The organism is Clostridium sp. YIM B02506, assembly GCF_022324845.1.
Lineage (GTDB): Bacteria > Bacillota > Clostridia > Clostridiales > Clostridiaceae > Clostridium_T > Clostridium_T intestinale.
The window spans coordinates 1-57671 of the sequence record NZ_JAKGTG010000010.1 but is presented as its reverse complement, the minus strand read 5'-3'; the positions used below and the strand labels follow the sequence as shown (position 1 = coordinate 57671).

Annotated in this window: 65 protein-coding genes (1 of these 65 running past the window's edge); 52 read left to right on the top strand and 13 right to left on the bottom strand. The window is 29.3% G+C overall.

The features are described 5' to 3' along the window. The 9 genes from L1S49_RS09835 to L1S49_RS09795 form a co-directional block, all read left to right on the top strand. Window positions 1-631 carry the 3' portion of an exonuclease domain-containing protein gene (locus L1S49_RS09835; RefSeq protein ID WP_238904006.1) on the top strand. The gene continues 293 nt to the left of window position 1, outside the view, so only the last 631 of its 924 coding nucleotides appear in the window; the start codon falls outside the window, past its left edge; the stop codon is at window positions 629-631. Between the two features lie 134 nt (window positions 632-765). Further along, window positions 766-1272, top strand: a complete 507-nt coding sequence (locus L1S49_RS09830) for a DUF3189 family protein (RefSeq protein ID WP_238904005.1) — start codon at window positions 766-768, stop codon at window positions 1270-1272. A 182-nt stretch (window positions 1273-1454) separates the two neighbouring features. After that, entirely contained in the window at window positions 1455-2318 is an 864-nt protein-coding gene (locus L1S49_RS09825) for an alpha/beta fold hydrolase (RefSeq protein WP_238904003.1), read from the top strand. Window positions 2319-2442: 124 nt separating this feature from the next. Next, entirely contained in the window at window positions 2443-4200 is a 1758-nt protein-coding gene (locus L1S49_RS09820; protein WP_238904001.1) for a 1-deoxy-D-xylulose-5-phosphate synthase, read from the top strand. 115 nt (window positions 4201-4315) lie between these two features. Beyond that, complete coding sequence (locus L1S49_RS09815; protein WP_238903999.1) at window positions 4316-5737, top strand: glycoside hydrolase family 1 protein; 1422 nt, start codon at window positions 4316-4318, stop codon at window positions 5735-5737. Between the two features lie 173 nt (window positions 5738-5910). After that, complete coding sequence (locus tag L1S49_RS09810; protein WP_238903998.1) at window positions 5911-7071, top strand: MerR family transcriptional regulator; 1161 nt, start codon at window positions 5911-5913, stop codon at window positions 7069-7071. A 147-nt stretch (window positions 7072-7218) separates the two neighbouring features. Continuing rightward, entirely contained in the window at window positions 7219-7653 is a 435-nt protein-coding gene (locus L1S49_RS09805; protein ID WP_238903996.1) for a MarR family transcriptional regulator, read from the top strand. Between the two features lie 62 nt (window positions 7654-7715). After that, window positions 7716-7937: a NifU family protein gene (locus L1S49_RS09800; protein WP_021801783.1), complete on the top strand. Its 222-nt coding sequence runs from the start codon at window positions 7716-7718 to the stop codon at window positions 7935-7937. Window positions 7938-8041: 104 nt separating this feature from the next. Next, the gene (locus L1S49_RS09795; protein WP_238903994.1) at window positions 8042-9478 is read left to right on the top strand and encodes a HAMP domain-containing methyl-accepting chemotaxis protein; all 1437 of its coding nucleotides are present in this window, start codon (window positions 8042-8044) and stop codon (window positions 9476-9478) included. Window positions 9479-9516: 38 nt separating this feature from the next. Here L1S49_RS09795 and L1S49_RS09790 read toward each other — a convergent pair whose 3' ends face one another. Continuing rightward, on the bottom strand, window positions 9517-10314 hold the full coding sequence (locus L1S49_RS09790) for an ABC transporter permease subunit (protein WP_238903992.1): 798 nt from the start codon (window positions 10312-10314) through the stop codon (window positions 9517-9519). Next, window positions 10307-11251, bottom strand: a complete 945-nt coding sequence (locus L1S49_RS09785) for an ABC transporter ATP-binding protein (RefSeq protein WP_238903990.1) — start codon at window positions 11249-11251, stop codon at window positions 10307-10309. Before L1S49_RS09785 ends, L1S49_RS09790 begins: the two co-directional genes overlap by 8 nt. Window positions 11252-11422: 171 nt before the next feature. Here L1S49_RS09785 and L1S49_RS09780 point away from each other — a divergent pair, with 171 nt between their 5' ends. Next, window positions 11423-12088 (top strand): TetR/AcrR family transcriptional regulator, encoded by a 666-nt coding sequence (locus tag L1S49_RS09780; RefSeq protein ID WP_073016635.1) that lies wholly within the window; start codon window positions 11423-11425, stop codon window positions 12086-12088. 66 nt (window positions 12089-12154) lie between these two features. On the opposite strand, the gene L1S49_RS09775 is transcribed toward L1S49_RS09780, so the two are convergent. From L1S49_RS09775 to L1S49_RS09765, 3 genes are all read right to left on the bottom strand, one after another. Beyond that, complete coding sequence (locus L1S49_RS09775) at window positions 12155-13276, bottom strand: anti sigma factor C-terminal domain-containing protein (RefSeq protein ID WP_238903988.1); 1122 nt, start codon at window positions 13274-13276, stop codon at window positions 12155-12157. Continuing rightward, the gene (locus L1S49_RS09770; RefSeq protein WP_238903986.1) at window positions 13273-13788 is read right to left on the bottom strand and encodes an RNA polymerase sigma factor; all 516 of its coding nucleotides are present in this window, start codon (window positions 13786-13788) and stop codon (window positions 13273-13275) included. The genes L1S49_RS09775 and L1S49_RS09770 overlap by 4 nt, the downstream gene beginning before the upstream one ends. A 71-nt stretch (window positions 13789-13859) precedes the next feature. Continuing rightward, a complete protein-coding gene (locus tag L1S49_RS09765) occupies window positions 13860-15071 on the bottom strand; it encodes a radical SAM protein (RefSeq protein ID WP_238904120.1) in 1212 nt (403 codons plus the stop codon). Window positions 15072-15332: 261 nt separating this feature from the next. On the opposite strand from L1S49_RS09765, the gene L1S49_RS09760 reads away from it, so the two are divergent. Then, a complete protein-coding gene (locus tag L1S49_RS09760) occupies window positions 15333-15875 on the top strand; it encodes a DUF4829 domain-containing protein (RefSeq protein WP_238903984.1) in 543 nt (180 codons plus the stop codon). A 64-nt stretch (window positions 15876-15939) separates the two neighbouring features. Here the strand turns inward: L1S49_RS09760 and L1S49_RS09755 are convergent, their stop codons facing one another. Continuing rightward, entirely contained in the window at window positions 15940-16887 is a 948-nt protein-coding gene (locus L1S49_RS09755) for a WYL domain-containing protein (RefSeq protein WP_238903982.1), read from the bottom strand. A gap of 126 nt (window positions 16888-17013) precedes the next feature. On the opposite strand from L1S49_RS09755, the gene L1S49_RS09750 reads away from it, so the two are divergent. From L1S49_RS09750 to L1S49_RS09685, 14 genes are all read left to right on the top strand, one after another. Continuing rightward, window positions 17014-17535: a dihydrofolate reductase family protein gene (locus L1S49_RS09750; protein ID WP_238903980.1), complete on the top strand. Its 522-nt coding sequence runs from the start codon at window positions 17014-17016 to the stop codon at window positions 17533-17535. Window positions 17536-17603: 68 nt separating this feature from the next. After that, entirely contained in the window at window positions 17604-18041 is a 438-nt protein-coding gene (locus L1S49_RS09745; protein WP_238903978.1) for a MarR family transcriptional regulator, read from the top strand. A 135-nt stretch (window positions 18042-18176) separates the two neighbouring features. Further along, window positions 18177-18878 carry a MerR family transcriptional regulator gene (locus L1S49_RS09740; RefSeq protein ID WP_238903976.1) on the top strand — a complete coding sequence of 234 codons (702 nt, stop codon included), beginning with the start codon at window positions 18177-18179 and terminating at the stop codon, window positions 18876-18878. Between the two features lie 6 nt (window positions 18879-18884). Continuing rightward, window positions 18885-21140 carry an excinuclease ABC subunit UvrA gene (locus L1S49_RS09735; protein ID WP_238903974.1) on the top strand — a complete coding sequence of 752 codons (2256 nt, stop codon included), beginning with the start codon at window positions 18885-18887 and terminating at the stop codon, window positions 21138-21140. Window positions 21141-21255: 115 nt separating this feature from the next. Next, window positions 21256-21876: a nitroreductase family protein gene (locus L1S49_RS09730; protein ID WP_238903972.1), complete on the top strand. Its 621-nt coding sequence runs from the start codon at window positions 21256-21258 to the stop codon at window positions 21874-21876. Between the two features lie 170 nt (window positions 21877-22046). Continuing rightward, window positions 22047-22463, top strand: a complete 417-nt coding sequence (locus L1S49_RS09725) for a hypothetical protein (protein WP_238903970.1) — start codon at window positions 22047-22049, stop codon at window positions 22461-22463. Window positions 22464-22702: 239 nt separating this feature from the next. Next, the gene (locus L1S49_RS09720; RefSeq protein WP_238903968.1) at window positions 22703-23128 is read left to right on the top strand and encodes a MarR family transcriptional regulator; all 426 of its coding nucleotides are present in this window, start codon (window positions 22703-22705) and stop codon (window positions 23126-23128) included. Between the two features lie 32 nt (window positions 23129-23160). Beyond that, window positions 23161-23661 carry a GNAT family N-acetyltransferase gene (locus tag L1S49_RS09715; protein ID WP_238903966.1) on the top strand — a complete coding sequence of 167 codons (501 nt, stop codon included), beginning with the start codon at window positions 23161-23163 and terminating at the stop codon, window positions 23659-23661. 298 nt (window positions 23662-23959) lie between these two features. After that, a complete protein-coding gene (locus L1S49_RS09710) occupies window positions 23960-24283 on the top strand; it encodes a metalloregulator ArsR/SmtB family transcription factor (RefSeq protein ID WP_238903964.1) in 324 nt (107 codons plus the stop codon). A 25-nt stretch (window positions 24284-24308) separates the two neighbouring features. Beyond that, entirely contained in the window at window positions 24309-24695 is a 387-nt protein-coding gene (gene arsD / locus L1S49_RS09705; protein WP_238903962.1) for an arsenite efflux transporter metallochaperone ArsD, read from the top strand. A 12-nt stretch (window positions 24696-24707) separates the two neighbouring features. Next, entirely contained in the window at window positions 24708-26459 is a 1752-nt protein-coding gene (gene arsA, locus L1S49_RS09700; protein ID WP_343073976.1) for an arsenical pump-driving ATPase, read from the top strand. A gap of 46 nt (window positions 26460-26505) precedes the next feature. Next, window positions 26506-27558 carry an ACR3 family arsenite efflux transporter gene (arsB, locus tag L1S49_RS09695; RefSeq protein ID WP_238903958.1) on the top strand — a complete coding sequence of 351 codons (1053 nt, stop codon included), beginning with the start codon at window positions 26506-26508 and terminating at the stop codon, window positions 27556-27558. 17 nt (window positions 27559-27575) lie between these two features. Further along, on the top strand, window positions 27576-27983 hold the full coding sequence (locus L1S49_RS09690; RefSeq protein ID WP_238903956.1) for an arsenate reductase ArsC: 408 nt from the start codon (window positions 27576-27578) through the stop codon (window positions 27981-27983). 236 nt (window positions 27984-28219) lie between these two features. Further along, window positions 28220-29239 (top strand): pirin family protein, encoded by a 1020-nt coding sequence (locus tag L1S49_RS09685; RefSeq protein ID WP_238903954.1) that lies wholly within the window; start codon window positions 28220-28222, stop codon window positions 29237-29239. Between the two features lie 47 nt (window positions 29240-29286). Here the strand turns inward: L1S49_RS09685 and L1S49_RS09680 are convergent, their stop codons facing one another. The 4 genes from L1S49_RS09680 to L1S49_RS09665 are packed head-to-tail and all read right to left on the bottom strand — an operon-like array spanning window position 29287 to window position 31884. Then, window positions 29287-30102 (bottom strand): ABC transporter permease subunit, encoded by an 816-nt coding sequence (locus L1S49_RS09680; protein ID WP_238903952.1) that lies wholly within the window; start codon window positions 30100-30102, stop codon window positions 29287-29289. Beyond that, window positions 30103-30987 (bottom strand): ABC transporter ATP-binding protein, encoded by an 885-nt coding sequence (locus L1S49_RS09675; RefSeq protein WP_238903950.1) that lies wholly within the window; start codon window positions 30985-30987, stop codon window positions 30103-30105. It abuts the gene before it with no gap. After that, complete coding sequence (locus L1S49_RS09670) at window positions 30987-31433, bottom strand: DUF3021 family protein (RefSeq protein WP_238903949.1); 447 nt, start codon at window positions 31431-31433, stop codon at window positions 30987-30989. Before L1S49_RS09670 ends, L1S49_RS09675 begins: the two co-directional genes overlap by 1 nt. Window positions 31434-31446: 13 nt before the next feature. Beyond that, window positions 31447-31884, bottom strand: a complete 438-nt coding sequence (locus L1S49_RS09665) for a LytTR family DNA-binding domain-containing protein (protein ID WP_238903947.1) — start codon at window positions 31882-31884, stop codon at window positions 31447-31449. Window positions 31885-32084: 200 nt separating this feature from the next. Here L1S49_RS09665 and L1S49_RS09660 point away from each other — a divergent pair, with 200 nt between their 5' ends. From L1S49_RS09660 to L1S49_RS09645, 4 genes are all read left to right on the top strand, one after another. Continuing rightward, a complete protein-coding gene (locus tag L1S49_RS09660) occupies window positions 32085-32846 on the top strand; it encodes a SagB/ThcOx family dehydrogenase (RefSeq protein ID WP_238903945.1) in 762 nt (253 codons plus the stop codon). A gap of 294 nt (window positions 32847-33140) precedes the next feature. Continuing rightward, window positions 33141-33995, top strand: a complete 855-nt coding sequence (locus tag L1S49_RS09655) for an AraC family transcriptional regulator (RefSeq protein WP_238903943.1) — start codon at window positions 33141-33143, stop codon at window positions 33993-33995. Between the two features lies 1 nt (window position 33996). Continuing rightward, window positions 33997-34449 (top strand): hypothetical protein, encoded by a 453-nt coding sequence (locus L1S49_RS09650; RefSeq protein WP_238903941.1) that lies wholly within the window; start codon window positions 33997-33999, stop codon window positions 34447-34449. Between the two features lie 67 nt (window positions 34450-34516). Continuing rightward, window positions 34517-35431: an AEC family transporter gene (locus tag L1S49_RS09645; RefSeq protein WP_238903939.1), complete on the top strand. Its 915-nt coding sequence runs from the start codon at window positions 34517-34519 to the stop codon at window positions 35429-35431. 74 nt (window positions 35432-35505) lie between these two features. Here L1S49_RS09645 and L1S49_RS09640 read toward each other — a convergent pair whose 3' ends face one another. Continuing rightward, window positions 35506-35922 carry a phosphotransferase system cellobiose-specific component IIB gene (locus L1S49_RS09640; RefSeq protein WP_021801825.1) on the bottom strand — a complete coding sequence of 139 codons (417 nt, stop codon included), beginning with the start codon at window positions 35920-35922 and terminating at the stop codon, window positions 35506-35508. A 188-nt stretch (window positions 35923-36110) separates the two neighbouring features. Here L1S49_RS09640 and L1S49_RS09635 point away from each other — a divergent pair, with 188 nt between their 5' ends. Next, a complete protein-coding gene (locus L1S49_RS09635; RefSeq protein ID WP_238903937.1) occupies window positions 36111-36635 on the top strand; it encodes a hypothetical protein in 525 nt (174 codons plus the stop codon). Between the two features lie 86 nt (window positions 36636-36721). Here L1S49_RS09635 and L1S49_RS09630 read toward each other — a convergent pair whose 3' ends face one another. After that, a complete protein-coding gene (locus tag L1S49_RS09630; RefSeq protein WP_238903935.1) occupies window positions 36722-37144 on the bottom strand; it encodes a hypothetical protein in 423 nt (140 codons plus the stop codon). A 686-nt stretch (window positions 37145-37830) separates the two neighbouring features. Here L1S49_RS09630 and L1S49_RS09625 point away from each other — a divergent pair. Continuing rightward, complete coding sequence (locus L1S49_RS09625; protein WP_238903933.1) at window positions 37831-38085, top strand: hypothetical protein; 255 nt, start codon at window positions 37831-37833, stop codon at window positions 38083-38085. Between the two features lie 91 nt (window positions 38086-38176). Here L1S49_RS09625 and L1S49_RS09620 read toward each other — a convergent pair whose 3' ends face one another. Further along, window positions 38177-38530: a family 1 glycosylhydrolase gene (locus L1S49_RS09620; protein ID WP_343073975.1), complete on the bottom strand. Its 354-nt coding sequence runs from the start codon at window positions 38528-38530 to the stop codon at window positions 38177-38179. Between the two features lie 716 nt (window positions 38531-39246). Here L1S49_RS09620 and L1S49_RS09615 point away from each other — a divergent pair. From L1S49_RS09615 to L1S49_RS09515, 21 genes are all read left to right on the top strand, one after another. Next, a complete protein-coding gene (locus L1S49_RS09615; RefSeq protein ID WP_238903931.1) occupies window positions 39247-40143 on the top strand; it encodes an alpha/beta hydrolase in 897 nt (298 codons plus the stop codon). A gap of 243 nt (window positions 40144-40386) precedes the next feature. After that, on the top strand, window positions 40387-41406 hold the full coding sequence (locus tag L1S49_RS09610) for a 3-oxoacyl-ACP synthase (RefSeq protein WP_238903929.1): 1020 nt from the start codon (window positions 40387-40389) through the stop codon (window positions 41404-41406). A 3-nt stretch (window positions 41407-41409) separates the two neighbouring features. After that, window positions 41410-42285 carry a branched-chain amino acid ABC transporter permease gene (locus L1S49_RS09605; protein ID WP_238903927.1) on the top strand — a complete coding sequence of 292 codons (876 nt, stop codon included), beginning with the start codon at window positions 41410-41412 and terminating at the stop codon, window positions 42283-42285. 13 nt (window positions 42286-42298) lie between these two features. Then, on the top strand, window positions 42299-43309 hold the full coding sequence (locus L1S49_RS09600; protein ID WP_238903925.1) for a branched-chain amino acid ABC transporter permease: 1011 nt from the start codon (window positions 42299-42301) through the stop codon (window positions 43307-43309). Further along, window positions 43287-44075, top strand: coding sequence for an ABC transporter ATP-binding protein (locus L1S49_RS09595; protein ID WP_238903923.1), 789 nt, complete (start codon window positions 43287-43289; stop codon window positions 44073-44075). The genes L1S49_RS09600 and L1S49_RS09595 overlap by 23 nt, the downstream gene beginning before the upstream one ends. Before the next feature lies 1 nt (window position 44076). After that, window positions 44077-44796 carry an ABC transporter ATP-binding protein gene (locus L1S49_RS09590; RefSeq protein ID WP_238903921.1) on the top strand — a complete coding sequence of 240 codons (720 nt, stop codon included), beginning with the start codon at window positions 44077-44079 and terminating at the stop codon, window positions 44794-44796. A gap of 65 nt (window positions 44797-44861) precedes the next feature. Beyond that, the gene (locus L1S49_RS09585) at window positions 44862-46076 is read left to right on the top strand and encodes an ABC transporter substrate-binding protein (RefSeq protein WP_238903919.1); all 1215 of its coding nucleotides are present in this window, start codon (window positions 44862-44864) and stop codon (window positions 46074-46076) included. Between the two features lie 72 nt (window positions 46077-46148). Further along, window positions 46149-47480, top strand: a complete 1332-nt coding sequence (locus tag L1S49_RS09580) for an acetyl-CoA hydrolase/transferase C-terminal domain-containing protein (protein WP_238903917.1) — start codon at window positions 46149-46151, stop codon at window positions 47478-47480. Between the two features lie 24 nt (window positions 47481-47504). After that, on the top strand, window positions 47505-48320 hold the full coding sequence (locus L1S49_RS09575; protein ID WP_238903915.1) for an alpha/beta hydrolase: 816 nt from the start codon (window positions 47505-47507) through the stop codon (window positions 48318-48320). 64 nt (window positions 48321-48384) lie between these two features. Next, the gene (locus tag L1S49_RS09570) at window positions 48385-48960 is read left to right on the top strand and encodes a TetR/AcrR family transcriptional regulator (RefSeq protein ID WP_238903914.1); all 576 of its coding nucleotides are present in this window, start codon (window positions 48385-48387) and stop codon (window positions 48958-48960) included. 91 nt (window positions 48961-49051) lie between these two features. Further along, a complete protein-coding gene (locus L1S49_RS09565) occupies window positions 49052-49774 on the top strand; it encodes a beta-ketoacyl-ACP reductase (protein ID WP_238903912.1) in 723 nt (240 codons plus the stop codon). A 10-nt stretch (window positions 49775-49784) separates the two neighbouring features. After that, window positions 49785-50966, top strand: coding sequence for an acetyl-CoA C-acetyltransferase (locus L1S49_RS09560; protein ID WP_238903910.1), 1182 nt, complete (start codon window positions 49785-49787; stop codon window positions 50964-50966). Window positions 50967-50983: 17 nt separating this feature from the next. Beyond that, complete coding sequence (locus L1S49_RS09555; RefSeq protein ID WP_238903908.1) at window positions 50984-51400, top strand: MaoC family dehydratase; 417 nt, start codon at window positions 50984-50986, stop codon at window positions 51398-51400. Window positions 51401-51597: 197 nt separating this feature from the next. Next, complete coding sequence (locus L1S49_RS09550) at window positions 51598-52230, top strand: hypothetical protein (RefSeq protein WP_238903906.1); 633 nt, start codon at window positions 51598-51600, stop codon at window positions 52228-52230. A 56-nt stretch (window positions 52231-52286) separates the two neighbouring features. Continuing rightward, a complete protein-coding gene (locus tag L1S49_RS09545) occupies window positions 52287-52673 on the top strand; it encodes a hypothetical protein (RefSeq protein ID WP_238903904.1) in 387 nt (128 codons plus the stop codon). Window positions 52674-52741: 68 nt separating this feature from the next. After that, window positions 52742-53290, top strand: coding sequence for a GNAT family N-acetyltransferase (locus L1S49_RS09540; RefSeq protein ID WP_238903902.1), 549 nt, complete (start codon window positions 52742-52744; stop codon window positions 53288-53290). Window positions 53291-53320: 30 nt separating this feature from the next. Further along, window positions 53321-53803 carry a hypothetical protein gene (locus tag L1S49_RS09535; RefSeq protein ID WP_238903900.1) on the top strand — a complete coding sequence of 161 codons (483 nt, stop codon included), beginning with the start codon at window positions 53321-53323 and terminating at the stop codon, window positions 53801-53803. A 239-nt stretch (window positions 53804-54042) separates the two neighbouring features. Beyond that, a complete protein-coding gene (locus tag L1S49_RS09530; RefSeq protein ID WP_238903898.1) occupies window positions 54043-54591 on the top strand; it encodes a GNAT family protein in 549 nt (182 codons plus the stop codon). 81 nt (window positions 54592-54672) lie between these two features. Next, a complete protein-coding gene (locus L1S49_RS09525) occupies window positions 54673-56199 on the top strand; it encodes a hypothetical protein (protein ID WP_238903896.1) in 1527 nt (508 codons plus the stop codon). 1 nt (window position 56200) lies between these two features. Continuing rightward, window positions 56201-56863, top strand: coding sequence for an ABC transporter ATP-binding protein (locus L1S49_RS09520; RefSeq protein ID WP_238903894.1), 663 nt, complete (start codon window positions 56201-56203; stop codon window positions 56861-56863). A 161-nt stretch (window positions 56864-57024) separates the two neighbouring features. Continuing rightward, window positions 57025-57579, top strand: a complete 555-nt coding sequence (locus tag L1S49_RS09515) for a hypothetical protein (RefSeq protein WP_238903891.1) — start codon at window positions 57025-57027, stop codon at window positions 57577-57579. The last annotated feature ends 92 nt before the right edge of the window (window positions 57580-57671 follow it).

Genomic DNA, 57671 nt, shown 5'->3' with positions numbered 1-57671 from the left:
TGCCGAGCTTTATGATATAGAACTTCCAAGTTTTAAATACATCTGCACAATGAAACTTGCAAAAAACTTTTATAAAGGAATTGAAAACTCAAAATTAAATACAGTAAATGATTTTTTAGGATATAAATTTAAGCACCATGATGCTTTATATGACGCTTTAGCTTGTAGTAATATACTTAATAATATATCAGATGAATTGGATTGCAGAGACATTGATGAAATATCGAGATTGCTAGGAGTAACAATAGGAACTGTAGATAGAAATGAATATACGCCATCATCTACTAAAGGGAAGGTTATAAAGATATCTAATAGAATTTCTATTAAGAAAAAAGAAAGTGCACCAAAGAACTTAAATAAAGATGCTTTTAAAAATGAAGTTGTAGTTTTTACTGGCAAAATAAATTCTATGTCAAGAGATGAAGCTATGAAAATAGTTAAAAATCTAGGGGGAAGTTCATGTAGTTCTATAACTAAAAGTACAACTATCTTAGTTACAAATATGAAGGATATAGAATCTTTAACTAGAGACGAAATGAGTACTAAACTTAGAAGAGCTACTGATTTAAATAAATTTGGGCAGAGGATTAAGATAATCGACGAAGAAAAATTTTTAAGTATGTACAGATAGAAAGTTTTATTAAAAATATATCTATAGTAATGTTGAACTAAAAAATAATTCCCTAATGTATGTTTAATATTAAGATATAATGTACCACTACAATAGTAAAATTAAGCAAAAAAATACGGAATTAGGTGATTTAAATGATATATATATATAATTGCTATGGAGGAACTCATTCATCTGTTTTAGCAATTGCTTATCACTTAAAAATGCTAAATGAAAATCGAGAACCTACTAAAGAAGAAATATTGAAGTTACCTAACTTTAATAAATTAGATTATAAGGATCGTGGAGAACTTTTTTATCATGGAATTGATCAAGATGGAAACAAAGTTTATACTGTTGGTAGAGGAAATTCAAAAATTTTGATTCCAGGGTTGTATAATTTAACTTCTATGCTTCATATGCAAAAAGTATTGAATGAGAAAATCATATTTTCAAATACATCGTCAACTGTTCCATTAGCAATGACTTTTGGTGGATTGTTTTCAAGATTATTAAAAATTGATTCTGTAGGAGTACCATTGCTTGTAAAGGGAGCAAAGCAATCATATAAGAATATAATACAACTTGTAAATCACACAGTTAAGGTAGCTAAAGAATGTAAATCAGATGTTATTATTTTAGATAATAAAGAATTTAAGTAAATATAAATTTTAAGTATGTATTGATGTGAAATGTCAGTACATACTTTTTTATTTTTAACTTAATTAATCAATGAGAAGAAATAAATAGCAATAAAGTTTAATAAATAGCAATAAAAATATTTACAATTTAAACAAAGTACAATATAATAGGTGTAGAAAATAAATAATAAGGATGTGTATTTATGAAAGATAAAAATGTTAAGATGCAAACTGCATTTAAATCTAAAGAAGGTAAAAATGAAGTTTTGAAATATTATGAATCAATAATTAATGAATCTGGGGTTAGTCATGAAGAATTTTATATTGAAACAACTTATGGAAAGACTTTTATTATAGCTAATGGAGAAAAAGACTTACCACCACTTGTATTACTTCATGGAAGCGGTATGAATTCTGTTATGTGGATCAAAGAGATGGAGAAGTATTCAGAGAATTATAGAGTATATGCAATAGATATGCCTGGAGAGCCAGGAAAAAGTATTGAAACTCAATTGTCGTTTGTAGGAGATGATTTATCAAATTGGCTTAAGGATGTTTTTGAAGCTCTATCCATAGAAAAGTCAAGTATTGTTGGAATTTCATTAGGGGCATGGTTAGGGGTGAAATTTTCCATTAAATATCCACAAAAGGTAAATAAACTTGCTTTGCTTTGTCCAGCAGGAATAGGACCTCAAAAAAAGTCATTCATTTTTAAATCTTTATTCTATATGTTATTAGGAGAAAGAGGAATAGATAAATTGTACTATAGAATTAATGGGGGCAAACTTATACCGCAGGTAATGTTAAATTATCAAAAATTAATTGCGAAACACTTTAACTTTAGAAAGGAGACTATTCCTATATTTAGAGATGAAGAAATATTAAAACTAACAATGCCTGTTGCAGTATTTGTAGGTGGGAAAGATATTATGCTACATTCAGAAAAGACATCAAAACGTTTAAAATCATTGTTAGGACATGCTAAGGTAAATTTCTTTCCTAATGAAGGTCATTCTTTAATTAATCAAGGAGATGAAATAAGAAAATTTTTAAATGAAGATATATAACTCATAATAGTTTTGATTTAGTTTTTGATTTTAGGAACTTAGTCTAAAAAACTATTGACTTAGAGTTAACTTCAAGGAGTATAATTACCTAATATAAAAGTAAATCAAAGTTAGGAGAGAAAATATGAACTTAAATATTTTGAACAACATAAATTCCCCAAAGGATTTAAAGGAATTAAATAAAGAGCAGTTATACACATTGGCAGAGGAAGTAAGAAATGCTGTAATAAATAAAGTTAGTCAAACTGGTGGGCATTTTGGACCTAACTTAGGAATGGTTGAAGCAACAATAGCATTACATTATGTTTTTAATTCACCAGTAGATAAGATAGTTTATGACGTTTCGCATCAGTCATATCCTCACAAGATATTAACTGGTAGAAAGCATGGATTTATAGAAAAGGATAAATTTGATTCTATAACAGGATACACTTCACACGTAGAAAGTGAACATGACTTTTTTATAGTTGGGCATACATCTACTTCAGTAAGTTTAGCTTGTGGACTTGCTAAAGCACGTGATATAAAGGGTGATAAGGAAAATATTATAGCAGTTATAGGTGATGGTTCCTTAAGTGGGGGAGAAGCTTATGAAGGTCTTAATAATGCAAGTGCTTCAGGAAAAAATATAATTATATTAGTAAATGATAATGATATGTCTATAGCAACCAATCATGGTGGACTATATAAAAATCTAGCTAAACTTCGCGAAACTGAAGGAACAGCTGAGGATAATTTCTTTAAAGCATTAGGTTTTGAATACCACTTTGTTAAAAATGGTCATGATATAGAATCTTTAGTTGAGGTTTTTTCAAAGGTTAAAGATATAGATCACCCAGTAGTTGTTCATATGAATACTATAAAAGGTAAGGGATATAAAGATGCTGAAATTAACAAAGAAGCATTTCACTGGGCTGCACCTTTTGACTTAGAAACTAAAAAGCCGCTATTTACAGGTTCAGGAGAAAATTATGGAGATATTACAGACAACTTCCTGATTGAGAAAGCAAAAGAAGATAGTCGTATTGTTGGAATATCTCCTGGAACACCTATGGGTGGATTTAATAAATTTAGATATGAATTTAAAAATCAATTTGTAGATGTTGGAATAGCAGAGGAACATGCAATTGCTTTAGCTTCAGGTATAGCATCTCAAGGAGGCAAACCTGTTGTATCAGTTATGAGTTCATTTGTACAAAGAACCTATGATCAATTGTCACAAGACTTAGCTATTAATAATAATCCAGCATTAATACTTGTCCAAGGTGGTGGAATCAGTGGCTCAGATGTAACTCATCTAAGTATATTTGATATACCTTTAATATCAAATATTCCTAATATAGTTTACCTTGCTCCAACAACAAAAGAAGAATATATAAGCATGATGGAATGGGGCTTAGAACAAAATGAACATCCAGTTGTAATAAAAGTGCCAGGAAAAGGGGTTATATCAACAGGAGAAAAAGTTTTAGCTGATTTTTCTACATTAAACACTTATAAGAAAGTAAATGAGGGAAGCAAAGTTGCAATAATAGCACTTGGAGCATTCTTTGAGCTTGGAGAAAAGGTAAAAGCAAAATTAAAGAACTCTATGAATATAGATGCAACACTTATTAATCCAAGATTTATAACTGGAATAGACAAAGAAATGTTAACTGAACTTATGGCTAATCACGAAGTTGTTATAACTTTAGAAGATGGAATACTTGATGGTGGCTTTGGGGAAAAGATAACAAGATTTTATGGTGCTAAAGATATGAAAGTCCTAAACTTTGGTGCAACAAAAGAGTTTACAGATAAGGTTGATGTAAAGGAACTTTTCAATCGCTATCATCTAACTGACGATCTAATAGTTGAAGATATAAAAAACATATTAGCCTAAAACACAAGTTTCAAAATATGAAAAAATATCCTCATTAAAGACTGTATAATTATAATTGTAAACAAGTGAACTAATTTGTTGAAAAATAATTACAGTTTAGATGGGAGAAATGAATATGACAATTAAGTTTCCAAAGGATTTCTTATGGGGTGGCGCTACAGCAGCAAACCAATTTGAAGGAGCATATAATGAAGATGGTAAAGGGTTATCAATTCAAGATGTTTACCCTAAGGGAATTATGGGTGGCATAACTGATGAACCAACAGAAGACAATATGAAATTAATAGGAATAGATTTTTACCATAGATATGCAGAAGATATAAAGTTATTTGCTGAAATGGGATTTAAAGTTTTTAGATTATCTATAGCATGGTCTAGAATATTTCCAAATGGAGATGACAAAGAACCAAACGAAAAAGGTTTAGAATTTTATGATAAAGTTTTTGATGAGTGTTTAAAATATGGTATAGAACCACTTGTAACTATATCACACTATGAAACACCATTAGCTTTAGCTAAAAATTATGATGGATGGAAAGATAGAAGGCTAGTTGGATTCTTCGAAAATTATGTAACAGTACTATTTAACAGATACAAAGGTAAGGTTAAATACTGGCTTACATTCAATGAGATAAATTCAGCATTACATGCACCATATATGAGTGGTGGAATTTTAACTCCAAAAGATCAATTAAGTAAAAAAGATTTATATCAAGCAATGCATCATGAGTTAGTTGCTAGTGCATCAGCAGTAAAAATAGCTCATGAAATAGATTCAAGTTTAAAGGTTGGTTGTATGATATTAGGAGTACCTAACTATCCATTAACACCCAATCCAGCTGATGTACTAAAGGCTTTAGAAGCAGATAGATCTAATCTTTTCTTTGCAGATATTCATGCTAGAGGTAAATATCCTAGATATATGAATAGATATTTCAAAGAAAACAACATTGTTATAGATATGGAACCAGGTGATGAGGAAATCCTAAAAAATACAGTTGATTTTATATCCTTCAGTTATTATATGAGTGCCTGTGCAACAGCTGATGAGAGTAAAAAGGCTGGAAAAGGAAACATTATCGGTGGAGTTCCAAATCCATACCTAAAAGCAAGTGACTGGGGATGGCAAATAGATCCAGAAGGTCTAAGATATATACTTAATGTACTTTATGATAGATATGAAAAGCCACTTTTTATTGTAGAAAATGGACTTGGAGCAGTAGATGAACTAATTACAGATGAGAATGGAAATAAAACTGTAAATGATGACTACAGAATTAATTATTTAAATGATCATTTAGTTCAAGTAGGAGAAGCTATCGAAGATGGAGTTGAACTTATGGGATATACTACTTGGGGCTGCATTGACCTTGTAAGTGCATCAACAGCAGAGCTTAAAAAGAGATATGGCTTTATCTATGTTGATAGACATGATGATGGAAGTGGAACTTTAGATAGATACAAAAAGAAGAGCTTTAACTGGTATAAAGAAGTTATAGCAACCAATGGAGAAAGTTTAAAAAGAAGAGAATATTAAATAGAATTTTTAAAAAGCAACTGAGGTTATATCAGTTGCTTTTTTTGAAAAAACTATTGACCCTAACATGATGTCATAGTGTAATCTATACTTAGAGCTTAGAAATTGAAAACTCGTTGCCGGCAAAGTTTAGAGAATATTGAAGCTCTATAATCAAACTTGGAGGAATATTTATGAGAACAGTAAAACAAGTTTCGGATTTAACAGGCATAAGTGTTAGGATGCTTCATTATTATGATGAGATAGGTTTGTTAAAGCCAACTTTAACTACAGAAGCTAAATACAGACTTTATGATGATGAGGCATTAGAAACTCTTCAACAAATTTTATTCTTTAAAGAACTCGATATACCCCTTAAAGAAGTTAAAAAACTCATAGATAATCCAAGGTTTGACAGATCTAAGGTTTTAGAAAATCAAAAAAAGCTTCTTATTTTAAAGAGGAATAGATTAAATGATTTGATAAAACTAATAAATAGAACCATAAAAGGAGAGCGTGAAATGAGTTTTAAAGAATTTGATATGAGCGAATACTTTAATGTTCTTGAGGAATTTAAAAAGGATGAAGATAAGATAATTAAGGTATACGGTAGCATGGATAAATATGATGAAATGATTGAAAAAATAAGATCAAAAGAAGATGAAATAGCTGATATGGCTATAAAAGAGTATGGAAGTATAGAAAAGTATGCTAAAGCAGTAAAGCAAAATCTTAATAGTGATCTTTTAATTTTATCTGAGCAATATGCTGCATTTAAAAAAGAACTCCTAGAGGATACAAATCCAGAACTAGCAAGATTGTTTGAAAAACTTTCAGAAGATTTAAGAAAAGATACTTCATCAAAAGAAATCCAAGTAATTGCCGATGCAATAACCAAAACTGTAAAAAAGGATTATAAAATTTTTGAAGATGAAATTGGAGATGAGCATTGGTTCTATATGATTAAGCTATTTCTAATTAATGAAGAATGGATAAAAGATGTTGATAATAAATATGGTATTGGGGCATCAAAATTCATAGGTCAAGTACTAGAAATAAATTTAGGTGGTAAAAAACCTAAAATAGAAACCTTATATGATAATTTAGTTTTGGATTTAACTAAAGATCCATCATCTTCCGAAATCCAAAAAATTATTGAAGAAATAGCTTATGAAACAGATAAAAGTAATAAAATATACAAAATAGATCAAGGCGAAAATCATTGGGCATATATGTCTGATCTTTATTTAAATAATGATATATGGATAAAAGTTACTGATGATAAATATGGAGAAGGAAGATCAAGATTTATAGGTGAAGCCTTTAAAGTATATGCAGATAAATGTAAAAACTAAAAAGATTATATTTCTAATAAAGGAAACTTATTTTGAGTTTCCTTTTATGAATTTAGGAAGCGTCAAATATTGAATAAAATAATATGTTGACAAGAAAGGATATAAATCCTATAATTAATTCGTACTCGAACGAATGAGGTGTTGAGAATGGATAAGAAATGCATTATGGGAAAGATTAATATGATTAGTGAAACTTTTGATAAATTTATGATTAAAAAAATAAAAGCTGAGGGCTTACCTATACTGCAAAATCACATAACATTATTTCATATTCTACCCGAAGATGGTTCTAAACTACTATTTAATGAAGTAGTAAACATGTGGAAGATATCTAAATCGTCGCTATCAGATATTATTAATAAATATGAAAATCAAGGATTAATTAATAAATGTGAATGCCATGAAGATAGAAGAAGTATTCATATAAGTTTAACAGAGGATGCTATGCCCATAAAAACAAGAATTTTAGAGCTAGAGGAAGAATTTCGAAATGTGTTATTAGAAGATTTTACTCAAGAAGAAAAAGTTGTGTTTGAAGATAATATTAATAGTGCATTAAATAATATCAAAAAAATGCTATAGGTGTATTTTTTTAATGATATTATACGTACACGTACGAATAGTTGTTGGAGGAAGGTATTTTTATGAAAGAATTAATAATTAAATCATTAGATAAAATTAGACCAATATTACAAAATGATGGTGGGGATGTTGAATTTGTTGGTGTTAGCAATGATGGAGTTGTAAGTGTTAAAATGCAAGGCGCTTGTGGGAATTGTCCTGGAGCTATGATGACTATAAAAATGGTTATAGAAGATAGATTAAGACAAGAGGTGCCAGGAGTTAAGTCTGTAATAGGGGTTTAATATTATTTTAAGATGTATTTCGTAAGTTAAGGAAATGCAGCTTAAAGTAAATCAATACGTTCGAGTACATTTTTAGTGATTTTGGTTAGGTTAGGGAGGAAACTATGTTTACTAAAATAAAAAATAGGCTAGTTTTTAATTCAATTAGAAAAAGATTAATTTTTAATTTTACTTTAATAGCAGCAATAATATTAGTTATTTGTACGATCTTTTTTACTTTTGAAATGAGAAAAGGTATAGAAAATCAAATGAAAGCTGATGGAATAACATTAGTTAATAACATAAAAGCCAATATAGAAAGTCTAGATAATATTGATATTAAAAGTATGCAGGAAGTAATAGATGCCACAGATAGCATATCCGTAAAACATATGAATGAACAAATACATAAAAGCCTTATTAACAGTATTATATTTGGGTTTGTAATATTAGCCCTAACTTTTATAGTTGCATTGCAAATTGGAAAAAGGATAGCAAAACCTATAGAGATAATTAAAGATGCTATAGAAAAAGCAGGAGAGGGAGATTTCACAGTAGAATATACTATTAATAGTAATGACGAAATAGGGAAACTTGCTAATGCTAGTACAAAAACTAGAAAAAGTATGAGAGAACTTGTTAGAAAAATTAAAGTCATATCTGAAAGTTTAAGTAACATATCAAATAACATATCTAGCGGAGGAAATCAAATAGCATTATCAAGTGAAGAGATTGCATCAGCAGTTAATAATGTATCACAAGGTGGAATGAAACAAACAGAATCCCTTGAAGAGGCAGTAAACTTACTTAAGAATTTTTCAAGTGACTTAAATGGAGTAAATGATAAATTAAATATATTGTCTAAAGATGGAAAATACATAAGAAAAGATGCAAATGCAGGTGCAGAGAAAATTAATAATCTCTCCGCTAGTGTAGATGAAATGCTTAATTCATTTACTCTTGCAAAAACAAAAGTTGAAAATCTAGATGAAACAATATCTCAAATAAATTCAATTGTTGATGTAATAAATGGGGTTGCATCCCAGACAAATCTATTAGCTTTAAATGCTTCAATTGAAGCAGCAAGAGCTGGTGAATCTGGAAAAGGATTCTCAGTAGTTGCAAATGAAATAAGAAAGCTTGCTGAAGAGGTGTTAATGTCATCAAAGGGAATAGCTAATCTTGTAAATACTGTTACAAAAGAAACCCATGATGTTTATAATACTACAGAGCATGTAACAAATATAGTTGCTGAAAGTAGGCAAGATATAGAAACAGCAATTGATGCATTCAAACAGGTAATTATAAGAGTAAATGATATACCTAAGGAAATTAATGAAGTACATAGTGTTTTAAAGGGAACTGTAGGTACAAGTAATGGAATATTAAAAACCGTAGAATCAATAACCTCTGAGTCTCAAACAATTACAGCTTTATCAGAGGAAGTAACTGCTTCAACAGAAGAGCAGGCAGCAATTACAAATGAGATGTTCATAACTTCTAAAAAATTGGTTAATATATCAAAGGTATTAGAGAAAAATGTTTCTGCCTTCGATATTTAGTATATATTTAAAGTCAGGCAATAAGGCCTGACTTTTTCTTATACAGGTAAATCTCTCTTTGAAAAAATAAATATACTAATGCTATAAAGTATAATTGAGATTGTTGTAAGTGCAATTACAGGAAGTAAGATGTTTTTTCCTGAAATAATATCGTTAGTATTGAACAGAGTGTATAGGGTAAAGTACTTCAGATTTTCAAGTTTTCCACCCATATTAGCTATCATCTGAATCAGATAAAATATAACGGGTATACCTGCTCCAATTGTGAAAGAAAGTTTAGTATCATTACTAATACTTGAAGCAAAAAAGCATATCCCACTTACAGCTAGGTGAAGCATAAATACTGAAAAGTTAATCTCAATTAATTTCTTAACATCAAGAGCTCCAGGATGAAAAAATGCGGAAATAACTATAATTGCAACAGTAGCATAAGCTATAAGAATAGCCATATTAACCCATAAACATAAAGCTTGAGTTAAAATAATTTTTATTCTTTTATTAGGAGTTGCAAGAAGATATGCCATTGATCCGCGATCCATATAGCCAGCCACAAGTTTATTTGCAAGGATTATAATAAATATAATAGGAAACATCAAAATTATAAATCCATATAAATAAGAAGATAAAAAGCTAATAAGTGAACCACCGCTTGAAACCATACCAAATGCTTTCATTACTTCAGGCATAGCTTGTACCATCTGTTCCATTATATTATTTTTTTCAGGATCATAAAGATAAATCATGCTTAAAATATATAATGTTAAAATATAAATAAAAATCATAAGAAGTTTTGAATTAGCCTTCATTTCACGTTTAAATAATGGCAAACTAATCATTTTTTTCACCTCCATAATAGTGTGATGATTGTATATCTCCATAAAAGTGTGATGATTGTATATCTCCATAGTAGTGCATAAATAATTCCTCAAGGCTTTGGGTTTTAATATCTAAACTTTTTACTTCATATTTCCCTAGAGCATGTATAAGGGGCATGACCTTACCTTTTATAGATACCGTAACTTGATTTTTAACTATTTCTTTTACATTAAACCCATCATTAATAAAGTTTTTTGCCATTTCTTCATTTAAGAAGGTTATAATATAGGATTTATGTTTTGAGCTAGAGAGAGTTTTCATATCTTCGATAGCTACTAATTTACCATTTTTAATAATCGCTGTACGGTCACAGGTACGTTCGATTTCATCAAAAATATGAGATGACATAAAAATTGTTTTTCCTTTTTCTTTTTCTGATAAAATAAGATCTAGGAACTTGCTTTGCATAAGTGGGTCAAGACCTGAAGTTGGTTCATCTAGAATAATAATATCTGGATTATTCATAAAAGCACAAACTATACCAATTTTTTGTTTCATCCCTTTGGACATTTTTTTTATTTTTCCAGACGGGTCTAAACTAAACATATTGATTAGCTCCTGAGCACGGCTAAAATCCTTAACACCTTTCATTTCTGAGATAAATTTAATGAAGTTAATTCCAGTCATATCATCCATGAAAGCTATTTCTCCAGGTAGATATCCTAGATTTTTTTGAATTATGTGACTATCCTTGCTACAGCTTAAACCATTGATAGAACAGCTTCCTTTGTCTGGATGAATAAACCCCATAAGATGTCGTATAGTAGTTGTCTTTCCAGCTCCGTTTGGACCTAAAAATCCGAATACCTCCCCTTTTTTTACCGAAAGATCTAGATTAAAAACACCTTTTTCACTTCCATAATCTTTAGTTAAATGTTTTATTTCAATAACATTCATAGTTATATTTTCCCCCTTTACTATATAATTTGAACTAAAGCGCCTTATGAGTTCATAATACTCCCGATTTTATAGTAAGTCAATATATTTTGAACTTAATTTAATGTTAAAGTTCAAAATATATTGTGGTATAATTAAATAAACATACGTATAAATATAGGTGGTGATATGATGAATGGATACGAAAGAAGAACTGAGGAAAAAAAGAAATTAATTTTAAATACAGCTTTAGATATGTTTTTAAGAAGCGGAATATCAAATACAAGTGTTTCAGATATAGCTAAAACAGCAAAAGTTTCAAAGGTTACAATTTTTAATTATTTTCAAACCAAAGATAATTTAGCTAGGGAAGCCTTAAAGATATATTTCGACCAATATATTAGTTCTTTTATAAATATAATAGAATCAAATAAAACCTTCATAGAGAAATCAGAAGAAATATTTTCTCTATCAGCAGAAAATGCTCCAACTATGATGGAATCTGATATATTAAGTAAAGAAGTATGGGAAGATCCTTTAATGCAGCAAATTTATAATGAATTAGTAAATGAATCCATGCTGTTTTTAATAAAGTACATAGAACAAGGGAAAAAAGAAGGAATAATAGACTCTGTTATACCGACTAATGCATTAATTTCATTTATATCCATGTGGGCTGCTTTATCTAATCCAGGAACTGGAGATGCAAGTATCGAATATATTTTAGGAGTAAGTAAATTGTTTTTCTTTGGTATATTTGGAGATAAGGATAACTTAAAAGAAAGAAGCCGATTATTTAAATCTTATGAAAGAGTAATAACTGGGCAGGAGCAAAAAGATAGAAATAGTAACTTTTAAAAATAAACTGCTACAAAACTAAACATTTTAGTTTTGTAGCAGCTTAGTTATATAACAAAATTAATACTAATTCCAATTGTAAAAATCCATATCAATAACTTCCTCAGTTCTTACATCTAATTTATCATTGATTTTAATAAGTTCTGATGAAGGGCCTGTAACTCGAATTCCATATATCTTAATGCCATTATCAAGAATATACTTGGCATTATCTAAAACTCTATTATCGAAGTTTTGATATTTTATTAAACTCTTATTTGCAGAGATATATTTCTTATTTTCATCTAGCCATTTTAATTCTTCTAAAACTCTTTTTTCGTATTCTGTGTTTTTATAATTTAATTCCTCTGAAAATAAAGTTTCATTAGTAAATAAACTTCCGGGGATTCCCCACTGGACATATTGATTTTGTCCACTACTCATATTTGAAACCTTAAATTCCTCATTTCCACATTCTACTGCCATCCATACAATTTTTAAATCTAAGTCTTTTAAAGATTCTAGTAGATTTTCTAAATTTGTTACTGAATTTAGAGAAATATCAACTAGAGCTACAGTAGTATCACTGTTCTTTTTAAGTGTATTTACAGCTTTTGTTGGAGAAAGCCTTTGTGATAAAGTATCCGAAAGTTGAATATTTGGATGAATGAATTGAACAAAAGGAGTTACTGGACTTTCATAAGTTCCAGAAATCATATTAAAATTTCTAGAAATAGTAGTAGAGTTTTTATTTTTTGCACCTATGATTTCTTTTGTGTAAGTCTCTATATCAAAACTATATTTGCCAAAACCAGCATGCTTATTCCCAAATCCAACTACTGTATAAGGAGAAGTAAATTGAGTAATATCCGAAAGTGTTCTTGTAATATCAGAAATTTTAGGATAATAAACAAACTTAAATACACTTGGGATTACAATAAAAAACATACTTATAAAAATTAAAATTGATATTATTGTTGTAGTAAAAACCTTTAATATCAAAGTTTTTCTAGCTTTATTTAAAACTTTTTTTGTATTTATTGAATTAGAGTAGTCTTTATTTTGAAATATTTGCGATTCTAACTCATCTAATAATTTCATACAATTAGGACAGTTGCTTAAATGAATAGATATTTTTTGCTTTTCCTTGGGGTCGCATTCATCATTTAAATATCTTTTAATGTTTTCTTTAACATCATTGCAATTCATAGAGTACCTCCATTTCTAAAGTTTTTATGATTATCCTCATACAGCTTTTTAAATTTATTTCTAGCTCTGTAAAGAGTGACTTTTACTTGCACTAGACTCATTCCAGTTAATTTTGATATTGCTTCATAGGATAACTCCTTAAATTCTCTTAAAATTAAAATTTCTCGATAGTTAGCTTTAAGCATGTTAAGAACATTTCTAACTTCATCTGAATCTTCATTTTTTAAAAGATCACTATAAGGAATTGCTTCATATGAAACATCTTCTTTTTCAATTTCTTCTGTAAATTTGTATTTGTTTTGCTTTTTCACATAATCAAAGTATAGATGTTTTGAAACAGTATAAAACCAAGCTATATTCAGTTCCTTTTTACTTATGAGGATTTGCTCTAGTGCCCGACAAAAGGTTTCTTGAACAATTTCCTCAGCAACATGCTTATCTCCAGATAGCTTCATAATATAGCTGAATAATTTATCTTTTATTTCACTGTAGAGCTCTTCCAGTTCAGGCACTTTCTCACCCCTTTCATCTATATAACAATTAGAAAAGTAAAAAGTTACACTAAAAATATAATCTTTTAATATTAATATAATTTAATATTATCTGGCCAAGCATCTTTTCTTAATACACTCCATGTTTTATCAATATATTGATGTGTATAAGCTTGTTCGATTAAATGGTATTTATAAGTGCCTTTTTCTGTTAATTCATATCCATCATTTGTTTTACGTATAAGACCCAAAATTCTTCCAAGACTTAATTCTAATTTAAACATTGAATCTAAATCTAAATTAAAAAGATTTTTGAAATTTTCCTTACTTATTTTTAAAGTATAGGAATTCCAAAATAGCCAGTATAGTGCTCTGGTTCTCTTTGTGAAATTTAGTGTTAAAGCAGTTGGTACTTTATTATAATTTAAGCTATGTATATATTCTTCTACAGAAAAGGTGTTAACTTTAAAGGAATCCTTTAAGAGAGTAGTAGCACTTGATCCAAAACCTATAAAGTTATTTCTTGTTACAGATGAATATTTAGGTGCATCTTTTTTACCAAAGGTCCATACAGCTGTTCTGCTGCAATTAAATTCCTCGCTAATTTCTTCAAGGCTTCTTAGTAGAACTTTTTTATCTCCTTTTTTTAATGGAGTACTTTTATTATTTGCATAGGAAAAATCAATAAATGGGTAAGTAGAAACTTGAGTTGCACCTGAAGTGAATGCAGAAATAAAATCCCTTCTTAAATCCGCTTTAGTTTGTCCATCTATTCCAAACATAAGATCTACATCTATAGTAAGAAAGCCAAAAGAGGCGGCTATTTTTACCTTCTCACTACCATCAATGTAACTTCTACCTAAAGTATTTAATGTATTCTTATTAAATGATTGGATACCTATACTAATCATATCGAAACCGATTTCTCTTAGTTTTGAAAGAGTATCATTATTAATATCCTGTGGATGAAGCTCTATGCCTATATTGGACTTTATATTAAAATTATTTTTAAGCGCAATAAATATATCAGAAAGTTCATCAATCATAAGTGCTGGTGAGCCACCACCAAAATAGACACTGCTTATTTGATTCGCATTTCTATTTAATTTACCGACAATATTAATTTCTTTAATCAATGCATCTTTATAGGAAGAGACTAATTTTTTATTATATTTAACTTTGTTATAGGGACAAAAAGGACAAAGTGTTAAACAAAAAGGAATGTGAACATATAGACCTAATTCTGGTACATCCGTATTGAATTCAGTCTTATTATCATTTGTAAAATAAAAGGTTTTAGAGATTTAGTAAAAAGTAGTCTTAGTAAACTTGTAATCATTAAAAACACCTCTCTAGTCTTTATAGAATTCCATAGTACTCAAAAAGTAAATAGTTACAATATATTGTAATTTTACGATATGGTTACTAGATAATCAAAGAAAATATTCCAAATTATTCTTAAAAAAAGATTAAGAAATACCAATATTACTATAAAAGTTAAGGTTTTCATATATAATGAAATTACTAATAATAAAGGCAACTTTGATTTAAAGGGGGATAAATAATTGAATGGCAATAAGAAAAAAGTTTTAATAATTATATTGCTTCTTTTGAGTGGTTATTATTTCTTTGTAGGAAGATATGAAATAGTTGTTTATAATAAACTGAGATATTTTAAGTCAAAAATAAAAGCAAGCTCTTTAGATGAGAAAATTGTTTTAGACTCATTTAAATTTGATATTACTGATGAATTTGAAAAACTTAAAGATATTTATGTAGATAATGAAAATATTGTTGAAATTCATAAATCAAGAAAGGCAGAGAAAGCTAATCCTAGAAAAATAACTATTAATAGTTTAAAAGAAATAAATGAAAAAGATTATACTGATTTAGAGCAAATGGATAAGTATTATAGTTTTATAGAAAGATTAAGAGAATACAATCCTTATGAACATAAAGTTATTGAAGTAAATTATAATATAGTTTATTATCCAAAACATGCTGCTGGGGCACAATGGGGAAATGGGAATTGGACTAGGTACTATGTAGTTACAAGAGAAAAAGAAGATTCAGACTGGAAGCTGTTTGATGTTTATTGGCAGATATAGAATGGGATTATTTTAACTCCTAAGATTTACTAATAGTATAGATCTTAGGAGTTTTATACTATCTTTAATATAAATCAATTATCTCTAATGATTTCTTTTTAATTTCAGTGATAGCTTCAAAAGGTTCTAAAATTTTTATATCTTTACCATAACTAAAGGCAAATTCTATTCCTTGCCATAATGAATCAAAACTTATATAAAGATGGAGCTCGTCATCCCTATAAGTAATTTCTTTTATTGTTATAAAAGGCCTTTTTTTAATGCTTTCAAGTATATTAGGATTAATTTTAAAGATGAAATTGTATTTAGGTATTAAAGTTTTAAATTTACTTACGGAATTTTCCCAATAGTTTTTCAGGTTAAATTCTGAAGGTCTAGTAAATTTGTCACTAGTCAAAGTAGCTGATTCAATAGAAGATATCTTGTAGGTTTTAATAGTATCGCAATCTATAGCAACTAGATACCAGATACTCCTTTTGCAAACTAAGCCTAAAGGATTTATAGTTATTTCTTTTTTCACATCTATCTTTTTGTAACACATCTTTAATGATTTTGAACTCCATGTAGCTTTTTGTAATGTTGAAAGTACATCTTTGTTTGTAAAAGTTTTTGAATTATTCCAGGTATTCATATCAATATAAATATAGTTCTGAAAATTTTCAAATTCCTTATAATTATCAGGTGAAGAGTCTCCTAAAATCTTCAATATAGTAGTGTTTTTAAGGTTTTCTATTCCTAGATCTTCAAATATCTTATCTCCAGTAGGAATAAATAAAGAGAGAAGCTCATTTTTATTTATTCCTGTAAGGGTAGTCTTATAATTGCCTAAAAGTGTTATGCCTCCATTTATACCTTTTTCAGTTACAATAGGTATTCCTATACCACTTAATGAATCAATATCTCTATAAATGGTTCTTACAGAAACCTCAAGTTTTTTAGACAATTCTTGAGCTGTTAACTTTTTGTATATTTGTAATAACATAAGTATAGAAATTAATCTGTCTGCTCTCATTATTTCCTCCATTTATATGACATAGGTTGTCAGTTTTTATATCTTATAATTAATTATGTATTAAATCAACATAATTATAAAGCATATAGAAAAGAATATTTATAACATGTGAAGGAGGATTTTTAAATGGAAAGAAAAATAATTTTAAATCTAGCCATTAGTTTAGATGGATTTATAGCTTCAGAAGATGGTACCTATGAGTGGATTGTTGGAGATGGAGACCATAAATTAAATACAGGAAAACATGATTTTAGTAAGTTTCTTGAAGGTGTTGATACGGTAGTTATGGGAAAAAATTGCTATGATCAAAACATGCATCTTGAATATAAAAATAAAAAGGTTTTTATTGCTACATCTCAAAACCTTAAAAATAAAGAAAACATACATTTTATTAATGGAGATATATGCAAGGTTATTCTAGATGAAAAAAAGAAAGAGGGAAAGGATATTTACCTTTTTGGTGGAGGAGTTCTGGTAGATTATTTTATTAAAGCTGACATTATAGATGAGTATATCATAGGTATAATTCCAATTATACTTGGAAAAGGAAGACCACTATTTTTACAAAATAATCCTACAGTAAAACTACATCTTGATGAATATTTAATAGAAGATGGAATTACAATCTTAAAGTACTCAAAGAGATAGTAAGACCTTGACAACTGAAAAGAAAAAGATTACAATCAATTCGTATTCGAACGAATGAGGTGGTAATAATGGATAAAAAATGTGTTATGGGCAAGATAAAAATAGTCAGTGAAGTTTTTGATAAATTTATGACGAAAAGGCTTAAGGCAGAAGGAATGCCTATATTACAAAACCACATAACTCTATTTCATATTTTACCAGAGGATGGATCTACATTGCTTTTTAATGAAGTTGCAAGTTTATGGCAGATATCAAAGTCTTCATTATCAGATATAATAAATAAGTATGAAGGTCAAGGATTAATTCAAAAATGTGAATGCCATTCAGATAAAAGAAGCGTTCATATAAGATTAACTGAGGATGCCATGCCAATAAGAAAAAGAATTTTAGAATTAGAGGAAGAATTTCGCAGTATATTATTAAAGGATTTTACAGATGAGCAAAAAGAAATTTTTGAATGTAATATAGATAAAGTAATTAACAATATAAATGATTTTAGATTTTAACTTATAATAATGCCAGGCTTTTAAGTCTGGCATTTATTCTATTGAAATGAAAATACACAAACCCTCCAATATCGCACCAGAGTTTATGTATTATGATATAATCTGACCTGTATATTGGAGAAGGGAGGTAATTAGTTGAAGGTCTATAGAACATCAGATGTGGCTAAGATCATAGGTGTACACAACAATACTATTTTAGCTTATGAAAAATCAGGATATATAAGCAATGTTGAAAGAAGTGAAAATGGTTATAGGATTTATACAGATAAACATATTGAGCAAATTAAGCTTGCAAGATTAGTTTTAAAAAATGATATAGTAAAAGTTTATATGATATTTAAAGTAAGAGAAATTTTAAAAACCATTGCAAGGAATGAATTAGGTATAGCTTTGGATTTAAGTAAGAAATTCTTATTACAAATAAAAGTTGAAAAAGCTAATGAATTTATACTTATTAAAGAAATAAAAGAGTTAATAAAATTTCATATTGATGAAAATAAGAAGATTTCCTTAAAAAGAAGTGAAGTATCAAAAGAAATCGGTGTATCTATGGATGTGATTATTAATTGGGAGAGAAATGGACTATTAGAGGTGCCAAGAAATAATAAAAATAATTACCGAATTTATTCAGAACATGAAATTATTCTATTGAAGACCATAAAACTTATAAGAAAAGAAAACTACAGTACTCAATGTATTGGGAAAATGATTAGAAAAATAGAAGCTAATAACTTTGAATTTCTACATAGAGAAAATGAATTATTATCACCTATAGGAGATAGACAAAAGGATATGGAAAATTTGATATGTCACCTAAATAAAATGAAGGAGGATTGAATAAGTATGGATAAAGAGTTTATTGTTTTAAAGGGCTTAAGGGAAAATAATTTAAAAAATGTTTCACTAGAAATACCCAAAAGAAAAATAACAATATTTACAGGGGTGTCTGGCTCTGGTAAATCATCTATTGTTTTTGAGACAGTAGCAAAGGAAGCTCAAAGACAGTTAAATGAAACCTTTAGTGCATTCATAAGAAACTTTTTACCAAAGTATGGTGAGGTTAAAGCTGATAAAATAGAAAACTTATCTACCCCAATAGTAATAGATCAAAGCAGACTTGGAGGTAATTCAAGATCAACTTTAGGTACTATTACAGATATAAATTCTTTCTTAAGAGCCTTATACTCAAGATTTGGAAGTACCTATATAGGTAAAGCAAATATGTTTTCCTTTAATGATATACATGGTATGTGTCCAGAATGTCAAGGTCTTGGTAAAAAACTAATTCCTAACATGGCTGAAATACTTGATATAAATAAGTCTTTAAATGAAGGAGCTATTTTACTTACTGGGTTTGGGGTAGATTCTTGGCACTGGAAACTGTTTGTTGATTCAGGATATTTTGATCCTAATAAGAAAATAGTAGATTACTCAAAGGAAGAAATGGAGAAATTCTTAAATTCTCCTGCTCATAAAATAAAACTTGATGAAACAGGTAAAATGAACATAACCTTTGAGGGTTTATTAATTAAATTTAATAGATTGTATTTAGGCAAACAAGGAGAAACCTCAGAAGCATCAAAGAAAAAACTAAATAAACTTCTTATTGAAGATACATGTCCTAAATGTGATGGTAGAAGGCTTCATGAAAGAGTATATAAATGTTTAATTAATGGTTATAATATTTCAGATTTAACTAAAATGCAAATTGACGAATTAATTAAAGTCATTGGGGAAATAGAAAATCCAGAGGCAGAACCCTTTATAAAAAGTATAATAGAGAAACTTAATAATATTATAGACATAGGGCTTGGATACTTAACTTTAGATAGAGAAACCTCATCATTATCTGGTGGTGAATCTCAGCGTATAAAAATGGTAAAATATTTAAACAGCAATCTTATAGATTTGATGTATATATTTGATGAACCTAGTATAGGACTTCATCCAAGAGATGTAAATAAATTAAATAATCTTTTAATTAAACTTAGAGATAAAGGTAATACGGTGCTGGTTGTTGAGCATGATCCAGATGTAATTAAGATTGCAGATCATATAGTAGACATAGGACCAAGAGCAGGAAGAGATGGTGGAAAAATTGTATATCAAGGAAGGTATGAAGATTTACTTAAATCTGGTTCTTTAACTGGCGAAGCCTTAAAGAAGTCACTATCTATTAAAGAAAAAGTCAGAGAGCATAAAGGGTATCTAGAGGCAGTTAATTGTAATAAAAATAACCTAAAAAATATATCGGTTACCATACCTAAAGGGATATTAACTGTTGTAACTGGAGTTGCTGGCTCCGGTAAAAGTACCTTAATAAAAGATGAATTCTTAAAACAGAATAAAGATGCTGTACTTATAGATCAAAGTGCAGTATCAACTAATTCACGATCAAGTTTAGCAACCTATAGTGGAATCATGGATAATATAAGAAAAGTTTTTTCTCAAGCTAATAATGTTAGTATATCATTATTTAGTTCAAACTCAGAAGGAGCATGTGAAAATTGTAATGGAAGTGGAGTAATAGAAACAAATCTTGCATTTATGGAAAATATAAAAAGCACTTGTGATGTTTGTGAAGGCAAAAAATTTAAAAGTGAAGTTTTAGACTATAAATATCAAGGTAAAAGCATAATAGAAGTTCTAGATATGTCTGTTACAGAAGCTATTGAATTTTTTAACATTAAAGCAATAAAGTCAAAACTAGAAGCTTTAGAAGAAATGGGTATAGGTTACTTAAGCTTGGGGCAAACCCTAGACACATTATCTGGTGGAGAGTGTCAGAGATTAAAACTTGCAAGTGAACTACATACTAAAAGTTCAATCTATATTTTAGATGAACCTACAACAGGACTTCATATGGCAGATATAGAAAAATTTATAAATATAGTTGAAGGAATTGTAGATAGAGGAAATACAGTTATAATTATTGAACACAATGTAGATGTAATTAAAAGAGCAGATTGGATAATTGATATGGGACCAGATGGTGGAACTAGAGGCGGAGAAATAATATTTGAAGGAACACCAAAAGAGCTTCTTAAATGTGAGGCATCATTAACTGCTAAATATATTGAAGCTACTAAGAGCATATAAATAAAGAGAATTCACTTACTTTTCTAGAGTAGATATAGTATAATAATCATTAACGAATAATGACTATATAAAATAGCAGAGAGAATAGAATATTTACTGCAAGGAGAGTATTTATATGAATGAATTTTTAGAAATTGTAAGAGAAAGAAGATCTACAAATAAATTTATTAAGGGTATAAAAATCCCAAGGGAAGATTTTAATGAAATATTTAGGGAACTTTCTTTAGCTCCATCAGCGTTTAATTTACAGCATGCAAAATATTACATAGTAGAAGATGAGGAGTTAAAAAACAAAGTTTATGAGGCATCATTTAAACAGTACAAAATTAAAACTGCATCGGCAGTAGTAATTGTTACTGGAGATAAAAATGCATATTTGTCCGCTGATAAAATTTATGAGGGGTCAATGTTACTTGGAATGATTGATAAAACTGAGTACCAAATTATGATTGATAGTATTCATAACCTTTATACGGGGTGGGGAGAAGAATTTAAACATGATGAGGCAATAAGAAATGCATCCTTATCATCTATGCTTTTTATGCTTTTAGCAAAAAATAAAGAATGGGATACATGTCCAATGATATATTTTGAAAAAGAGAAGATAAGTAAACTACTAAATATTCCTGAAAATGAAGTACCTGCACTGATGATAACAATTGGCAAAATGGACAAGAGTAGTGATAAAATTAGAGGTTATAGAAAGCCTGCTACTGAATTTGTAAAATACTTTTAGAAATTTAGATATTGTAATGAGTTTAATCAATATATTAAAATCTTGAGAAATAAAGATTTTTTATTTTATAAAATTATAGATGTAGTGAGTCTAATACATACAATTGTAAATATATCATCTATTTGTTATAATTTACTATATTAAAATTAAATATACAAATGGGAGACTTTATGAAAAAAATACTTATATTTACAGTTATTGGATTTGTTTTAGCTTTATCATTTAATTTATGGGGGACTATAGGAAGGTTTAATAATGTAGCTATTATAACTAAAATATATATTTATTATAATAGCTACATTATTACCATAACTCTAGCTTCTATGATTATTCTATTAACATACAAACATAAGGAAAAGGTGCTACCATACTTTATTTCCTCCGCTTTAATCTTAGGTGTAGTAAACTACATAATCATGGATCTTAACAATAAATACTATTATACATTTGATAAATTTGATAATGTAGTTGCATTTATACTTTTTACTCCTTTAGAGCTATTTTTTATATTTGTAGCTTATGGATTTGAACTTTTGGTATTAAAAATGATAAAGTTAGTTGGAAATTATTGTAAGAGGCTTGGGTAAGTGAAGAAATGCAGTTCTAGATGAGTATGATGTAAACTAGCGTAATTAATCAAAACATAATCACACATAAGTAATCAAATTTAATAAATTCTGAATAAAGACTGCTATAAGTATTTAAATATCGTACTTATGGCAGTCTTTAAATAATGAAAAGAATAACTCTAATTGACTAATTTTAAAAAAAATAGTTGTATAATACAACTATTGCATAGTACAATAATTGCAGGAGGTAATTGATTATGATTAATGAAAAACAACTAAGAGAATCTATAAGAATAATGGAAAGAAAACTTGGAGTTTTAGAGGAATGTGGCTATTCATGTTGCGATATTACAATGTCACAATGTCACGCATTAGTAGAAATAGGACGAGTGGAAAATATCTCCTTAAATCAATTAGCTGAATTGTTAAATTTAGAGAACAGTACAATGAGTAGAACTGTAAATAGCCTTGTTTCAAGAGAGTTAGTTAAAAGAGATATTGATCCAGAAGATAGAAGATATGTAACAATATCACTTACAGATAAAGGATATAAAATTTTTGAGGGAATAGAGAAAGATATGAACCAATATTTCAAAAAGATATATGATGGAATTCCAGATGAGAAAAAACAACAAGTGTTAGAAAGTTTAGATATACTTATAAAAGCTATAGATAAAATTTAAATATTTTAGGTTTAATTAAAAGGAGAAGAGATATGGACTACAAAGTTGAAAAGATGAGGTCAGAAGATTGGGATCAAGTAAAAGACATTTACTTAGAGGGAATTAATACAGGGATAGCAACATTTCAAAATGAAGTTCCTACTTGGGAAGCGTGGGATAAAGGACATCTTAAAATAGGTAGGTTAGTAGCACGCTCTAGTGATGGGGTATTAGGATGGGTGGCTATATCTCCAACTTCTAGTAGATGTTGTTATGAGGGAGTAGTTGAAGTAAGCGTATATATTGGAGAGAATTATAGAGGAAATGGGATAGGAACAAGTCTTCTGAAAAAATTAATTGAACAAAGCGAAGAAAATGGAATTTGGACATTGTGTTGTTCAATTATAAAAGAAAATTATGGAAGTATAGAAGCACATAAAAAATGCGGGTTTAGAGAAATAGGTATAAGAGAAAGAATATCTAAAATGCCTAATGGAACATGGCACGATGTTGTATTACTTGAAAAAAGAAGTAATATTACTGGTATGATATGATTAAAGTTTCTAAACTAAATTATTGTTATTAGAGAGCATATATTTTTTGTTTATATATGCTCTTTAATTTTATAATTTATTAAACTTACATCTCAAGTTTTTTATTATTAAGTCTAGAATTTGAGAAACACTAAATCCAATAGTATCAAGATGATCAAAGTTGAATATAATATAAATATATAGATGAGTGTAAATGTAATGCTATTATAAATCTCGAAATATTCAATAATAGTTGACTAAACATAGATAATCATCTATATTTAATACATAGACATCCATCTATATAAGGAGTGGTTTTATGAATTTAGATTACGAAGTTAATGCAAAAATATTTAAAGCATTATCAGATCCAAACAGATTAAAAATTATAGATATTCTTTCATGTGGAGAAAAATGTGCCTGCGATATATTGGAGAGTTTTGAATTTACTCAGCCAACCTTATCTCATCATATGAAAGTATTAATAGATTGTAAGCTTGTAAGGTCTAGAAAAGAAGGTTTATGGAATTACTACACTTTAGATAATACAAGCGCAAATAAGCTTGTTTTATATTTAATGAATATAGTCACAGAAACTGAAGACTGTATATGTAAATCTGTAGAAGATAATAAAAAGTGTTAAAAATAAATTTAAGGAGTTGTTAATTATGAAAAAAATGATTATTTTTGATCCTGCTATGTGTTGTTCAACTGGAGTATGTGGACCAGGAGTTGATCCAGAGTTATTAAGAGTGTCAACTGTATTAAATAACTTAAAAAATAATGGTGTGGTTGTTGAAAGACATAATTTATCTAGTAACCCACAAGCTTTTGTAGATAATAAAGTTATTAATGATATTTTAAATAGTGATGGGGTAGATACTCTTCCTGTGACATTAGTAGATGGTGAAGTTGTTAAAACAAAAGGTTATCTTTCAAATGAAGAGTTTTGTAAATATTTAGAGGTGCCAGAGGATTATCTTAAGGTTTCTATTAAAAAAGCAGAGATGAAGCTTAAACCTAAAAGTTGTGGTTGTAAGGATGGATGTTGTTAAAATAGAAAGGGGATTTTCAGTTTGAATAAATTTGATTTAAATGATATTAAACTAACTAAATATTTGTTTTTCACTGGTAAAGGTGGGGTTGGAAAAACTTCAACAGCCTGCGCCACTGCTATGACACTAGCAGACCAAGGAAAAAAAATCATGCTAGTAAGTACAGACCCAGCATCAAATTTGCAGGATGTTTTTTCTACCACTTTAAACAATAAAGGGGTAGAAATAGATGAAGTTCCAAACCTTGTTGTTGCAAACTTTGATCCAGAAGAAGCTGCAAAGGAATATAAAGAAAGTGTTGTAGGACCATATAGAGGAAAGCTTCCTGATGTAGTTATTAAAAATATGGAAGAACAATTATCAGGCTCCTGTACAGTTGAAATAGCAGCTTTTAATGAATTCTCAAACTTTATAACAGATGATAAAGTGAAAAATGAGTTTGATCATGTAATTTTTGATACAGCCCCTACAGGTCATACTCTTAGAATGTTACAACTTCCATCAGCGTGGAGTAACTTTATAAGTGAAAGCAAACATGGTGCATCCTGTTTAGGTCAACTAGCAGGTCTTGAAGATAGAAAAGAGATTTATAAAAATGCAGTTAAAACTCTATCAAATGGAGAGTTAACTACTCTTATTCTAGTATCTAGACCAGAGGTTTCACCACTTAAAGAAGCAGAAAGAGCATCAAAAGAACTTCAGGATATTGGTGTAAATAATCAAGTCCTTGTTATAAACGGAGTTCTTAAAAATCCTGATGATGAATTATCAAATAATATATTTAATAAACAAAAAATAGCTTTAGCTAATATACCAGAACACTTAAAGAATTTAGAAACTTTTGAGATTCCTTTAAGACCATACAATATAACAGGTATTGAGAACTTAAGAGCCTTTTTAAAAGAAGATAATATAAAATACAATCATCAAAAATTAGATGTAAATGAAATACCTAAGTTAAGTGAAGTAATAGAAGATTTATATAATTCTAATAAAAAAGTTATCTTCACAATGGGAAAAGGTGGAGTAGGAAAAACAACAATGGCTGCAACTATAGCTTTAGGATTAGCTAATAAAGGTAAAAAAGTACACTTAACTACTACTGACCCAGCTCACCATCTTAAATTTGTTTTAGATGAAAGTTATGGAATTACTTTAAGTAATATTGATGAAAAAATGGAATTAGAAAAATATACACAAGAAGTTTTAAAAAAGGCTAGAGAAACTATGAGTGAAGAAGACTTAGAATATGTAGAAGAAGACTTAAGATCTCCATGTACTCAAGAGATAGCAGTATTTAGAGCTTTTGCAGAGATAGTTGAGAAATCTGAAAATGAGGTAGTTGTTATAGATACAGCACCAACTGGACACACACTTTTATTATTAGACTCTACACAGAGCTATCATAGAGAAATAGAAAGATCACAGGGAGATATTCCTGAATCAGTGAAAAAGCTTTTACCTAGATTAAGAAATGAAAATGAAACAGAAGTAGTTATAGTAACTTTAGCTGAAACAACTCCTGTTTATGAAGCAAAAAGACTAGAAGATGATTTAAAACGTGCTGGAATTAATAGCAAGTGGTGGATCATAAACTCAAGCTTATATGCAACAAATACTACTAATGAGATTTTAAAGGCAAAAGCTAATAATGAGATTCCTTGGATTAATAAAGTTAATGAAATAGCTAAGGGAAATTTTGCTGTAGTTGAGTGGAAACCACAAGAAATAAAAGGGGATATGCTTTTAAGCTTATTGAAGTAATATGTAAAGTAATAATCGTAGCAATAGTTTTAGGAGGATTAATATTATGCCAAAGGAAAACGAAAGTAAAGGGTTAGGTGCCTTCGAAAGATATCTTACTATATGGGTTGCACTATGTATAATTGTAGGGATATTGATAGGACAGTTTTTACCTGTGATTCCAAATACCCTTAACAAATTTGAGTATTATAATGTATCAATTTCAACTGCTATACTCATATGGATTATGATATATCCAATGATGTTAAAAATTGACTTTTCAAGCATTGTAAATGCCACTAAGAAACCCAAAGGACTAATAGTAACTTGTGTAACTAACTGGCTTATAAAACCATTTACTATGTATTTGATAGCAGCATTTTTCTTAAAAGTTGTTTTTAAAGCATTCATACCAGCTGATTTAGCAACAGAATATCTAGCAGGGGCAGTTTTATTAGGGGCAGCTCCTTGTACTGCAATGGTGTTTGTCTGGAGTTATCTTACTAAAGGAGATTCTGGATATACCTTAGTTCAAGTAGCAGTTAATGACTTAATAATTTTGGTAGCTTTTGCACCGATAGTAGCATTTTTATTAGGTGTAAGTGATGTAGCTGTTCCATATGGTACGTTACTATTATCAACTGTACTATTTGTGGTTATTCCCTTAGCTGCGGGATATATAACCAGAACATCTGTTATAAAGAAAAAGGGTCTTGATTACTTTAATAATGTATTTATAAAAAAGTTTAATAATATTACAATTATAGGTTTGTTGTTAACACTAGTTATAATATTTTCCTTCCAAGGAGATATTATTTTAAATAATCCGTTACACATTCTATTAATTGCAATTCCATTAACAATTCAAACTTTTTTAATATTTGGAATAGCTTATGGTTGGGCAAAGCTTTGGAAATTACCTCACAGTATAGCAGCTCCAGCTGGAATGATTGGAGCAAGCAACTTCTTTGAACTAGCTGTTGCCGTTGCAATATCTTTATTTGGATTAAAATCTGGAGCAGCTTTAGCTACAGTAGTTGGTGTATTAACAGAGGTTCCTATAATGTTAACATTAGTTAAAATTGCTAATAGTACTAGAAAATCATTTGAAAATAAATAACGAAAGAGGTAATCATTATGACAAAACCAAAGGTTGCATTTATATGCGTTCACAATTCTTGTAGATCACAAATGGCAGAAGCCATTAGTAAATTATACGCTTCTGATGTTTTTGAGGCATATTCAGCAGGTACTGAACTTAAAGATCAAATTAATCAAGATGCAGTTAGAACTATAAAAAGCTTACATGGTGTGGATATGAATGAATCACATAAGTCTAAACTCCTAACAGATATTCCAGAAGTTGATATTGTAGTAAAAATGGGATGTAATGTAGTTTGTCCCTTCTTACCAGCTAGACATACAGAAGATTGGGGATTAGATGACCCAACAGGAAAAGCCGATGAAGAGTTTATAAAAACAGCAGAGACTATTAAAGAAAAAGTTTATGATTTAAAAAATAGAATACTAAATAATGAAGTTTAGAAAAAAATAAACTATACCCTGTAAAATAGACACTGAAAAGTGTGCTAAATTACAGGGTACTTTTATTATTATTAGTTTCAAACTTTATAATTAAGAATAATTATTGACTAAATATAAGAAATATGGTTTAATTATATTGTTACTAAAAGTAAGTAACGTGAAAAAATATATTATATAAAATCTTTTGAATTCTCACAAACTTTAATTATAAAATGATTTAAAATTAGGAGGTAATTATGAAAAATAAAATTATTAAAATAAATAAACTAGGTACACAATGGCAAACTAAAGATCCATTTTTATTTTGTGCATATCATAATGACGCTTTTCCAAAGGGAAATGACGAGATGGGACCAAATGCTTCTTTAGCTGGTAGAGATATTGGAAGTGATTTTCAGGGGAAAGATGGATGGAGTATGTATCATGGAGATGTGATTCCAGGATTTCCACAACATCCACATAGAGGGTTTGAGACAGTAACTATAGTAAAGGAAGGAATCGTAGATCATGCTGATTCTGCTGGAGCTACAGGACGATATGGAGCAGGAGATGTACAGTGGTTAACAGCTGGAAAAGGCTGCAACCATACTGAGATGTTCCCTTTAGTTAATAGAGATAAGGATAATCCATTGGAGTTATTTCAAATATGGCTAAACTTACCTAAAAAAGATAAGTTTGTTGATCCTCATTATAAGATGTTATGGAGTGAAGATGTGCCTGTTATAGAGAGTAAAGATACTAATGGGAAAATAAGCACTGTTAAGCTTGTAGCAGGTTCTTATAAAGATACTAAAAGCTTAGATCCATCTCCAAATTCTTGGGCTGGTGATGAAAAAAATAATGTTAGAATAGCAGTTATTAAAATGGAACCAGAAGCAGTTTTTGTTTTAGAAGAAGTTTCATCTACATTAAATAGAGCAGTTTATTTCTATTCTGGAGATAGCATAACAATTGATGGAACAACTATAAAAGTAAAAAGCGGAGTAGAGCTTGCTGGAGATGAGGTAATAGAAATAAAAAATGGAGATAAAGAAAGCTATTTGCTTCTTCTAGAAGGAGAACCTATAGGAGAACCTGTAGTAAGTTATGGACCATTTGTTATGAATTCTCAAGAAGAGATTGTTGAAGCTTTTTCTGATTACAGAACTACTGGTTTTGGAGGCTGGCCATGGGGAAGAGATGACTTTGTACATCCAAGAGAGCAGGGAAGATTTGCAAAATATCCAGATGGTTCAGTTGAGTATAAAGATAAATAAGATAAAGCTCATAATAGAATTTAGTTTTTCTATTATGAGCTTATATTTTAGATTTTAAAGTCTTTTTTTCTATAAATTATATAGGTAAGGGTGATACATATAATGCTTATTATTAATCCAAGTAGTATGTTAGTAGTATCAAAACCATTTTTAATAATTTCAGAAGGTATTGCATAATTAAAAGGTGAAAAGTATTTTAAAAACTCTAAGGAATCAATCATTTGAGAGAAAATTCCCAAAAGATAAGTTATAAAAAATGTACCAATAGATATTGGCGTAGCTAGTCTTAAATGAGGTATTAAGACTGAAATACTAAATCCTATAGACATAAATACCATTCCTACGAAAAACAGTCCTAAATAAAGTTTTTTCATATCCATTACCACATTAATAAACTCTATATCAGCAGGTTTAACTACTAAAGCGACTATTATTGACCCAATTGCCATAAGCATAATGAAAAGATAAAATAATACTACAGATGATAGAACTTTTGAGGTTACTATCTTAGTTCTACTAATAGGTTTTGCATATAAAAATTCTATAGTACCTTCACTTTCTTCTTCAATCAGTGATTTAGCTCCTAAAATACCTGCATATATAGCTCCTGCCATTGCAATATATTGAAAAACGTAAGCAAAATATTCATTTAACTTAGAGAAATCAGGAGCATCTTTTAGATTAAAGGCATCTAAAAGAGCTTCAGGAAGAGCATCCATTTTTGTATTTACTAACTCCTGCATACCACTATCTTTCATAGAAGGGAACATGGACATAAATAGAACAATTAGTAGAATACAAACTACGCTCCATATAATCAGGGATTTAAATCCTCTTTTTACTTCAACTTTAAAAACATTCATTTATTTGTCCTCCTTATAATAATAACTCATAAAGGTTTCAGATAAATTTTTTTCTTCAATGGTTAAATCTTCAATTTTATATTTACTTAAAAGGCTTAAAAGAGGGTTTATAGCACCAGAATAATAAAAGTTTAAAACTTCGTTATTTTTTTCTAAAATTTCTATTCCTAAAGGTATTAACTCTTCTTCAATGATCTCGTTAGTTTTAATGGTTATTTTCTTTATCTTTTTCCTAGAATATTCCCTAATATCCTTGATATCTATAATCTTTCCTTCTTTTATAATGGCAACTTTATCACAAAACTCTTCAACTTCGCTTAAATTATGGCTTGAGAAAAATATTGTTGAGCCTTCATTTTTTAATTTAGTGAGAGTTTCAAATAGTTTTTGTTGGATTAATGGATCAAGTCCATTAGTTGGTTCATCCAGGATTAAAAGTTTGGGTTTATTTAAAATAGCTTGTATAATTGCGACTTTTTTCTTATTTCCTAAAGATAGTTCAGATATATTTTTATCAAGTTCTATACTAAAATCCTTGCACATTTGTTGTATATATTCCTTATCGATATTATTATGAAAGGATTCACCATAGGAAATGATGTCTCTAACCTTCATATTTCCATAATATCTAACTTCACTAGGTACATAACCTATATTCTCTTTTATTTTCACAGAATCTTTTACACAATCAAGACCAAAAATCTTAGCTTCCCCATGTGTTGGAAAAATGAAGTTTAGAAGCACTTTAATAGTGGTAGATTTACCAGCTCCATTTGGTCCTATAAACCCAAATATTTCTTTCTCATTAACAGTTAGGTTTATATCTTCTATCCCTCTGTTTTTACCGTAGCTTTTAGTTAGATTTTTAATATCTATTATCTTCATTAATCTATCCTCCCTTTACGTTCTTTATATTCCTTAAGTCTGTTGTTAAGTCTTTCACCTGTAATTTTGTAATAAAAAAATAAAGAAGATGAGATGCTTAAATACAATAATGAATAACTGATTGTAAATATTCCAAATGATTGTATGTTCATAACTTGAATCCAATTAAAAAGATAAGAAAAAACAAATAATATCATATAACAAAGAGTAAAATGAATTATTATTTTCTTTTGTGAAGATAGAGATTTAAAGATATATTCTCCATAAACTAAAAAATGTATCAAGGTTAATAATAAGGTCATAGCTACAAACTTCCATATTAAACTTATTTCAATAGTTGTTTCTCCTAAAATTAAGCTTACAATAGAATAAAGTAGAGTAGTTGCAGTAAATATTAACCCCCATGTAAACTTAAATTGTACTATAATTTTAAATTGTTTCTCCATATAAAACCCTCCTTTAGAAGCCTAATATTTCTTTAATAACCGATACATATTGCCTTGAAATTAATAACTTCTCATCATTATCTAAAGTGGCTTCAAGTTTACCATTAAATTTATGAGATAGTTTTTTTATTCTAGAAATATTTATTATGGTTGATTTACTAGATCTAAAAAAATCATATTTACTCATTTTTTTCTCAAGCTCATATAACCTTAAGGAGATTTCATAAACCTTATCTTCTGTATACATAAAAGTTTTTTTATCTACACTTTCAAAATAAAGAATTTTAATAGGATCAACAACATAGGATTCTCCATTTAAAAACCCTATGATTTTTTCATCTGAAAGTTTTATTAATTCTATTATTCTTTTAACCTCATCATTTACTGACTTGCACTTAATTATTAACTCCGTATCTTCATTATCAGGAGACTCTTCAATAAGTATTTTCATTTTGCACCTCCTATAAATTTACTATATAATTTAATAACTCATTAGTAAATACTCATAAAACTAAGTTGCACTTTTTTGCTACTAAGATACGTAAAAATATTAGAAAGATTAAGAATGAGTTGATTATAGTAACGTATGTTACTGAAATATTTGTTAAATCAGCTATTATATAAAGTAAAGATAATAATGGAGGAATTTTCATGAAAAGATATGAAGAGCAAAGAAGTTTTTTAAAGTCTAATTTTAGTGAATTTAAGAAGATAAAAACTGATAAAATGAAAGGACTGCCTCAGCCACCTATTGTAAAACCCTATACTTCATTTTCTAACATAATTAATCTCCCAAAGGTAAGTGAAAACACTATTAAAAGTAAAAATATCTATAAATGTATAAAAGAAAGAAGAAGCACAAGGTTTTATAGTGAGGAATCATTAACTCTTGAGGAATTATCCTATTTATTATTGGCAACTCAAGGAATTACTGACACTAATAAATCAGGAATTACTTTAAGAACAGTGCCTGCAAGTGGGGCAACACATTCATTTGAAACATATTTATTTATAATGAGAGTTGAAGGAATACAAAATGGAATATATAGATATCTTCCAGATCAGCATAAACTTTTATTTATGTTTGAGTTAAATAATATAGAAGAGAAGGTTGATAAAATAACATTAGAGCAGCCCTTTGTACCTAATTTCGCTAAAAAAGCTGCTGTTCTTTTTGCATGGAGTACTATCCCATATCGTTCTGAATGGAAGTTTGACATTACAGCGCATAAAAAAATTCTAATAGATATTGGACATGTATGCCAAAATCTTTATTTAGCTAGTGAATCTATTAATGCAGGAGCATGCGCTATAGGTATATATGATCAAAAAATGATGGATCAACTTTTAGAATTAGATGGAGACGAAGAGTTTGTAATATATCTTGCTGCCGTTGGAAAAAAGAGAAAATAATGAAACTTAAATAGCGCAAAGGCGCTTTAACACTATATATTCTTAGGAATATAGGAATATATATTTTTATATTCTTATATTTTTAAGAATATTTATTTTTAAGAATATAAATTTTTTTATTTAAAAATTTAAATAAATCTGGGATTTTAGAGGATTTACTTTAATCATTAGTTAACATATCATGGTATTTTACATGGAATATAATGTATAATTAAATAAACCTCTCTTTATTGTGCACAAAAAGAGAGGTATTTAAAAGGAATATATTGTATTTTATTGTTAGGAGGTAACAGTATGGAATGGATTGAACGATTAAATAGTGCCATTAATTATATGGAAGAGCATATGAGAGATAGGATTGATTATGAGGAAGTTTCTAAAATAGCATGTTGCTCTACATATCATTTTCAAAGGATGTTTGCTTATATGGCCAACATACCACTATCAGAATATATAAGACGTAGAAGAATGTCTTTAGCTGCTGTAGATTTACAAAATGGTGATGAAAAGGTTATAGATGTAGCAGTTAAATATGGATATGATTCTCCTACAGCCTTTAATAGGGCATTTAAAAACGTTCATGGAATAGCCCCATCTCAAGCTAAAACTGAAGGGGTTTTATTAAAAGCTTTTCCACCTGTTAGCTTTATGATAACAATAAAAGGAGATACAAGTATGGATTATAGGATTGAGAAAAGAGAAGCTTTTAGAATAATAGGAGTTTCAGAACCTTTAGAAAAAGAAATAGAAAAGAACTTTGAAACTGTACCTAAGATGTGGGGAAAACTATCAATAGATGGAACTATACCAAAACTTGCAGCTATGATGGAAGGGTCTCCAATGGGACTATTAGGGGTAAGTTGTTGCAATGAAAAAGAGGATTGGAAATACTTTATAGCAGTTACAAGTGAAAAGGAAATTGATAGTTCATTTGAGGAATATGTTGTTCCTGCTTCAACTTGGGCAATCTTTTCTGGAGAAGGAACTAATAAGTCTATTCAGGAATTAGAGAAAAGGATTGTAACAGAATGGCTGCCAACCTCAGGATATGAATATGCAGATGCACCAGATATAGAGGTATATATTTCTCCAGATCCTAATAATGCAAAGTATGAAGTTTGGATTCCAGTAGAAAAGAAGGTGGTTTAATATGGTACATTTAGTATATTGTGATGATAAGGAAAAGGTGCTTGAGAAAATCTTAGAAGGCTCAAAAAGCATGATAATAAGAGCAGCTGCAGGCAGGAAAATACCTCATAGTAGAGTTTTTGAGGGAGAGAAGCTCTACCTTATGAAAAAAGGGACAGGGAAAATAACTGCTGAAGCCATGGTTAAATCTGTTCAAAATTATGTTAAACTTTCAGAAGATGAAATAAATGAGACTTTAGATAAAAATCAACCTAAGCTAAACTTGTCTAAAAAGCAGAAAGATCGCTGGCACAAAAAATGTATGTGCTTAGTTGAATTTACTGATGTAAAGGAAATAGAACCACTAGATTTTGATCATCAAGGTAATATGGACGATTGGCTTATAATTGAGAAAATAGAAGATGTAGTTGTTGGAACAAGTATACCTTATAATTATGAAAAATCAAAATTTTAACTATAAAATATGATATAATAACCATTAATTGAAGCAGATTAGACTTAATAGGAGAGGGAGTAGCTAAATGGATTTCAGCGTTATGTGGACAACTCAAGGAACTATGTTTCTAATGGTTATTATAGGAATAATATTACGGAAAAAAGGAGTTTTAACGGAAAATTCAAAAGGGGTTTTAACAGAACTTGTTTTAAACTTGATTTTACCATGTAGTATCATTACTTCTTTTAATATTGATTTTAATATGGGTATACTTAAGATTTTTGGAACTATCATGGTAATTGGCATAATTGCTCAAGTTTTATGCTATTTAATCTGTAGATTCGCATTTGATAGATTTGAAATAAGACAGAGAAAGGTCTTAAAATATGGAACATTAGTATCTAATTCTGCATTTTTAGGAAATCCCATTGCAGAAAGTACCTTTGGAGCAACTGGTTTAATGTATTCATCAATCTTTTGTATTCCTACAAGAATTGTAATGTGGTCTGCTGGATTAGCACAGTTTACTGATGAAACTGACAAAAAAGCTGCATTTAAAAAAGTGGTTTTTCATCCTTGTATGATAGCAGTGTATATAGGGATATCCCTTATGATTACTGGCTTAAGACCACCAACCTTTGTTTATAATACTATAGTTTCCATAGGAAGATGTACCACGCCTTTAACAATGCTTTTAATAGGCTCCATGATAGCTGAAGTTAAAGATTTAAAGACAATGATAAATAAGGATATTTTATATTTTACAGTTATACGTATTATAGTGATACCTGGACTAGTTTATCTAGGATGTAGATTAGCTGGAATTGATCCTATAATTACAGGAGTATCCGTACTTTTATCTGGAATGCCTGCTGGAAGTACTACAGCAATTATGGCAGCTAAATATGATGGAGATTATATATTTGCTACAAAATTAGTAGTATTTTCAACAATTATGACCTTAATATCAATACCTATTTGGTGTCTTATATTAGCATAAAAGTAGATAAGCCTCATAGATTATTAAAAATTTATAATAATCTATGAGGCTTATCTTTATAATCTTTAAAAATATTATCCAGTATAACTAGGATTAGCATTTCTATAGGAAATAGATCTTGTGATTTTTAAAGGTTTGTCTTCTCCTGGAAAATGTACAGGATTAATTTTAGTTTTGTTGTATATATCCACAACATCCTTAGCATCTTGTACTACTTCTTTAGCTTTAATAAGTCCATACATTCTAGGCGGCATAATATATATAGGAATGTCTGGATTATAGTCCTTTATAAGATTGTTAACGCTCATTATTAAATGAGGACAACATACGATAACATCAAACTCAGAAGTCTTATCCTTAGCCAATAAAAATGGGGAATATTCAATACTATATTCATTATCCATATTATTTTCTATTATCTCTTTTTTAAGCCTGCTTACCAAAGCGCTTGAAGAGAAACCACCACCACAGCACAAAAGAATTTTTAACATTTTAAACCCTCCATTTTTAGTAAAAATAGTATATAAGTAAATAATACCAATGTAAACGAAATAACTCAATAATTATATGGACAAGTTAGTATTTATTTATGTAAATAGTAGGTAAAGTATTACCACTTATAAAACAACTTATATTACAAAAACTAAAAATTAAATAAAAGTGTTATAGAGGTGGTTTTATGAAAAAGATTTTAAGATTTATTATGATTATTTTTATCTTTTTAACTTTAAATTTCATAAAGACAGAGGGTACAGATAGTAAAAGTATAATGGCTAATCTAAGTGAAAAAGAGAATGGAGACTATATTGCTATAACTCACCAACAAAGCAAAGGTCAAGTTTATTTCTTTAAGCAAGCGTTAGATGAATTAGGAGCAACATCTCCAGAGCAAGTTATTGACATCTGGACAAAGGGAGAAAGTACAAGAAATGGGGTTTACCATTATGCAGTTGCTTGTAAGGAATTAAAAAAAGAATTAATTGAAAAATTAGGTGAACCAGAAGAAGGATATTGGATAATTGGGGGCTCAAGCCCATGGCTTAATAAATATGAATTAATATCTTATAAGAAAATAAATGAAGATATGTTTGAGGCTAAAATAAAATTTTATTGGCAAACTTCTTTTTCACCAATCGAAACCACTGAAAATACGCTTATTCTTGGTAAGAATAAAGACATTTGGTGTGTAAAAGAAGTAAAGTAAATATATCCGGTATATTATAATATTTTTTGTATAAAAATTAAATGAGCAAATAGTTCATAGGTAGATAGACCAAATTTGAATTTGGTCTATCTATTCTTTTCCATCAATAAAGCACGAAAATAAGCTTCTCTTATAGCATTATCAACTATAGTATTCATGTGAATATCTATATTTTGATTCATTCCAATAAGTTTATTTAACATTCTTACTGTAGATTTTCTTAATTGATAAGTTCTCCTAACATCATATCCTTCTCCATCAACTTCTGGAGTTTTACGTTTCCCCTTTCTTTTTATTAAGTCTTTTTTCTCTTCTGATTTATTTACTAAATTTTTATCATCAATAGTATTAGTAACTTTATTTTCATATGATGAACTTATAAGAACTTTAATAACTTCACCATCAATCTCTTCATCTTCTTTAAGACCAATATACTCAATAGTTTCTACATTTTCTTCTTTTGTAATATCCACTATTTCTTTTTCTGATAGATTTTCCTTTTTAACCATATTCATCACCTCTTAATAAAATAATATTCAATAAAAAGAAAACTTGAACACTTCTAATCAGCTTTTTAACTTTTTAAATGCTTTTCTTTTTAACTTTTTAAATGTTTAAATGTTTTTCTTTTTATCTTTTTAAGAATTTAACTTTTTAAGAATTTAACTTTTTATTAAACATAATATTGAAATGAATCTAATGAGGCTTGGGAAGAAGCCTCTACAGCAATAATATGTTTAACTTTTTATTAAACATAATTATTAATCAAAATGAATTTAATGGGGCATTCCTGCGGAATCTCCTACAGCAATAATGTGCACTGCTATTCGGTAGACGCGCACTTCTTACCTGTAGAAACTTTTCTTCTTAAAAGTTTCATAAGAATCATCTTCTTCTTAACGTCAATCTAATCCATTTTACAATAATATAATAAATTAATGGAGCTTGAGAAGAAGCTCCTACAGGGCAGAATTTAATAAGGAATATAATGAAGATTGAGGAGCGCCTTCTACAGTAATATTGAAATATAATAATTTACTTAGTAGAGAAGATTACATCGCTAAATGAAACCATTGGGTTTATTTCCAGAAACTAAAACCATTAGTTAAATTATTAATTATCTCTTTATACATTAAAAAACCTTCAAATATATCGATAATTAAGTATAGATATTTCTTGAAAGGTGGTGCAAGATATGGACAAATTAACATTAAGAGATCTTTTTCCAGATTTAAATTTTCCGAAGTTTGAAATTAAGAGAGAACATCAAGGATTAACCTATGAAGATATATTAAAAATAGCCGTAGAAGAGTTATCTCAATATGTTGATTTTAAATCTTTAAGTGATAAGATTTCTGCAATTCAAGAAGAAGACGAGATAAAAAATGATCCTGTTTTGCAGTTCCTATATCAATTAAAAAAGGCAAGTGAAAAAGAAAAGGGCATCTAAATTTTAATTAGGATTTCTCGATAGCATATAAAACAAGCTCCAAGTTAGTAAAAACTTATTACTAACTTGGAGCCTTTCTAATTAATAGAGTTTAAAGTGTTTCACCATTAGATTCTATTACTTTTTTAAACCAAGCAAAACTTTTTTTCTTATATCTTTTTAAATCTCTTAAATCTTCAACAGCACGATTAACAAATATTAAACCGTAACGTTTATTCATCTGACCGCTAGAACTTAATATATCAGTAGAGCCCCACATAAGGTAACCTAATACCTGAACCCCTTCGTTTATAGATAATTTCATTTTTTCGATATGTCTCTTTAAATAATCTATACGATAATCATCATTAACCGTATTATGTTCATTTAATTCTTCATTTGCACCTATTCCATTTTCAACAACAAAGATAGGTAGGCCATATCTTAAATAGATATATTTTAATATAATCCATAATCCCAGCTAAGTCTAAGAAATTGACTTGCTGGGATTTTTAAAAACAAGAAAATTAAACGTAGCTATTTAGCTGTGGTAATTTATTGTTTTTCTTTTATTAGATTTAGAAATAATATTGATACTATATAAGCAATACTGGAATATATAGTATCATATTTATCATATATTTTATAAATTAGAACAATAGTAGATATTACAAATGTAATTAGAAAAAGTATCTTAAAAATAGATTTTATAGAATTAGTTTTAAAATTAAATTTTACAAAAGTAAAAGTATCCAAAATGCCTGTTAATAATATCAATATAAATAGCACTATAGATGGCAATAGGCTATTGACTTTTACCACCGATGTTAATATACCTAAAATAATAATGGATAAAAAAAGTATATAAATTAATGCTTTTGATTTGAATTTGTTATAAAAACTCATATTATTACATCCTTTTAAATTATATGTATAGATTAATAATAAAATATACGCAAGTTAATATATTCTATATAGTACCATAAATGTAAAGATAAATACAAATTATATTCTTTAAGAATGATGTTTAAGTGAAGTATATTATTGAAATAGAAAGTAAGGTGTAGTAGATTTTTTATATAGATCTACTACATTTTTTTATTTTATTAGCTTGTAAGTTTCATAAAAATGTTATACGATATTAATGTAAGCGATTACTTTCATATTTTAGGAGGGATAAATATGGTCAACTTTCTTGAATTAAAAAAAGTAACTTTATCAAATGGAGAAACACTGTCATATAGGGAAGAGGGAACAGGAGAGAAAAATTTACTGCTTATCCATGGTAACATGTCTTCATCAAAACACTGGGATATTCTCGTAGATGAACTTAAAGACAAGTACAAAATAACTGCAGTTGATATGCGAGGATTTGGAGAATCTAGTTATAATACACCCATTAATTCACTAAATGATTTCGCAAAAGACATTGAAGAGTTTTTGAAGCTTATAGGAATTAGTTCATGTTCAGCTATTGGTTGGTCAACAGGTGGTGGGGTTGCTTTGGAGTTAGCAGCTAATTGTCCAGAAAAAATAGAAAAAGTAGTATTATTAGAGTCTGTAGGGGTTAAAGGGTATCCTATATATAAAAAGGATTCTAATGGACAGGCTACGAATGTATTATTAAAAACAAAAGAAGAGATTGCAGAAGATCCAGTGCAAGTTAAGCCAGTATTAGATGCTTTAAAGGATAGAAATAAAGAATTCTATAAAACCGTATGGAATGCTGCTATTTATACACATAATAGACCAAAAGAAGAAAAATATAATGAATACTTAGAGGACATGCTAACTCAGAGGAATTTAGTTGATGTGGATTATGCTTTGGCACATTTTAATATGACTAATGAAAGTAATGGAGTTGAAGAAGGTAGTAATAAATGCTCCCTTGTAAAGGCTGAGGTTTTGATAATGCAAGGGGAGAGGGATTATGTAGTTCCGTTATACATGGCTGAAGATATAAATAAATATATTGAGAATTCAAAACTAGTTTTATTAAAGGATTCAGGACATTCACCAATGATTGATAATATGAAAGCAGTTGTGAATGCAATAATTGAATTTATACCAAGCAAATAAGTGAATGAAAATTAAAAATATAAGAAAATTTTTAGTAGGAGTTTGAACTAATATTCAGGCTCCTATTTGTTTTAAAAAAGTTAAAGAAAATTTAATAGTTTATCAATTTTTCTTTCTAAAAAATACATTTTCAAGAATAATCAGAAAATTCAAAAACTAATATTGACAGCTGTATAAGAAAATGTTTACAATTGAATTGTAAGTAAATACTTACATTCTATATCATTGGAATGGAGGATTAATATGAACAGTGTAGGAATAGTAGGACTGGGGCTTTATATACCTGAAAGTACGATGACAGCTAAGGAGATTTCTGAAGCAACAAATGGTATTTGGAGTGAAGAAGCTGTAATAAAAAAATTAGGAATAGTAGAAAAAACTATACCAGGAGAAGATGATGGAACTCAAGAGATGGGAGTAAGGGCTGCTTTTGATGCATTAAAAGATGCTAATATATCTCCAGAAGAAATAGATGTAATCTTATGTATGGGAGAGGAATGGAAAGAATATCCCCTTACCACATCAGCTCTTTACATACAAGGAAAGATTGGTGCAAAAAACGCATGGGGAATAGATATTCAAAATAGATGTTGCACAACAGTATCAGCTCTAAAGATAGCTAAAGATATGCTATTAGCAGATGATTCAATAAATACTGTCATGATAGTTGGAGGATATAGAAACGGAGATTTTGTTGATTATTCAGATTCAAATATGTCAATGATGTACAACCTATCAGCTGGTGGTGGAGCAATTATATTAAAGAAAAATTCAGGTAAAAATATTGTACTTGGTTCACATGTAAAAGCCGATGGAACTTTTGCAAGAGATGCAGGAGTTGAAATAGGGGGAATTGAGAAGCCTTTTAATGAATCAAATGTTTTGGAAGGATATAAATCACTTAGGTTAATGGATGCTAAACACATGAAAGATGGACTAAATGAAGTTTCAATGCCTAATTGGTTTGAATGTATTGATAAAGCTTTAGAAAAATCAGATTTAAGAAGAGAAGATATAGATTATCTTGCAGTTTTGCATTTCAAAAAATCTATGCACGATTTTATGTTAAAAGAACTGGGACTGAAAGAAGACCAATCAATTTACTTATCTGATTATGGTCACATGGGACAAGTAGATCAGATACTGTCATTAAAACTTGCGCTAAAAGAAGGAAAGGTAAAAGATGGATCAGTAGTACTTATGATAGCAGCTGGAATAGGTTATGTATGGTCAGCAAACGTAATTAAATGGGGAGAGTGTTAACGTATGGATACATTTTTTCAAATATTCTTTAGTAGTTTAGAAACTGGAAGTGTTTATGCCCTAGCTGCCCTAGGAATAATAATAATCTTTAGAACAAGTAGAACTACTAACTTTGCACAAGGTTCCATAGGAATGTTTAATGCCTTTGCTGCAACATTTGCACTTATTCATATGGGTCTACCAGCATGGGCAGCAGCTATAGTTGGAATGATTGCTGCATTTGCATCTGGGGTATTAGTAGATATTATTATTATCAGAAAAGCTAAAAAAACATCCCCAGTAGGAAAACAAATCATAACCTTTGGAATAATAATGCTTTTTCTTGGTATTGCACCAATGATATTTGGGTCAACTCCATTAAATTTTCCTAAGTTTATAGAAAGTGGAACAGTAAGTATATTGGGAGCATCTATATCTTACAATGCATTATTGAACATATCAGTTGGATTAATAATAATGTCAATACTATTTTATTTTTTGCAAAATACAAAATGGGGACTTGCAGTAAGAGTTACAGCTTCTAATGAGCAAACAGCAAGACTTATGGGGGTTCCAACATCTTTAGTAACCATGGGAGCTTGGGCAATTGCAGCTGCCTTAGGTACACTAGCAGCACTTATGCTTGCACCAGCTATTACTGTAAACGTATCAATGATGGATAATGTACAAACTAATGCACTTATAGCTTGTGTACTTGGAGGATTTCAAACCTTTTATGGACCTGTTCTTGGTGCTTATATAATCGGACTTTTTAGAAATGTGCTTATATATTATGTTTCATCAACTTGGGGAGAACCTATACTATTTACTTTAATCTTGCTATTTATAGTCATAAGACCAAATGGAATAATAGGAAAGAAAATAATAAAGAAGGTATAGGAGGAACAAAGATATGAAGAAAATTTTACAAAATAGATATATTAAATATATTTTGCTAGGGATTATATTAGCGTCGTTACCATTTTTGCAGGATATGGGTCTTATAAAAAGTTCTACCATAACTACTTTTGGAACAATATTGTTTTATGCGATAGTAGCAATAGGATTAAATGTTCTTTTAGGGTATTCAGGGCTTATATCTTTAGGAACAGCAGGATTTATGGGGCTTGGAGCTTATTTATCTGCATACTTGACTCAAGATTTAAAGTTACCTTTTTTATTATCACTTATAATATCAATACTTGTACCTCTAATAATAGGTCTTGTAATAGGTCTTGTATCATTAAGGATTTCAGGAATGTATTTGGCTATAGCAACTTTAGCAGTATCAGAGATATTTAAAAAGATATTTATAGAATTTGACAATATAACAGGGGGGTTTTCAGGGAAAAAAGCAGCTTATCCAGAAATATTTGGGTTCCACTTTAATAGAGATACAAGCTTTATATTAATTGTTGTTATATTGATTTTAGTTATGATACTTACAGATAATTTTATACATTCATCAACAGGCAGAGCACTTTTGACCATGAGAGTTAGTGAAGCAGCAGCTCAAGCTATGGGAATAAACTTGCTTAAATATAAGCTTACAGCATTTGCAATTGCAACAGTATATGCATCTTTAGGGGGAGTTTTATATGTTCATTTTATAAGATTTTCTTATCCAGCTACATGGAATTTACTTTTATCTCTACAAATACTTGCAGTAATAGTTATTGGTGGTTTAAGAACTATTACTGGTCCAATTGTAGGTTCAATAATTGTGTTTGGAGTTCCAGAATTAATATTAAAGCAGTTACCTGTTATAGGAAGCATAGATGGACTTGCTTATGTATTCACCGGAGTTTTAATAATAATTGTAATACTATTTTATCCACATGGACTGGTTTATATAGGTAAAGACATTAAAAACTATATTAATAAAAAGAAGGTGAAGGTAAATGAGCTTAATGCAGACGCTTAAGATTGAAAACTTATCCATAGCTTTTGGTGGGTTAAAGGCTGTTGAGGATTTAAGCTTCCACATAAATGAAGGTGAAATATATGGACTTATAGGACCAAATGGTGCTGGTAAAACTACAGTATTTAATTGTATAACACAGTTTTATAAACCTGATCATGGAAAAGTAATATTTAAAAGCTTAAAAAATGAAGATGTTGATTTAGTAGAAAAAAATACTCACGATATTATAAAGCTTGGACTTGTTAGAACCTTTCAAAATGTAGAGCTTATCCAGGATTTAAGTTTGTTAGAAAATTTACTTATAGGAGCTCATATTGATTATAAATCAGGGTCGTTTTCAAATGCATTTAGAACTAGAAAAGCAAAAAAAGAGGAAAAAAACAATATTGAAAAGGGAGAAAAAATCCTTAAGTTTTTGGGACTAGAAGATAAAAAGGCAGAACTTGCAGGTGGTCAGCCATATGGGGTATTAAAAAAAATAGAACTTGGAAGAACACTTATGAGTAATCCTAAACTAATAATTTTAGATGAACCTGCTGCAGGTCTTAATGACACTGAAACCTTAGAACTAGCAAAATTAATTAGAAATATAAGAGATGAATATAAATGCAATATTTTATTAGTTGAACATGATATGAGACTTGTAATGGATATTTGTGATCGAATATGTGCAATATCTTTTGGGAAAAAACTTGCAGAAGGCACACCTAAAGAAATTCAAACTAACAAAGAGGTTCAAGAAGCTTATTTAGGAAAGGATGAGTAAGATGGATAATTTAGCATTAAAAATAAAAAATCTTACTGTTTCATATGGAAGCATAAAAGCCCTAAAAGGAATAGATATAGAAGTTACAGAAGGGCAAATAGTTGCTTTACTTGGAGCCAATGGTGCTGGTAAAACAACTACCTTAAAAACTTTATCTGGACTTGTAGACGCAGAAGGTGGAAGTATAGAGTTTTATGGGAAAAACATCACTAATTTATCACCAGAGAAAATAACATCATTAGGGATAGTTCAATCACCTGAAGGTAGGCAGATATTTTCGGATATTACAGTAGAAGAAAACTTAAGAATAGGAGCTTTTACCCTAAAGAAAAAGAAGGAAATAGAAAAAAACTTTGAAAGGGTTTATGGATACTTTCCAATATTAAAGGAAAGAAGAAAACAAGTAGCAGGAACATTAAGTGGTGGAGAACAGCAAATGCTTGCAATAGCAAGAGCTTTAATGGCTAGTCCTAAAGTACTTCTTTTAGATGAACCATCATTAGGGTTAGCTCCCCTTATAGTAAAGAATATTTTTGAAATTGTAAAAGAAATAAATCAAGAAGGAACAACAGTACTTATAATTGAACAAAATGCGCTTCAAACTCTAAAAATAGCAAATTACGCCTATGTATTAGAAGTTGGGGAAATAAATATTTCAGGAAAGGCAAGTGAGTTAATCCAAGATAAAAGATTATTAGATGCATATCTTGGGGGAGAGTAAAGTCTTTAGGGAGTAATCCTTAATATATAGCCCAAAAATAAATTAAATATATGGAGGGAAATTTCATGAGAAAAAAAATTTCATTACTTTTAGCTTCACTTACATTAACAATGGCTTTTGCGGGGTGTGGTAAAAAAGAAGAAGCTGCTCAAGGTGTTACTGAAACATCTATAAAAGTGGGAAATAGTATAGCTACATCAGGAGCATTTGCCCCAGTAGGGGTTCCATTTAAAGCTGGTATTGAAGCTTACTTCAAAATGGTAAATGAAGGTGGAGGGGTTAAGGGTAGAAAAATAGAGTATGTTCATCAAGATGATGAATTTAACCCTGAAAAAGGAAAGGCTATACTAGATAAACTTGTAAATGATGAAAAAGTATTTGCTATAGTAGGTCACTTTGGAACTCCAGTAGTAGGAGCAACATTAGATGATCTTAAAGAAATAGGAATACCGTCTGTATACTTTGCAACAGGTACAGGAATTCTTTATAACGAAAATGCAACTAAAGGGGAAGGAGATAACATATTCCCTGTACAACCTGTATATCCAATGGAAGGTCGTATAATGACAGCATGGGCTAAAGGAGAGTTTAAGGCAGATAAAATAGGTGTAATTTATACCAATGATGATGCTGGTAAAGACTTAGTTAAAGGAGTTGAAACAGAGGCTAAAAATATTGGTGGAATTGAGGTTGTAAGTGAACAAGTTGCACCAGGAGCTGAGGATGTTTCTGCAGCTGTAACAAAGATTAAAAATTCAGATGTAGATACAATAATAATTGCTGGAATACAAGGTACATTTCCTCAGATAGCAAAAGAACTTGCAAAGCAAGGAAATACAAAACCTGCTATAACAACATATGTAAACGTTGATAAGACTATGGTTAATGCAATAAAAGCAGATGTAGCTGATAAATATGAAGTTTACGGTAATGCATGGGTTGATGTATCATCACCTTCTATGGGCGAGTTCCAAAAATGGGTTAAACAAGCTTCAAATGAAGACTTTACTGCTAATGCTTATGCTATGACTGGTTGGATAGCAGCTGACTTCTTTGTAAAAGGTTTAGAAAAAGTTGATGGAGAAATTACTTGGGAAAACTATATAAAAGCTATGGAAAAAGAACCAATAAAGAATCCTTTTGGTGGAAGTATAGATTTTGCTGGTGGAAAGAGACTAGGTACTCAAGAGATGTCTTTAGCAAAAATGGACTTGAAGAGCCCAACTGGATGGTCTCCACATATTGGATTTAAGAGTATAAATGATATCTTAAAAAAATAAATAGGCTTTATGTTTTGGCTATCAGTCAAAATTCTTTGGCTGATAGCATAAAAACCTAAGGGAGGTCTTATTATGTTACAAACAATTAAATCAAAAGAAGTGATAAATGAAAAATATATAACTATTGAGGAAGCCTTAAGAAAAATTAAAACAGGGGATATTATTGTTTCAGCTCTTGCAGCAGCAGAACCTGTAGAAATTTTAAGAAACCTCCATAAAATAGCTGATAGAGTGGAGGACGTAACTGTTACTACTTGTCTACCTATAGAAATGGCAGAATATTTTATTAATCCTAAATACAATAAATCCTTTAAGATGGACGGTTGGTTTTATACAGCTGCAATGAGAAAAGCTCATGGAAATGGGAACATATCATTTATCCCTAATCATCTGCATTTAGCAGCAGTAAAAAGATTAAATCATAAAAAGCCTAATATATTTATAGGAACTGCAACACTACCAGATAAACATGGCTATGTTTCACTGTCATTAAGTAATGTGTATGAAAAGAGAATGATAGAAAAAGCTGATTTAGTAATTTTGGAGATTAATCCTAATTTTCCAAGAACCTTAGGAGATGTTGAAGTTCATATAAGAGATATAGATTATATGATAGAAACACATTATGCTGTTCCTGAACTTCTTGATGTTGAGCCAAATGAAAAGGACTTAAAAATAGGTAAACTTATATCAGATAGAATTAATGATGGTGATTGTATTCAACTAGGAATAGGTGGAATACCTAACGCTGTTGCTGCTTCATTGGTTGATAAAAAGGATTTAGGAATTCACACTGAAATGTTTACTACAGGAATGATGAAACTTGTAAAATCAGGAGTAATAAATGGAAAAAACAAAAATATTTATAAAGGAAAACATGTTGCAGCTTTTGCACTTGGAACAAAGGAACTTTACGATTTTATAAATGATAATCCATCAGTTATGATAATGGACGGGTATTGGACAAATGATCCTTATGTAATTGGATTAAATGACAATCAAGTTTCTATTAATACTACAATAGAAATAGATTTAACTGGTCAATGTGCATCGGAGTCAATAGGATCTACTCAATTTAGCGGAACTGGAGGACAAGCTGATACTGCAATTGGAGCACAAAGATCAAAAAATGGTCGTTCATTTATAGCATTGTATTCAACAGCTATGGTTAAAAATAAAGAAACTGGAGAAAGAGAAGAGATATCAAAAATAGTTCCCTTCTTAAAACCAGGAGCTGCTGTGAGTTTATCAAGAAATGATGTTGATTTAGTAGTTACTGAATATGGAGTTGCAGAACTTAGAGGAACTACAATCAGTGAAAGAGTTCATAGATTAATAAATATAGCACACCCAAAGTTTAAAGAGGAGCTTTTAAGAAGTGCAAAAACATTAGGGTTAATTTAGAAAAGTTTAGTTGGAGGTGGGAATGTGGCTTTTGTAGAATATAAGGGGAAAAATATTTATTACGAAGTACATGGAGAAGGGGAACCAATTGTAATTTTAAATGGAATAATGATGTCCCATATAAGCTGGAGTTTCTGTATACCAGAGCTTTGTAGAAACAATAAAGTAATACTTCTTGATTTTTTAGATCAAGGAAAATCTGATAAAATGGATAGCTTATATAAGCAAGACATACAAGTTGAAGTAGTTAAAACTGTGATAGATAAATTAAAATTAGATAAAATTAATTTATTTGGAATATCCTATGGTGGAGAAGTTGCATTACAGTTTGCATTAAAATATAAAGATTTTTTAAATAAGCTTATACTATTTAATACCACAAGTTGTACAAATTCATGGCTTAAGGACATTGGAAGAGGGTGGATAAATGCAGCTGAAACAGTAGATCCAGAAACCTTTTATAACGTTACAATACCTGTAATATACTCTCCAAACTTTTATAATAAAAACATTGATTGGATGAATAGAAGAAAAGAAATATTATATAATGTCTTTCAAAAAGAGTTTCTTATGGCAATGGTAAGACTTATACAAAGCGCTGAAGGATATGATGTTAGAGATAGCTTAAATGAAATTAATACAGATACTTTGATTGTAAGTAGTGAACATGATTTTATAACACCAGTAATAGAACAAGAATACCTTTATAAAAATATTACTAATTCAAAATATATATTGATAAGAGAATGTGGTCACGCATCTATGTATGAAAAACCTAATGAATTTATTGGAATATTAAAAGGATATTTGTCTGTTAAGAAAGAAATAAAAATAGTATAATATTAATAATAAGTATGTAAGGGAATACTTACTATATAATTATAACTGCTGAAAGGGAGAAAAAATGAAATACAATAACGATACGAGTAAAAAAATAATGCATGAGGCATTAAAACTATTTTCTGAGCAGGGATATTATCCAACAACAACTAAACAGATAGCAGAGGAAGCTGGGGTTAATGAATTAACTATTTTTAGACATTTTGGGTCTAAGAGTAACTTGTTTCAAGTAACAACTGAACATTATGTAATAGATTCTCATGTTGACTATATATTAAATGACACAGAAGAATTAAGTTTTGAAGATAGTATTATGTTAATAACTGAGAGAATCTATAACTTATTTATTCAAAATACCAAGCTTTATAAGGTTCAAATGAAACTTGCAGACAATGAAAAAGATTTTATTAAACTTAAGCTTTCAAGAAAGTTAGTAAGTGTTCTTGAAGAATATTTTAGTAAACTAAAAGAAGAAAAACGTATAAAAGGAGAGCCTGTAATAATGGCTTTAACATTAATTAATAGCCTCTTAGGGGCATTTACAGTTGAACTTTTAAGCGATAACACAATGACAAAAATTTCATGGCAAGAGTTAGTTAAAGAACATGCAAGACAATTCATTTCATTATATAAAATTTAACAAATAAAAATAATTAATCTTATTCCAGCAGGAAGGATTAATTTTTTTAAAACAACATGTAAGTAATAACTTACATTCATGGAGGAGTAAAATGTTAAGATTAGAAAATAAAGTAGCCCTAGTTACTGGGGCATCTCAAGGAATAGGTAGATCAATAGCTGAAAGCTTCGCAGAAGAAGGAGCTACAGTAATAGGAATTGATATAAATAAATTACCGTACGAAAATAAAAACATTTATGGATATGAAGTAAACGTTGTAGATAGAGCTGGTATTAAAAGTTTTTTTGATTCTATAACAGAAAAATTTGGAAAAGTAGATATTTTAGTTAACAATGCAGGCATTACAAGAGATGCATTAATTCAAAAAATGACTGAAGAAATGTGGGATTTAGTTGTAGATGTTAACTTAAAGGGATTATTTAATATAACTCAGTTAATAGGACCACACATGATGGAAAAAGGAAAAGGTTCAATAATAAATATAGCTTCTGTTGTAGGAGAATACGGAAATGTAGGACAAACTAATTATGCTGCTACAAAAGCAGGAGTAATAGGTTTAACTAAAACCTGGGCAAAAGAATTTGCAAGGAAAGGGGCTAATATAAGGGTAACCTCAATAGCACCTGGATATGTAAATACAGATATGATGAAAACTGTACCAGATAAAGTTTTGGAAAATATAAAATCCAAGACAATGCTTGGAAGATTAGGTGAGCCAGAAGAAATAGCAAAAGCAGTTTTATTTTTGGCTAGTGATGAATCATCTTATATAACAGGACACAATTTGTCAGTTAACGGCGGAATGAGATTATAGGAGGATGGGTATGAGAGATGTAGTTATAGTATCAGCAGTTAGAACTCCAATTGGTAGTTTTGGTGGAGGTTTATCTAGCCTTAGCGCTGTAGATTTAGGTGTAATTACTGCTAAGGAGGCCATAAAAAGAGCAAAAATAAATCCAGAAGAAATAAATGAAGTTTTAATTGGAAATGTTCTTGGATATGGTCTTGGACAAAATATAGCAAGACAAATTTCAGTAAAATCAGGAATTCCAGTTGAAGTCCCAAGTATGACATTAAATAAACTTTGTGGTTCTGGGTTAAGAGCTATAACTTTAGCTGTACAAGAAATTATGCTAGGTGATGCTGAGGTTATTTTATGCGGTGGAACAGAAAGTATGAGCAATGCACCATATATAGTCCCTTCAGCTAGATTTGGTCAAAGAATGGGTAATGGAAAATTAATAGATACAATGATTGAAGATGGGTTAACTGATGCTTTTAATAAATATCATATGGGAATAACTGCAGAAAACATAGCAGAGAAATGGAATATATTAAGAGAAGAACAGGATAAGTTTGCAGCTAATAGTCAAAGAAAAGCTATAGAAGCTCAGAACTTAGGTAGATTTGATGAGGAAATAGTAAAAATAGAGATTCCAAAGAAAAAAGGGGAAAACATCATATTTTATAAGGATGAATATATAAAAGAAAATGTTACCTTAGAGAAACTTAGTAAATTAAAGACGGCTTTCAAAAAAGATGGAACAGTAACAGCAGGAAATTCATCAGGAATTAATGATGGCGCAGCCATGCTTATAGTAATGAGTAAGGATAAAGCAGATGCTCTAGGATTAAAATCATTAGCAACAGTAAAAGGATATGCATCTGCTGGGGTTGACCCTGAAATTATGGGTTATGGTCCTGTACCTTCAACTAGAAATGCTTTAAAAAAAGCTAAATGGACAGTTAAAGATTTAGATTTAGTTGAGGCAAATGAGGCTTTTGCTGCTCAGTCTATCTCAGTTATTAAAGATTTAGACTTAGATTTAGATAAAGTGAATGTAAATGGGGGAGCTATTGCCTTAGGGCATCCAATTGGTTGCTCTGGTGCAAGAATAGTAGTAACATTGCTTCACGAAATGAAAAGAAGAGATGCTAAAAAAGGCTTAGCTACACTTTGTATAGGTGGAGGAATGGGAACTTCAATATTGGTTGAAAGAGAATAATTAAGGAGAGGATTATTATGATAGGTAAAACTATTAATGAAATAAAGATAGGTGATAAGTCTAGCTATAGTAGAACAGTATGTGAAGCTGACGTAATCTTATTTGGAGGAGTAAGTGGAGATTTAAATCCTGCACATTTTAATGAAGAATACTCAAAAAACACTATGTTTAAAGGAAGAATAGCTCATGGAATGTTATCTGCAGGATATATATCTACTGTTTTAGGGATGCAGCTACCAGGACCAGGAACAATATATCTATCACAAGAATTAAAATTTACATCACCAGTTAAATTTGGTGATACAATAACAGCAACAGTGGAAGTTATAGAAAAGCTTGAAGAAAAAAATAGATTAATTTTAGAAACTACTTGCACAAATCAAAAAGGAGATATTGTTGTTAAGGGAAAAGCGATAGTTATGCCGCCTAAATAATACCCAAGCATTAGGAGCTTTAAATTAATTAGCTTTTTATCAAACCCCTTTTTAAATATTTTAAGGATGTAGTAATATTTGTTTCAAAGCAAATTAACTACATCCTTTATGTATATAAAGGTTTATTATCACCTTGGGTTTATGTATAATGGATAGTATATGGGATAGATTGGTATAACTGTAAAAGGGGGAATTTTGTGAAAAGGGTTTTATCTGTTTTTATGCTTGCTGTTTCTTTGCTTATATTTACTTCGTGTAAAGCTAAAAATCCAGTTGAGGTTAAAGAGAAATATATACAAAAAGCAGAATTAACAAAATCAGAAGATGATATTGTTAAATTGGTTGGAGATTATGAAAATCAAATTATGTATGATTTTAATTTAGATGATAAAGTACAATCTATTCAGATAAGCATATATGAATTAAAAGACAACAAATGGGATTCTAACATTGGGAGAACAAGTCAGGAATTTAAAGATATTAAGGGAAGATTAAGTATCAACTTTAATAATTATTTTTACGGATATAAAATTGCTTTTTTAAGTGAAAATTCAAGTGCTTCAACTAAATTTTCAACTGAGAAACCACAAGAGCCTTCAGCTATGGGACAACTCAGCTCATTTCTAGATAATAAAGCCGAGATTACCTACGATAAAGAAATTCCTCTAGTAGTTCAAGGGATAACTTCTGGGAATACCATGACTGCGCATACAGTAGACTACTTTTATACACCAGAAAAATATAAGGAACTTGGATATGATCGTGTTTATGCTGTTACTGTGCTTTTTAGTGAGAAACAAGTAAGTGACTTAAATGTAATAAAAGAGTAATAAACTAATTGTGATTATGTGATATTATTACCATAATAAAGATAACAGGAGGACTTATGAAGAAAAAATATCTTATTGTGGGTTTAATTTTTATAATTATACTACTGTCTATATTTATTAATTTTAGAAAGGCTAGGAGAATAAGTGAAGATACAGCCCTAAGACATAAAATAGTAGACACCATAAAACAATCAGGACATGTAGATTTTTCAGAGGTTACTGATTTTGAATGGGACACAATGTATATATTTATTCCTTATTCAAATCCAAACAATCTATTTAAGGATGAAGGAGTAAAGAGTTATAACTCAATATTTAGTATTGAACAGCTTGATTCAATAAATATGATTGCATTTGTTAAATCAAAAAAACTGGTTGCATTTGTTGAGGTACCTATAGAATATTTTAACAGTGACAAAAACACTAAATATTCTAAAGATTAACCTAGATATGTTAAATATCAAAGGATGCGAAAGACAATAAAATAATGCTTTTTAGAGAGGTAAAGGATATGGAAAATTTAAAAAATAAGATAAATTATAGAGAGATACAAATAGAAGAAATTAATATAAAGCTTTTTGATAATTTAAAGCGTCATCAAAATGTCACTCATTGTTGGAGAAAAATAGATGGAGAATGGGTGATTAAGGAAGTTCGTTTTGTTGAGGAATGGGGAAAAGAAGACTATGCTTTCCTTTCTGAATGTCTTAAAGGTGTTATAAACACAGACGGCGTGGTATATGGTGCTTTTTCAGATGGGATCTTAAAAGGATTTACATCAGTTGATGGTGATTTTTTAGGCAAGAATAGAGATTATATAAATCTTTCAAGTATCCATGTTTCTGAAGACATGAGGGGTTATGGAATAGGAAGAGAACTTTTTAAACTTGCGTCTAAATGGGCAAAAGCTCGTGGTGCTAAAAAGCTATATATTTCTGCCCACTCATCAGTTGAATCTCAAGCTTTTTATAAATCTTTAGGATGTGTTGAAGCAGTAGAGTATGACCAAAAGCATGTTGAGAAAGAGCCTTGTGATTGTCAACTTGAATACATTTTATAACTTAACTTAAGTATATAGGGGGTATTTATTTTGGGGAATAGAAAAAGGGGAGTATTAATAACTATAGTTATTATACTGGTGACCATAACATTTATCTTTTTTTACAAAAAGGATACTAATTCAAAAGAAGAATTAATAGGCAAGACCATTAAAATAGCTTTAGAAAATGGTGAGCTTCCAGATTATAATATTGTAAAAAATTATGAGAATATCATTGTATCCTCAGAGAACTTAGATAATAAAAACCTGAGTGAAGTTTTAAAGCAAAAATTAATAGTTATGACACCTTATGAAATAAAAGAGAAAGCTAATAAAGAGGGAGATTTTCTTTATTTAACTTTTAAGGACATTAGCATAGATAATCAAAACGCTTCAATAGAAATAGAGAACACTTGGGCAATATCAGATAGTAGTAAAGAAACTTATTTAAGTGGCGGTGGAATTAAAGTAAAATTTCATAAAAGCTTTGGAACGTGGAAAGAAAATTCTACTAGAGAGGTTTGGTTATCTTAATATTTTTAATTAAGAGTTTGTAGCAAAATTATGATAATTGTTTTGTTACAGACTCTTTTAAGAATCTTTAATTATTTATTGAGCGTTAAGTTACCTATTTTTAATTGAAAATCCCCTGAGGCCGCATAAATACTATATATAGTTATATAGATATATATATATCTATATATATTCCTAGAAATTTAAAATCACAGAATACAGGGAGGATTTTCTTCTATAATAAAATTAAGGAGATTGAGATGGAAAATATAATTACAGAAAGACTGGTTATAAGAAGATTTGAAAAAGATGATTGGCAAGACCTTTATGAATACCTATCAGATGAAGAAGTGGTTAAGTTTGAACCATATCATGTATTTAATGAAAAAAAGGCTAAGGAAGAGGCTGTACGAAGATCCAGTGATAAGAGTTTTTATGGAGTTTGTTTAAGAGAAAATAAAAAATTAATAGGAAACTTGTACTTCTCCAAAAAGGACTTTGATACCTGGGAGCTTGGTTATGTATTTAATAGAAAATATCAAGGGCAGGGTTATGCTACAGAAAGTGCTAGAGAATTAATTAATTATTCATTTACAAATCTAAATGTTAGGCGTGTTATTGCAAAGTGTAGTCCTAAAAATAATAATTCTTGGAAGCTACTTGAACGTTTAGGTATGAGAAGAGAAGGGTTGCTATTACAAAATGTCTATTTTAAAACAGATAATAATGGAGAGCCATTATGGATGGATACCTATGAATATGCAATGCTAAAATCAGAGTGGGAACAGTTAAACACATTAATACTGTAGAGGCTTCTTCCCAAGCCTCATTAAAGTCATTCTTGTTAAGATTATAATATTCAAATTGTTGAAACCAGAAAGGAATAACCTATGTTTAAACTATGGCTGACATTGGAACTTGCTAATATTCAAAAGAAAACAAACAATATATTCAAAAGTTACGTTAAGCTTGCTCTTATTTATATTGCGCCAACCTTAGGAATAATTTTATTAGGTCTAAGTGGACATAGAGGTACAATAACTGCTAAAACCATAATCATAAATCTAATAATAGTAGCAAATATGATTTCAACCTTAACTCACTTTATTATCTACCTCTCTTTTTTCAAAAACTTGGAGAAAGATGTAATTATAAAATTTCTTCCTGATAAATTACAACCATATATAAAGGTAAGAGTATTTATGGTATTAGTAAAATGGACTTTACCTTTAGTTTCAGCTATTTTGCTAAGCTTAAGACCTGTACTAAATATATCAAATCCTTTGTTTATCTTATCTTCTATTTTATTTATAGCTAGTTGGTTTATTTTTAACTATTTAATTGCTATTTATATAAGATACTTCTTAAATACTATAAATAGGAAGATGGAAAAGGTACTAAAATTTATATTAGGTTTTTGGGGAACATTCACATTTATTGTACCTAACTACGGAGCTTTTTTATACTTAAATGAAATTTCTCCAGATTTAAAAAAGGAAGTTCCTATTACAAATATCAATATAAATATTTTTCATATTATAACGCTTATTCTCATATTTATATTAGCTTTAGTTCTTTTTTATTTTTCAGAAAATCATTTAAATCTTAACATAAGAAAAATAGTGAAAAATAGGAGTGAAAAACCTTTTAGAAAAAGGAATCAGCATATTGAAAAGCTTCTATTAAAGGTAACAGAAAAATTATTTAGAAATATTACTCCTATGGATAAGCTAGTTCTTCAAAAGGATATAAAGGAACTTTCTAGAGATAATAGGGGGGCAGTATTTGGAATACTTATTACTCAGATTATTTATATTATTTGTGTTATAGCAATATATCATGATATTGATATAAGTGGAGTAAAAAGCAGTATTGAAATTTCTATGAGCATGAGCTTTATTATCTTTATATACATGGGAATTATATATTGGACTAGTGGACGTTTTTCTATAAAAGATATTCTTTGTGTTAGTGAAGATACTGATCTACTTGGAAAATACAATATAAACTTCAATAGAGAAGATTTAATAAAAGTTAAACGAAACTTTGCAGGTCTAATTCTATTTTATCCAATGGGTATTATTTATGTTGTTGCACTTTTAACTAGATATAATATATGGGGATGGCTTGGACTGATTTCTTCACTTTTTACTTTTATAATATTAGAACGACTCTTAAGTTTAAATTTAGTAAATAAGATTAATGGTGAGGTAAATAACAAAAGAATATTTAGGTGGATAAACACACTTCTAATATTAGCTGCAATCAATTTATTTACCCAGCTATTAATGAGAGGATATGAGCTTCCTATAATCAATAGTGCATTAATGTTAATTGGTACAAACGTACTTTTGATAATTATTTATATGTTTAATTTGTATATTAAGAAGTTTAATTTAAGAAAGAGAGAAAACTAACATGTTAAAAATTGATGATTTGAACTTTTCTTATGATGATGAGAAAAAGATATTAGATGGAGCCTCATTTAAAATTGAAACAGGTAAGATATACTGTCTTTTAGGAGTAAATGGTTCTGGAAAAACCACCTTATTTAACTGCATAACAGGATTTTTAGACTCTAATATTAATCTAGATAAAAAATTTGTAAATGAAGAGATCTTATATATTCATGATGAAATGTCTTTTTATAAAAACTTAACTGGAAGTGAGTTTTTAGATTTAATTCTAAAACTTAAAAAAGTAACAATAGACTTAACTGAATATAATAGATTAGTAGACGAACTTAGAATGAAAGAATATATAGATAATCCAATAGGCATATACTCTTTAGGTACTAAGCAAAAGTTAGTTTTAATAATTGGTTTCTTATTAAATTATAAATATATCCTAATGGACGAGCCTTTTGGTACAATAGATTTTATATCTGCTGAAGTTATAATAGATACCATTAGAAGATACGTAAATAAAGGAACAACAGTTGTAATATCAACACATTTAATAGATATAGCTAAAGACATATCAGATACAATTCTATTTTTGAACAATGGGAAGATATATGAAGTTAAAAATAATTTTAATACACCAGAGGAAATGAAGAATTGGATAAGAGGATTAGTTTAACAATAAAATATTCCAAGGGACTGCCATATTACTAATAGGTCAGTCCCTTTTATTATGTTTTTTTGCTAAAACAAGAAGATAAGCTGGTGGCTCATTAGGATTTAATTCAGAGACGGTCTTTTTTTCTATATGGAACTTTTCTGTAAAAGAATAAAAGAAGTTTGGAAGCGAAGAATAAAGGAACTTTGGAAGCTAAGAATATAAGAACTTTAGAACCAAAGTTCCGCCTTAAGAATATAATTGTAGTAAAGAAAGTAAATAGTGAGGTTATTAATATGACAGATAAAAGAGAAAATCCAGAGTTCACAGATGAGGATTCTTCCGAAGAGGACATAATAGAAGATTGGGCTATAATGCAACCATATGATTATGTGGAAAGAGAAATTTTTCATAGTACCATTAATAAAAATACTAAAGTAATAATGGATAATGGGGAGCTACAGAATGAAGAAGAAAATGTTGAGAAAATAAAAATTAATGATGAAAATAAAGCCAAGAGTTCATCAAACAATATTGATAGATTGACAAGAGTTATGAGTGAAGAAGAGGGACAAAGTAAAAGGAGTTATTTACTAAGAAATGTAACAATAAGGAGGATGGGAGAATTAAAACTACTACACCCAGATATTAATATACCATTAAATAGAATAATAGATATGGCGCTAAATCATTACTATTACTATATAAAAGAAGGCGGAGAATTTAGAGAGTATTAAAGAGGATACATTATATTGACAATGTCATTAAGTTAGTCATTGAACATATTTGATAATTTATGCAGAGGATATCTACCGGAATATAAGATACC

What these genes read in the sequence shown, in the direction of transcription:
- arsB (WP_238903958.1), top strand. Translation starts at nt 26,506, where the DNA reads ATGCCAAAGGAAAACGAAAGTAAAGGGTTAGGTGCCTTCGAAAGATAT.
- L1S49_RS09735 (WP_238903974.1), top strand. Translation starts at nt 18,885, where the DNA reads ATGGATAAAGAGTTTATTGTTTTAAAGGGCTTAAGGGAAAATAATTTA.
- L1S49_RS09630 (WP_238903935.1), bottom strand. Translation starts at nt 37,144, where the DNA reads ATGGTTAAAAAGGAAAATCTATCAGAAAAAGAAATAGTGGATATTACA.
- L1S49_RS09725 (WP_238903970.1), top strand. Translation starts at nt 22,047, where the DNA reads ATGAAAAAAATACTTATATTTACAGTTATTGGATTTGTTTTAGCTTTA.
- L1S49_RS09810 (WP_238903998.1), top strand. Translation starts at nt 5,911, where the DNA reads ATGAGAACAGTAAAACAAGTTTCGGATTTAACAGGCATAAGTGTTAGG.
- L1S49_RS09820 (WP_238904001.1), top strand. Translation starts at nt 2,443, where the DNA reads ATGAACTTAAATATTTTGAACAACATAAATTCCCCAAAGGATTTAAAG.
- L1S49_RS09805 (WP_238903996.1), top strand. Translation starts at nt 7,219, where the DNA reads ATGGATAAGAAATGCATTATGGGAAAGATTAATATGATTAGTGAAACT.
- L1S49_RS09530 (WP_238903898.1), top strand. Translation starts at nt 54,043, where the DNA reads ATGGAAAATATAATTACAGAAAGACTGGTTATAAGAAGATTTGAAAAA.
- L1S49_RS09545 (WP_238903904.1), top strand. Translation starts at nt 52,287, where the DNA reads ATGAAGAAAAAATATCTTATTGTGGGTTTAATTTTTATAATTATACTA.
- L1S49_RS09785 (WP_238903990.1), bottom strand. Translation starts at nt 11,251, where the DNA reads ATGAATGTTATTGAAATAAAACATTTAACTAAAGATTATGGAAGTGAA.
- L1S49_RS09815 (WP_238903999.1), top strand. Translation starts at nt 4,316, where the DNA reads ATGACAATTAAGTTTCCAAAGGATTTCTTATGGGGTGGCGCTACAGCA.
- L1S49_RS09780 (WP_073016635.1), top strand. Translation starts at nt 11,423, where the DNA reads ATGAATGGATACGAAAGAAGAACTGAGGAAAAAAAGAAATTAATTTTA.
- L1S49_RS09650 (WP_238903941.1), top strand. Translation starts at nt 33,997, where the DNA reads ATGGTACATTTAGTATATTGTGATGATAAGGAAAAGGTGCTTGAGAAA.
- L1S49_RS09635 (WP_238903937.1), top strand. Translation starts at nt 36,111, where the DNA reads ATGAAAAAGATTTTAAGATTTATTATGATTATTTTTATCTTTTTAACT.
- L1S49_RS09715 (WP_238903966.1), top strand. Translation starts at nt 23,161, where the DNA reads ATGGACTACAAAGTTGAAAAGATGAGGTCAGAAGATTGGGATCAAGTA.
- L1S49_RS09560 (WP_238903910.1), top strand. Translation starts at nt 49,785, where the DNA reads ATGAGAGATGTAGTTATAGTATCAGCAGTTAGAACTCCAATTGGTAGT.
- L1S49_RS09800 (WP_021801783.1), top strand. Translation starts at nt 7,716, where the DNA reads ATGAAAGAATTAATAATTAAATCATTAGATAAAATTAGACCAATATTA.
- L1S49_RS09795 (WP_238903994.1), top strand. Translation starts at nt 8,042, where the DNA reads ATGTTTACTAAAATAAAAAATAGGCTAGTTTTTAATTCAATTAGAAAA.
- L1S49_RS09730 (WP_238903972.1), top strand. Translation starts at nt 21,256, where the DNA reads ATGAATGAATTTTTAGAAATTGTAAGAGAAAGAAGATCTACAAATAAA.
- L1S49_RS09565 (WP_238903912.1), top strand. Translation starts at nt 49,052, where the DNA reads ATGTTAAGATTAGAAAATAAAGTAGCCCTAGTTACTGGGGCATCTCAA.
- L1S49_RS09790 (WP_238903992.1), bottom strand. Translation starts at nt 10,314, where the DNA reads ATGATTAGTTTGCCATTATTTAAACGTGAAATGAAGGCTAATTCAAAA.
- L1S49_RS09745 (WP_238903978.1), top strand. Translation starts at nt 17,604, where the DNA reads ATGGATAAAAAATGTGTTATGGGCAAGATAAAAATAGTCAGTGAAGTT.
- L1S49_RS09690 (WP_238903956.1), top strand. Translation starts at nt 27,576, where the DNA reads ATGACAAAACCAAAGGTTGCATTTATATGCGTTCACAATTCTTGTAGA.
- L1S49_RS09670 (WP_238903949.1), bottom strand. Translation starts at nt 31,433, where the DNA reads ATGGAGAAACAATTTAAAATTATAGTACAATTTAAGTTTACATGGGGG.
- L1S49_RS09570 (WP_238903914.1), top strand. Translation starts at nt 48,385, where the DNA reads ATGAAATACAATAACGATACGAGTAAAAAAATAATGCATGAGGCATTA.
- L1S49_RS09585 (WP_238903919.1), top strand. Translation starts at nt 44,862, where the DNA reads ATGAGAAAAAAAATTTCATTACTTTTAGCTTCACTTACATTAACAATG.
- L1S49_RS09720 (WP_238903968.1), top strand. Translation starts at nt 22,703, where the DNA reads ATGATTAATGAAAAACAACTAAGAGAATCTATAAGAATAATGGAAAGA.
- arsD (WP_238903962.1), top strand. Translation starts at nt 24,309, where the DNA reads ATGAAAAAAATGATTATTTTTGATCCTGCTATGTGTTGTTCAACTGGA.
- L1S49_RS09680 (WP_238903952.1), bottom strand. Translation starts at nt 30,102, where the DNA reads ATGAATGTTTTTAAAGTTGAAGTAAAAAGAGGATTTAAATCCCTGATT.
- L1S49_RS09525 (WP_238903896.1), top strand. Translation starts at nt 54,673, where the DNA reads ATGTTTAAACTATGGCTGACATTGGAACTTGCTAATATTCAAAAGAAA.
- L1S49_RS09580 (WP_238903917.1), top strand. Translation starts at nt 46,149, where the DNA reads ATGTTACAAACAATTAAATCAAAAGAAGTGATAAATGAAAAATATATA.
- L1S49_RS09610 (WP_238903929.1), top strand. Translation starts at nt 40,387, where the DNA reads ATGAACAGTGTAGGAATAGTAGGACTGGGGCTTTATATACCTGAAAGT.
- L1S49_RS09685 (WP_238903954.1), top strand. Translation starts at nt 28,220, where the DNA reads ATGAAAAATAAAATTATTAAAATAAATAAACTAGGTACACAATGGCAA.
- L1S49_RS09755 (WP_238903982.1), bottom strand. Translation starts at nt 16,887, where the DNA reads ATGAGAGCAGACAGATTAATTTCTATACTTATGTTATTACAAATATAC.
- L1S49_RS09775 (WP_238903988.1), bottom strand. Translation starts at nt 13,276, where the DNA reads ATGAATTGCAATGATGTTAAAGAAAACATTAAAAGATATTTAAATGAT.
- L1S49_RS09595 (WP_238903923.1), top strand. Translation starts at nt 43,287, where the DNA reads ATGAGCTTAATGCAGACGCTTAAGATTGAAAACTTATCCATAGCTTTT.
- L1S49_RS09520 (WP_238903894.1), top strand. Translation starts at nt 56,201, where the DNA reads ATGTTAAAAATTGATGATTTGAACTTTTCTTATGATGATGAGAAAAAG.
- L1S49_RS09600 (WP_238903925.1), top strand. Translation starts at nt 42,299, where the DNA reads ATGAAGAAAATTTTACAAAATAGATATATTAAATATATTTTGCTAGGG.
- L1S49_RS09555 (WP_238903908.1), top strand. Translation starts at nt 50,984, where the DNA reads ATGATAGGTAAAACTATTAATGAAATAAAGATAGGTGATAAGTCTAGC.
- L1S49_RS09645 (WP_238903939.1), top strand. Translation starts at nt 34,517, where the DNA reads ATGGATTTCAGCGTTATGTGGACAACTCAAGGAACTATGTTTCTAATG.
- L1S49_RS09640 (WP_021801825.1), bottom strand. Translation starts at nt 35,922, where the DNA reads ATGTTAAAAATTCTTTTGTGCTGTGGTGGTGGTTTCTCTTCAAGCGCT.
- L1S49_RS09660 (WP_238903945.1), top strand. Translation starts at nt 32,085, where the DNA reads ATGAAAAGATATGAAGAGCAAAGAAGTTTTTTAAAGTCTAATTTTAGT.
- L1S49_RS09540 (WP_238903902.1), top strand. Translation starts at nt 52,742, where the DNA reads ATGGAAAATTTAAAAAATAAGATAAATTATAGAGAGATACAAATAGAA.
- L1S49_RS09710 (WP_238903964.1), top strand. Translation starts at nt 23,960, where the DNA reads ATGAATTTAGATTACGAAGTTAATGCAAAAATATTTAAAGCATTATCA.
- L1S49_RS09655 (WP_238903943.1), top strand. Translation starts at nt 33,141, where the DNA reads ATGGAATGGATTGAACGATTAAATAGTGCCATTAATTATATGGAAGAG.
- L1S49_RS09665 (WP_238903947.1), bottom strand. Translation starts at nt 31,884, where the DNA reads ATGAAAATACTTATTGAAGAGTCTCCTGATAATGAAGATACGGAGTTA.
- L1S49_RS09590 (WP_238903921.1), top strand. Translation starts at nt 44,077, where the DNA reads ATGGATAATTTAGCATTAAAAATAAAAAATCTTACTGTTTCATATGGA.
- L1S49_RS09825 (WP_238904003.1), top strand. Translation starts at nt 1,455, where the DNA reads ATGAAAGATAAAAATGTTAAGATGCAAACTGCATTTAAATCTAAAGAA.
- L1S49_RS09750 (WP_238903980.1), top strand. Translation starts at nt 17,014, where the DNA reads ATGGAAAGAAAAATAATTTTAAATCTAGCCATTAGTTTAGATGGATTT.
- L1S49_RS09675 (WP_238903950.1), bottom strand. Translation starts at nt 30,987, where the DNA reads ATGAAGATAATAGATATTAAAAATCTAACTAAAAGCTACGGTAAAAAC.
- L1S49_RS09625 (WP_238903933.1), top strand. Translation starts at nt 37,831, where the DNA reads ATGGACAAATTAACATTAAGAGATCTTTTTCCAGATTTAAATTTTCCG.
- L1S49_RS09605 (WP_238903927.1), top strand. Translation starts at nt 41,410, where the DNA reads ATGGATACATTTTTTCAAATATTCTTTAGTAGTTTAGAAACTGGAAGT.
- L1S49_RS09830 (WP_238904005.1), top strand. Translation starts at nt 766, where the DNA reads ATGATATATATATATAATTGCTATGGAGGAACTCATTCATCTGTTTTA.
- L1S49_RS09615 (WP_238903931.1), top strand. Translation starts at nt 39,247, where the DNA reads ATGGTCAACTTTCTTGAATTAAAAAAAGTAACTTTATCAAATGGAGAA.